This is a genomic window from Kitasatospora sp. NPDC048296 (genome assembly GCF_043201815.1).
In the GTDB taxonomy this organism is placed as follows: domain Bacteria; phylum Actinomycetota; class Actinomycetes; order Streptomycetales; family Streptomycetaceae; genus Kitasatospora.
In genome coordinates this window covers 1-56637 of the sequence record NZ_JBICZB010000031.1, presented here as the reverse complement: position 1 = coordinate 56637, position 56637 = coordinate 1, and the positions used below count along the sequence as shown (strand labels likewise).

The following is a 56637-nucleotide window of genomic DNA, read 5'->3' as shown; positions in this document are numbered from 1 at the left end:
GATCGGCCGCCGCTGCGAGCTGATCGACGAGTCCAAGTGGGCCTTCCTCTGGGTCGTCGACTTCCCGATGTTCGAGCCGATCGAGGACGACAAGGGCGCGTTCCAGGGCTGGCACGCGGTGCACCACCCGTTCACCGCCCCGACCGCGGAGTCGCTGGCCACCTTCGACACCGACCCGGGCGCGGCCCTGTCCAACGCCTACGACCTGGTCCTCAACGGCTCGGAGCTGGGCGGCGGTTCGATCCGTATCCACCAGCGCGAGGTCCAGAAGCGGGCGTTCGACGCGATCGGCCTCTCCGAGGAGGAGGCGGCCTCGCAGTTCGGCTTCCTGCTGGACGCCTTCAACTACGGCCCGCCGCCGCACGGTGGTGTCGCCTTCGGCCTCGACCGGATCGTCACCCTGCTGGGCGGGTACGACACCATCCGCGACGTCATCGCCTTCCCGAAGACGTCCACCGGCGGTGACCCGCTGACCGGCGCCCCGACCCCGATCACCCCGGCGCAGCGCCGCGAGGCCGGCGTCGACGCCCAGCCGAAGGTCCGCGAGGACGCCAAGTCGGAGGCGCAGCCCAAGGGCTGACACGGCGTCATCGGCTAACCTTCAACGGCCCCGGACGGTCCACCCACCGTCCGGGGCCGGTCCACAACGACGTGTGACACAGGGAGGGTTGACTCATGCAGGTCACTCAGGTCACCACGAGGGTCGAAAGCCCGCAGGACGCCCCGGCGACCAGACGGGTCCACATGGCCGCGTTCCCCGGCCCGGACGAGGCGGACCTGGTGGACGCGCTGCGCCGCGATCCGGCCTGGCTGCCCGGCCTGTCGGTGGTCGCCGTGGACGAGGGCGGGCTGGTGATCGGACACGCCCTGCTGACCCGGCTGCGGGTCGGCGACGGCGGTGGCGGCGCCGGCAACGCGCTGGCGCTCGCGCCGGTCGCGGTCGCGCCGGAGTGGCAGCGCAAGGGCGTCGGCGAACTCGTCGTCCGGGCCGCGCTGTCGGCGGCCGAGGAGGCGGGGGAGAAGCTGGTGGTCGTCCTCGGCGATCCGGACTACTACGGCAGGTTCGGCTTCACCCCGGCCGGGCGGCACGAGGTCACCGGCCCGTTCGAGGTGCCGGACGCGTACTTCCAGGTGCTGCCGCTGGCGGCGTACGACGGCGGTCCGCGCGGGCTGTGTCGCTACCCGGAGCCCTTCGTCGGGGTCTGATCGCCCTTTTCGCTCCGCCGACCTGCGAGGCCACCGTTCTGCGCCTACGGTGAAGGGTCATCAGCAGCAGTCGGACGGAGGACCCGAGGGTGACCACCGAGGAGCGGGCCGCGAACCCGGAGCGACTGGCGAGGAGGCCGTACGAGCGGGAGCTGCTGCGGCTGCAGCAGGAGTTGGTGAAGCTCCAGGAGTGGGTGCGGGTCGAGGGGGCCCGCGTGGTGGTGGTCTTCGAGGGGCGGGACGCGGCCGGCAAGGGCGGCGCGATCAAGCGGGTGACGGAGTACCTGAACCCGCGCATCGCCAGGGTCGTGGCGCTTCCCACCCCGACCGAGCGGCAGAAGACCCAGTGGTACTTCCAGCGGTACGTCGACCAGCTGCCGGCGGCCGGGGAGATCGTGCTGTTCGACCGCAGCTGGTACAACCGGGCCGGGGTCGAGCGGGTTATGGGCTTCTGCACCGACGAGGAGTACTGGCAGTTCCTGCACCAGTGCCCGACCTTCGAGCAGATGCTGATCGAGGCGGGCATCCTGCTGCGCAAGTACTGGTTCTCGGTGAGCGACACGGAGCAGGAGCGGCGGTTCCGGGACCGGCTGGAGGACCCGATGAAGCGCTGGAAGCTCTCCCCGATGGACGTCGAGTCCATCGAGCACTGGGAGGACTACTCGCGCGCCAAGGACGAGATGTTCCTGCACACCGACACCCCGGACTCGCCCTGGCACGTGGTGGAGAGCGACGACAAGCGCCGGGCCCGGATCAACATGATCGCCCATCTGCTCTCCACCGTGCCGTACCACGAGATCACCCCGCCCAGGATCGAGCTGCCGCCCCGCCCGGCCCCGCGCGGCTACCAGCGGCCCCCGCGCGATCTGCAGAAGTACGTTCCGGATCACGCTGCCGGACTGGAGTAGACAGGGCGCGCCGGGCGCTGCTGTCGAGGACGGCCCGGCGGGGCGCCCGGGCGGCCGGAGGAGTCCGAGGCCGTGCCGCCGGACCGGCGAGCCCTGCAGGGACAGGGCTGTCGGTCGCCTCAACTAGGCTTCCGGTGTGGACGAACCGGACCTCTTCACCGCCGCCGCCGAGGAACGCCAGAGCAAGGAGCCCGGGCGGGCGCCCCTGGCCGTACGCATGCGCCCGCGCACCCTGGACGAGGTGGCCGGGCAGCGGCAGCTGCTGAAGCCCGGGTCCCCGCTGCGGCGGCTGGTCGCGAACTCGCGCGGGCCGGCGGCCACCAGCTCGGTGATCCTCTGGGGGCCGCCCGGCACCGGCAAGACCACTCTCGCCCATGTGATCAGCCAGGCCGTGGAGGGCCGCTTCGTCGAGCTGTCCGCGATCACCGCCGGGGTCAAGGAGGTCCGGGCGGTGATCGACGGCGCCCGGCGGGCGGTCGGCATGTCCGGCCGGGAGACGGTGCTCTTCCTGGACGAGATCCACCGCTTCTCCAAGGCCCAGCAGGACTCGCTGCTGCCGGCCGTGGAGAACCGCTGGGTCACCCTGATCGCGGCGACCACCGAGAACCCGTACTTCTCGGTGATCTCCCCGCTGCTGTCCCGCTCGCTGCTGCTCACCCTGGAGTCGCTGACCGACGAGGACATCCGGGCGCTGCTGCGCCGCGCGGTGGCCGACGAGCGCGGCCTGGAGGGCGCCCTGGAGCTGACCGCGGAGGCCGAGGACCACCTGGTGCGGCTGGCCGGCGGGGACGCCCGGCGGGCGCTCACCACGCTGGAGGCGGCGGCCGGGGCGGCGCTGGAGAAGGGCGAGGCGAGCATCACGCTGGCCACCACCGAGACCGCCGTCAACCAGGCGGCGGTGCGCTACGACAAGGACGGCGACCAGCACTACGACGTGGCCAGCGCGCTGATCAAGTCGATCCGCGGCAGCGACGTGGACGCCACCCTGCACTACCTGGCCCGGATGATCGAGGCGGGGGAGGACCCGCGGTTCATCGCCCGGCGGCTGATGATCTCGGCCAGCGAGGACGTCGGCCTGGCGGACCCGACGGCGCTGCAGACGGCGGTGGCGGCGGCCCAGGCGGTGGCGCTGATCGGCTTCCCGGAGGCCCGGATCATCCTGTCCCAGGCCGCGATCGCGCTGGCGCTGGCGCCGAAGTCCAACTCGGCCTACCTGGCGATCGACGCGGCGCTGGCGGACGTCCGGCAGGGCCTGGCGGGCGCGGTGCCGCCGCACCTGCGGGACGCCCACTACGGCGGTGCGGGCAAGCTCGGCCACGGCAAGGGCTACCAGTACCCGCACGACCTGCCGGAGGGCATCGCGGCTCAGCAGTACGCGCCGGACGCGGTGCACGGCAGGGAGTACTACCGGCCGAACCGGCGCGGCGGCGAGGTCCGGTACGCGGACACCGTGGAGTGGACGCGCGGGCGGCTGCGGGGGGAACGCAGGGTGGAGCGGAAGGCGGAGAAGGTGGAGCAGGCCGACACGGCCGACAGGACCGAGAAGGAGACCGATCGGCAGCCCGGGGAAAAGGGCGACTGAGCCGGCGGTATACTTCGTCGGAGTGCCATGTCCCGGGACGGCGGCGGGGGAGACCCCACCGACCGGCCGCACCAGCGGGGCACTGGCCGTAGGCCTCCGTCAGGAGGCCCGCACCAGGAGCGTCGCGCACCGTTTTCGGTGTCGCGGACGGCCCGGCTTCCGGGCCCTTCGTGTGACCAGCACTTTCGTGCCCGGCTCCGGAGAGCGGCTGATCCCTTCGCGCATGCGTCGGGGTTTTCTCCGGGTCGCGACATGCGACCTCCGTCAACACCTGGTGAAAGCCGTATTCGTAAGCAAGGAAGGTTTGGTTCATGGCGAACCAGAAGCGTCCCAAGGTCAAGATCGCGCGTGCGCTCGGCGTGCCGCTGACCCCGAAGTCCGTCAAGTACTTCGAGGCCCGCCCGTACCCGCCCGGCCAGCACGGCCGTGGCCGCAAGCAGAACTCGGACTACAAGGTCCGTCTGCTCGAGAAGCAGCGTCTTCGCGCCCAGTACGACCTGAGCGAGAAGCAGCTGTCGCGCGCGTTCGACCGCGCCAAGAAGGCCGAGGGCAAGACCGGTGAGGCGCTCGTCGCCGAGCTGGAGACCCGTCTGGACTCGCTGGTGCTGCGTTCGGGCATCGCCCGCACCATCTACCAGGCCCGCCAGATGGTCGTCCACGGCCACATCGAGGTCAACGGTGGCAAGGTCAACAAGCCGTCGTTCCAGATGAAGCCGGGCTTCGTGGTCACCGTCCGCGAGCGCAGCAAGGAGAAGGTCCCCTTCCAGGTCGCCCGTGAGGGTGGCTACGCGGGTGAGGGCCAGACCCCGAAGTACCTCGAGGTCAACCTGAAGGCCCTGGCCTTCCGCCTGGACCGTGCGCCGCAGCGCAAGGAGGTCCCGGTGATCTGTGACGAGCAGCTGGTCGTCGAGTACTACTCGCGCTGACCCGCGCTCGGTTCCGCAGTTCGCGAAACCACAGCGAGCCCCCGTCGCCTTTCGAGGCGGCGGGGGCTCGCTGCTCGGTGCGGTCAGACGCTCTCGCCGGTCATCGCGGCGGCCAGCCGCAGGTGCGGGCGGGCCTCCTCGGCGCGGCCCTGGCGCTCCAGGGTGCGGCCGAGCAGCAGCCGGGCGTAGTCCTCGGCCGGGTCGAGGTCGAGGATCCGGCGCAGTTCGGCCTCGGCGCGGCCGAGCTGGGCGGAGTGGTAGTAGCTGCGGGCCAGCAGCAGCCGGACGGAGAGGCTGGCCGGCTCCTCGGTCAGCACGCCTTCGAGCATGCGGGCGGCATCGGCGTACGCCTTGGACTCGAAGTAGAAGTTCGCGAGGCGGTACTCGTCGTGGAGGGCCATGGTGCTCCTTCCGGGTAGTTCCTTGCCTCCTCAAGCAATCGGCAAGTTTCAGCTATTCCGCACCGGCGAGGGCGCCGGCGCGGGCGGCGCCGAGCAGGGGCGGGGGCCCGGCTCCGGGCCGTCCGCCGAGCCCCCGCCGCCGAGCGCCCGGGAGACGGCGGCGTCCAGGTCCAGCCGGGTGCCGGCCTGGTAGTACTCCTCGTACTCCTGCTCGGTCAGCCCGGCCCGGGCCCGCTCGGCGCACTCCTGGTGGGTGCCGAAGAAGGAGCGCGAGCCCAGGAAGGGGTTGCCGACAGTCCGCCAGATCCGGTGCGCGGCGCCCTGCAGCACCCGGGCCTCGCACAGGTCGGCGGGCTCGCCCGGGCCGGCCGGCTCGGTCTCCAGCAGCGCCAGCAGGTCGATCCCCAGCACGATGCCGAGCAGGTCGTGGAAGAGGTGGTTCAGCCGCACGCACTCCCGGGCCAGGGCGCGGGCCGACCGGACCGCGCCGTCCAGGTAGTGCGAGTACGCCGACGCGTACAGCACGTAGGCGTACGCCCACTGCTCGCCGTGCTCCTCACACACCTCGCGGGCCTGGCCGAACCAGAGCTCGCCGCTGTCCTGGTCGCCCTGGAACAGGTAGGCGAGGCCCAGCTCGATCATGCCCATCACGACGTTGCTGTTGAGCTCGCCGATGGTCCGGTAGTGCCAGAGCGCCTCCTCGAACAGCTCGGCGGCGCGCTCCGGGTCGTCGCCGATCAGGGCGGCGCAGCCCTGGCGGTGGACGGCGTAGGCGAGGGCCCGGTCGTCGCCGGTGTCCAGGGCCTGGCGGCGGCACTCCTCCAGAGCCGGACGGGCGGCGCCGAGGTCGCCCTGCAGGGTGGCCATGTAACCGGTCACCCAGAGGGCCTTGGCGCGGGCCTCGGTGGGTTCGCGGTCCAGGGTGAGCGCCCGGTCCAGCCAGTGCCGGCCCTCGCCGAGGTGGCCGCAGCCGACCCAGTAGAACCACAGGGTGCCGGCCAGCAGCAGGGCGATCTGCTCCTCACCGGGCTCGGCGAGGCAGAACTCCAGCGCGGCCCGCAGGTTGGTGTGGGCGAGCCCGGTGCGTTCGGCGGTCTCGGCCTGCCGGGGGCCGAACCACTCGACCTCGCCCCAGGTGGCGACGCCCAGGTACCAGTCCCGGTGGCGGCGCAGCAGCCGCGGCTCCTCGCCGGCGGCGCGCAGCCAGTGGCCGCCGTACTCGCGCAGGGTGTCCAGCAGGCGGAAGCGGACGCCGAAGGTGCTGTCCTCGCGCAGGACGACGGACTTGGCGATGAGTTCGTCGAGCAGGTCGAGTACGTCCTCGGGCTCGATGCCGTCGCCGGCGCAGATGTACTCGGCGGCCTCCAGGTCGAAGCTGCCGGCGAAGATCGACAGGCGGGCCCAGAGTAAACGTTCCTGCGCTGTGCAGAGCTCGTGGCTCCAGCCGATCGTGGTGCGCATGGTCTGGTGTCTGGGCAGCGCCGTTCGGCTGCCCCCGGTGAGCAGCCGGAACCGGTCGTTCAACCGGGCGGTGATCTGCTCCACCGACAGCGCCCGCAGCCGCCCGGCCGCCAGCTCCACGGCCAGCGGGATGCCGTCCAGCCGGCGGCAGAGCAGGCCGACCGCCTCCGCGTTGGCCGCGGTCACCTCGAAGGAGGGCAGCACCGCCCGGGCCCGGTCGGCGAACAGCCGCACCGCGTCCGGCAGCGTGCCCGTCGGTCTGTCCGGCAGCGGGTCGACCGGCAGCGGGGCCAGGGTCAGCACGTGCTCGCCCGAGGCCCGCAGAGCGGAGCGGCTGGTGGCCAGCACCCGCAGCCCGGGCAGCGCGCGCAGCAGCGCGTCGGCCAGCTCGGCGCAGGCCTCCACCAGGTGCTCGCAGCCGTCCAGCACCAGCAGCAGGCGGCGCCCGGCCAGCCGCTCGCCCAGCACGTCCAGCGGCGGGCGGGCGGTGCCGTCGGTCAGTCGCAGCGCCTCCAGCACGGCGTGGCCGAGCAGCAGCGGGTCCTGCACCGGGGCCACGTCCACCAGCCAGGTGCCGTCCGGGAAGGCGCCGGCCGCCCGGGCCGCGGCGCGCAGCGCGAGCCGGCTCTTGCCCACCCCACCGGGCCCGGTCACGGTCACCAGTCGGGCGCCGGCGAGCAGGCCCGCCAGCGCGACCAGTTCCCGTTGCCGCCCGACGAAGCCGGTCACCTCGGCCGGCAGCCGGCCGGGCTCCGGCTCGCGCGGCCACGCCGCGGGCTGTGCTCTCCAGTCGCCGGCCAAGCGCTGCTCCCCGTTGTTCCGGGCCCGGACCGTCGAGGTCCGGACGTGCGTCGGGCCGTACGGGCGACGGCCCGCCTGGCAGAACGAGGTGACCGGCCGGTAGGTTACGCGCGCGGTTCGCACACCCGGGCGAGGCCACCGTCGACGGCCCGGTCCGGAAACCGGGTGTGGGCGCGATAGGGTTTGGCTTGGAGAACAGCAAGGCGAGGGAGCGCGCAGAAGTGTCCGTGGGAGAGCTGGCCGGATTGCTCGTCGCCGTGTTCTGGGCGGTCCTGGTCACCCTGCTCGCCGTGGTGCTGGTCCGTCTCTCGCGGGTGCTGAAGGAGGCCACTGTCCTGGTCTCCGCCGTCACCGAACAGGCCGTGCCGCTGCTGACCGAGGCGGGCGCCGCGGTGCGCAGCGCCAACGAGCAGCTGGAGCGGGTGGACGAGATCACCGCCAACGTGCAGGACGCCGCCGCCAACGCCAACGCGCTGTCCTCCACCGTCGCCGCCACGCTGGGTGGACCGCTGGTGAAGGTCGCGGCCTTCAGCTACGGCGTCCGCAAGGCCGTCGCCAAGCAGCAGGGCGGTCTGTCGACCGTGCCGACCCAGGCCGGTGACCGCGAGGAGCTCGCCCGGCTGATCAGGGCCGAGGTGCGCGCCGCGACCGCGCCCAGGAACGGCCTGCTCTCCAGGGTCCGGCGCGTGGTGAGGGGCTGACGACATGGCACGCATCTTCTGGATGGCGGTTGGCGCCGGCGCCACCGTCTGGGCCATGAAGAAGGCCAACGCGGCCGTTCACCGGCTCACCCCCGACAGCCTCTCCGGCACCGCCGCGCGTGGTGCGCTGCACCTGGGCGACCTCGCCAAGCAGTTCGCCCAGGACGTGCGGGCCGGCATGGCCGAGCGCGAGGAGCAGCTGAAGGACGACCTCGGACTGCGCGGCACCGCCGTCGTCGAGCCCCGCAGCACCCGCCGGGTGCTGCGCGGTGAGCCGCAGTACCGAGCTATCTCGGCGGCGCCCGGTCGCCCGGCCGCCGCCCTGCCACCCGCTCGCACCCTGCCCGACGGTAGGGGCCGCACCACCCCACAGACCATTGAAGAGACGCCCCGCCGAGCCCTGCCGCGGGGCGGAACGAACCGGAAGGACCACTAATGGAGTCGGCTGAGATCCGCCGCCGCTGGCTGCGCTTCTTCGAGGAGCGCGGCCACACCGTCGTTCCGTCGGCGTCCCTGGTCGCCGACGACCCCACCCTGCTGCTCGTCAACGCCGGCATGGTGCCGTTCAAGCCCTACTTCCTGGGCGAGGTCAAGCCGCAGTTCTCGCGCGCCACCAGCGTCCAGAAGTGCGTGCGCACCCTGGACATCGAGGAGGTCGGGAAGACCACCCGGCACGGCTCCTTCTTCCAGATGTGCGGCAACTTCTCCTTCGGCGACTACTTCAAGGAAGGGGCCATCAAGTTCGCGTGGGAGCTGCTCACCACTCCCGTCGCGGACGGCGGCTACGGCCTGGAGAAGGAGAAGCTCTGGATCACCGTCTACAAGGACGACGACGAGGCCGAGCAGATCTGGCGTGACGTCATCGGCGTGCCCTCCGAGCGGATCCAGCGCCTCGGCATGAAGGACAACTTCTGGTCGATGGGCGTCCCCGGCCCGTGCGGCCCGTGCTCGGAGATCAACTACGACCGCGGCCCCGCGTACGGCGAGGAGGGCGGCCCGGCCGTCAACGGCGAGCGCTACCTGGAGATCTGGAACCTGGTCTTCATGCAGTACGAGCGCGGCCACGGCGACGGCAAGGACGGGTTCGAGATCCTCGGCGACCTGCCGAGCAAGAACATCGACACCGGTCTCGGCCTGGAGCGCCTCGCCGCCATCCTGCAGGGCGTCGACAACCTCTTCGAGATCGACACCAGCCGGATGATCCTCGACCGCGCCGCCGAGCTGACCGGCCACACCTACGGCGCCGACCACAAGTCGGACGTGTCGCTGCGCGTGGTCACCGACCACATCCGCACCGCGCTGATGCTGGTCGGCGACGGCGTCACCCCCGGCAACGAGGGCCGCGGCTACGTGCTGCGCCGCATCCTGCGCCGCGCCATCCGCAACATGCGCCTGCTGGGCGCCACCGAGCCGGTGGCCAAGGAGCTCATCGACGTCGCGATCAAGGCGATGGCCCCGCAGTACCCCGAGCTGGAGACCGACCGCAAGCGCATCGAGACGGTCGTCATCGGCGAGGAGTCGGCCTTCCTGCAGACCCTGAAGGCGGGCACCAACCTGTTGGACGTCGCAGTCACCGAGACCAAGCAGTCCGGCGGCGTGGTGCTCTCCGGCGAGCAGGCGTTCAAGCTGCACGACACCTACGGCTTCCCGATCGACCTCACCCTGGAGATGGCCGAGGAGCAGGGCCTCCAGGTGGACGAGGCCGGCTTCCGTCGCCTGATGCAGGAGCAGCGGGACCGCGCCAAGGCCGACGCCAAGGCCAAGAAGATGGGCCACGCCGACGTCGCCGCGTACCGCGACGTCGCCGACAAGTCCGGCGCCAGCGTCTTCACCGGCTACACCCTGACCGAGGGCGAGGCCACCGTGGTCGGCCTGCTGGTCGACGGCGTTCCCTCGCCGGCCGCCTCCGAGGGCGACGAGGTCGAGATCATCCTCGACCGCACCCCGTTCTACGCCGAGGGCGGCGGCCAGCTCGCCGACCACGGCCGGATCCGGCTGGAGTCCGGCGCGGTGGTGGAGATCCGCGACGTGCAGCAGCCCGTCCCGGGCGTCGTCGTGCACTCGGGCGGCGTGCTGTTCGGCGAGGTCGTCCTCGGCGCCTCGGCGTACGCCACCATCGACACCGAGCGCCGCCGGGCGATCGCCCGCGCCCACTCGGCCACCCACCTGACCCACCAGGCGCTGCGCGACGCGCTCGGCCCGACGGCCGCCCAGGCCGGCTCCGAGAACGCCCCGGGCCGCTTCCGGTTCGACTTCGGCTCGCCCGCCGCCGTTCCGGGCAGCGTGCTGGTGGACGTCGAGCAGAAGATCAACGACGTGCTGGGCCGTGAGCTCGACGTCACCGCCGAGGTCATGACGATGGACCAGGCCCGCAAGGCCGGCGCCATCGCGATGTTCGGCGAGAAGTACGGCGACGAGGTCCGGGTCGTCACGATCGGCGACTTCTCCAAGGAGCTGTGCGGTGGCACGCACGTCGGCAACACCGCCCAGCTGGGCCTGGTGAAGCTGCTCGGCGAGTCCTCGATCGGCTCCGGCGTGCGCCGCGTGGAGGCGCTGGTCGGCGTCGACGCGTACAGGTTCCTGGCCCGTGAGCACACCGTGGTCTCCCAGCTCACCGAGCTGGTCAAGGGCCGCCCGGAGGAGCTGCCGGAGAAGATCTCGGGCATGCTCGCCAAGCTCAAGGACGCCGAGAAGGAGATCGAGCGCTTCCGCGCCGAGAAGGTGCTGGCCGCCGCGGCCGGCCTGGTCGACTCGGCCGAGGACGTGCACGGCATCGCCGTGGTCGCGGCCCAGGTCGCCGACGGCGTCGGTGCGGACGAGCTGCGCAAGCTGGTCCTGGACGTGCGCGGCCGGCTGGGCTCGCGCCCGGCCGTGGTCGCCGCGTTCACCGTGGCGAACGACCGCCCGCTGACCGTGATCGCCACCAACGAGGACGCCCGCGGCCGCGGCATCAAGGCCGGCGAGCTGGTCCGGACCGCCGCCAAGACCCTCGGCGGCGGCGGTGGCGGCAAGGACGACGTCGCCCAGGGCGGCGGCTCCAACCCGGCCGCGGTCGGCGAGGCCATCGCCGCGGTGCGCGGCCTGGTCGCGGAGCGCGCCTCCTGATGACCGAGCAGGAGCCGAGGCCCTTCCGGCGTGGGCGGCGGATCGCCGTCGACGTCGGCGACGCCCGGATCGGGGTCGCGTCCTGCGACCCCGACGGGGTGCTCGCCACGCCCGTGGAGACCGTCCCGGCCGGGGTGAAGTCGCAGGCCCGGATCGCCGCGATCGTCGAGGAGTACGACGCGATCGAGGTGGTCGTCGGGCTGCCGCGCTCGCTCAGCGGCAAGGAGGGCCCGGCGGCGGAGAAGGTCCGCGCGTACGCCGCCCGGCTGGCCAACCGGCTCTACCCGGTGCCGGTACGGCTGGTGGACGAGCGGATGTCGACCGTCACCGCGACCCACGGGCTGCGTGCTTCGGGGGTCAAGGCGAAGAAGGGCCGCTCGGTGGTCGACCAGGCCGCCGCGGTGGTGATCCTGCAGACCGCCCTTGAGTCCGAACGGGTGAGCGGACGCCCGCCCGGTGAGAGCGTCGAGGCGGTCGGCTGATCGGCCTGCTCTAACGTCCCGTTGAGGGGTCCGTGCGGACGCGTCCGCACGGACCCCTTTTCGTTCGACTCCGTATCCGTTTCGGGTCGGTCCAGATCGATGCAGATCAATGCAGATCGATGTGAGTGACTCGGAGCGGTTCGGACCGTTTCGAAGCGATTCGGGACCGCCGAGGGGGCGCGAGCCATGACCGACCAGGACTTCCACCCGGGGCTCACGCCCGGACACCTGGGTGCTCCGGTACTGGAGCCGGAGGGTCGCCCCCCGGGCGCGCCCCGGCCGCGCTTCGATGCGCCGGATCCGCACCGACGGCGCAACGGACTGGCCTGCGGTCTCACCGCGTTCGCGCTGATCGCGGTGTTCGGCGGGATCGGGCTGACCGGCTACACCTGGCTCCAGGGGCAGCGCAAACCCCTGGCCGCCGCCGACTACGCGGGGCAGGGCACCGGCAGCGTCCAGGTCTCGGTGCCGGAGGGCGCGGGCCTGGCCCAGATCGCCTCCGCGCTGGTCCGCAACGGCGTGGTGGCCAGCTCGCTCGCCTTCACCAGGGCGGCGAAGGGCAGCGCGGCCGCCGCCGGGCGGATCCAGCCCGGGACGTACACCCTGAAGCAGAAGATGTCGGCGGTCGCGGCACTGGCCGTCCTGATCGACCCGGCCAACGCCAACGGCCTCACCATTCCCGAGGGTTGGCGCGGTTACCAGATCTTCGCGGCGATCGACAAGAAGCTGAAGCTGCCCGAGGGCACCAGCCGGAAGACCGCCCAGGAGCAGGCCGCCGAACTGGGCCTGCCGGACTTCGCCAAGGGCAGCCCCGAGGGCTACCTGTTCCCCGCGACGTACAGCGTCACCGACGGGACCACCGCGCTCGACCTGCTGAAGCAGATGGTCGGGCGGGCCGGCAAGGAGTTCAGCCGGGACGACGTCAACGTCGTGGCGCAGACCCTCGGCCAGAGCCTGTACGGGCTGGTCACCGTGGCCAGCATGGTCCAGGGCGAGGCCGACAACACCGAGGACATGGGCAAGGTGGCCCGGGTCATCTACAACCGGCTGGCCAAGGGCATGCCGCTGCAGCTGGACTCCACGATCAACTACGCGCTCGGCCGCTCGACCCTGAACACCACCGTCACCGACACCAAGCTGGACTCCCCGTACAACACCTACCTGCACCCCGGGCTGCCGCCCTCGCCGATCTCCAACCCGGGGCGGCAGGCGATCATGGCGGCCCTGGACCCGACGCCGGGGGACTGGGTGTACTTCGTCACCGTGAAGCCGGGGGACACCCGCTTCACCGACAGCTTCGAGGTGCAGCAGCGCAACGTGGCGGAGTTCAACGCGGCCCGGGCCGCGGCGAAGCCGAGCGCGACACCCTCGGCCACGGCCGCCGCGACGCCCTCCGTTCCGGCCGCCGCCACGCCCTCGGCCACGGGCGCGGCGACACCCTGACGGGCCCGTGTGTCGAGGGTGAGGTCGCTCACTGACGGTACGTCCCGTTCGGGCGGGGGTACGGCTGCGGTACGGTAACGTCTCCTCCCAGGCGCTGCGCTAGCACGCCGGTTCGAGAATCAGCCGGGACGACGTCGTCCCGGACGGCCGGTCCGATCCTCCGGTCGTCACCGTCGGTTAAGGGGATCAATGACCGATCTGGGTCGGGGCTACGGCCCCCAGGGCGAGCCGTGGCACCCCGGTGATCCCGGGTACGGCGGCCAGCAGCCGGTCCCCGGCCAGCAGGACGGCCAGTGGCAGCAGTACCCGCAGCAGGTCCAGCAGCCGTACGGTGACGTGCAGCAGCAGGCGTACCAGCAGCAGATGCAGCAGCAGGCATACCCTCAGGGGTACGAGCAGCAGATGCCGCAGCAGGGCCACCCCCAGCAGATGATGGCGTCGCAGCAGATGATGGCGGCCGAGGGCTACCAGCAGCAGATGCCCCAGCAGGGCTACCCCCAGCAGCAGATGCCGATGCAGCAGCAGGGCATGCCGCAGCAGCAAATGCAGCAAATGCAGCAAATGCAGCAGATGCAGCAGGGCCACCCCCAGCAGATGACGGCCCAGCAGCAGATGCCGATGCAGCAGCAGGGCATGCCGCAGCAGCAGGTCCAGCAGCCGCCCCTCCAGCAGCAGGCCCAGCCGGCCGCGCCCGCCTCCGGCCTCGGTCCGGACGGGATCGACTGGGAGGCCGAGGCCGCCGCGCTGGAGTCCGGTGCCGACCCGGTCGGCGCGGCGCACGAGCCCGAGGTCGAGGAGTGGGACGGCCACGAGGACGGCCACCACGAGGAGGACGGGTACCTCGAGGAGCACGCCGAGGCCGAGGAGGAGGGCTTCCTCGGCGCGCAGGACGACTCGCGCGAGGCGCAGAAGAAGCGCAAGGAGAAGGGCAAGAAGGCGGGCCGCCGCAACGGCGGCGCCTGCCTGCTGGTCGCGCTGGTGCTGCTCGGTGCCATGGGCGGCGCCGGCTGGTGGGGCTACGGCTTCTACCAGGACCACTTCGGCCCGCCGCCGGACTTCACCGGCGAGGGCAGCGGCTCCGTCCAGGTCGAGGTCAAGCAGGGCGCGGTCGGCGGGCAGATCGGTCTCGTGCTCAAGAACGCCGGCGTGGTCAAGAGCGTCGACGCGTTCACCAAGGCCTGCAACGCCGAGCCCAAGTGCGGCACCATCCAGTACGGCTTCTACGGGATGAAGAAGGAGATGTCGGCGGCCGCCGCGCTCAAGGAGCTGCTCGACCAGGCGGGTGGCGCGGCCCTCGTGATCCCGGAGGGCAAGAACTCCACCGAGATCTACGGAATGATCGACGCCAAGCTGAAGCTGCAGAAGGGCACCACGGCGAACGCCGCCAAGACCCAGGTCAACGACCTCGGTCTGCCCGCGTACGCCCAGGGCAACGTCGAGGGCTTCCTCTGGCCGACCCGCTACAACATCGCCGACGGCATGAAGCCCGAGGACCTGCTCAAGCAGATGGTGAAGAACGCCACCGACAAGTACGCGAACCTGGACGGCCAGGCCGCCTCGGTGGGCCTCAAGAACGCCTACGAGGTGATCACCGAGGCGAGCATCCTGCAGCGCGAGGGCAACAACACCGCGGACTTCGCCAAGATGGCCAAGACCATCCAGAACCGCCTGGCCAACGAGCCCGAGACCCACCACCGCCTCGGCATGGACACCACGCTGCAGTACTCGCTGGGCCGCAAGGACCTCAGCAGGAGCGACATGGACAACGCGTCCAACAAGTACAACACCTACCTCAACCCGGGCCTGCCGCCGACGCCGATCTCCAACCCCGGCGACGACGCGATCAACGCGGTGCTGCACCCGGCGGACGGCAAGTGGCTGTACTTCATCGCGATGTCCCCGACCGAGACCCGCTTCGCCGAGACGGCCAAGGAGCACTACGTCAACGTCAAGGAGTACTGCCTGGCGGCCGGCCAGGGCTTCGACGAGGCCCGCGGCCACTGCACCACCAAGTAGTCCGCACCGGTAACCCGCGCACGGAGAAGCAGCGTTGACCAGCAAGCACCGGGCGGCCGTCCTCGGCTCGCCGATCGCCCACTCGCTCTCGCCGGACCTGCACCGGGCCGCCTTCGCGGCGCTCGGGCTGGACGACTGGCGCTACGACCACTTCGAGATCGACGAGGCCGGCCTGCCCGGCTTCGTCGCCGGACTGGACGAGGCCGAGTGGGCCGGGCTGTCGCTGACCATGCCGCTCAAGCGGGCGGTCATCCCGCTGCTGGACGAGGTCAGCGCGACGGCCCGCTCGGTGGACGCGGTCAACACCGTGGTGTTCACCGCCGACGGCCGGCGCACCGGGGACAACACCGACGTGCCCGGGCTGGTCAACGCGCTGCGCGAGCGCGGCATCACCGAGGTGCCCGCCGCCGCCGTGCTGGGCGCCGGGGCCACCGCCTCCTCCGCGCTGGCGGCGCTCGCCCAGATCTGCACCGGCGAGGTGACGGTCTACGTGCGCAGCGCCGAGCGGGCCCGGGAGATGGCCGAGCTGGGTGAGCGGCTCGGCGTCGTCGTCCGGACCGCCGACTGGGAGCGCGGGGCCGAGGCGCTGGAGCGGCCGCTGACCGTCTCCACCACGCCGGTCGGCGCGACGGACGGCTTCGCGGCCGCCCTGCCCGCCGCGCCGGGGGCGCTGTTCGACGTGCTCTACCACCCGTGGCCGACGGCGCTGGCCGCCGCCTGCGCCGAGCGCGGGGCGACCGTCCTGGGCGGGCTGGACCTGCTGGTGCACCAGGCGGTGCTGCAGAGCGAGGCCTTCACCGGGCGCAGGCCCGGGCCGCTGGCGGCGATGCGCGAGGCGGGCGAGAAGGCGTTGGCGGGGCGCTGAGTCGCAGCTTGCGGCCACCCTACGGCCGGATGGTGACCGGTTGCTGTCCGTCACGCGGACTGTGACCCCGGGTGCCGCTGGGGCATGAAAGGATTCAGGCACAAGGCACGCCCGGGGCGGGCCGCGGCGGTGCCGTGGGCCGGTCCGCTGATGAAGGAGCTCCGTTGGGTACGTTGCGCTGGCTGACGGCGGGGGAGTCGCACGGCCCCGCACTCGTCGCGACGCTGGAAGGCCTGCCCGCCGGTGTACCGGTCACCACCGCCATGGTGGCCGACGCGCTGGCGCGCCGCCGGCTCGGTTACGGCCGCGGGGCGCGGATGAAGTTCGAGCAGGACGAGGTGACCTTCCTCGGCGGCGTCCGGCACGGTCTGACCATGGGCAGCCCGGTGGCGATCATGGTCGGCAACACCGAGTGGCCGAAGTGGGAGCAGGTCATGTCGGCCGACCCGGTCGACCCCGAGGTGCTGGCCGGTCTGGCCCGCAACGAGGCGCTGACCCGCCCCCGGCCCGGCCACGCCGACCTGGCCGGCATGCAGAAGTACTCGATCGACGAGGCCCGGCCGATCCTGGAGCGCGCCAGCGCCCGCGAGACGGCCGCCCGGGTCGCGCTGGGCGCGGTCGCCCGCTCGTACCTGAAGGAGACCTGCGGGATCGAGATCGTCAGCCACGTGGTCGAGCTGGCCGCCGCCAAGGCGCCGGCCGGTGTGCTGCCGCTGCCCTCGGACGAGGCCCGGCTGGACACCGACCCGGTGCGCTGCCTGGACGCGGACGCCTCGAAGGCGATGGTCGCCGAGATCGACCAGGCCCACAAGGACGGCGACACCCTCGGCGGCGTGGTCGAGGTGCTCGCGTACGGCGTGCCGGTGGGCCTCGGCTCGCACGTGCACTGGGACCGCCGCCTGGACGCGCGGTTGGCCGCCGCGCTGATGGGCATCCAGGCGATCAAGGGCGTCGAGGTCGGCGACGGCTTCGAGCTGGCCCGGGTGCCGGGTTCGAAGGCGCACGACGAGATCGTCCCGACCCCCGAGGGCGTCAAGCGCACCTCCGGCCGCTCCGGCGGCACCGAGGGCGGTCTGTCCACCGGCGAGGTGCTGCGGGTGCGCGCCGCGATGAAGCCGATCGCCACCGTGCCGCGGGCGCTGCAGACCCTGGACGTGCGCACCGGCGAGCCGGCCAAGGCGCACCACCAGCGCTCGGACGTCTGCGCGGTGCCGGCGGCCGGGATCGTCGCCGAGGCGATGGTCGCGCTGGTGCTGGCCGACGCGGTGAACGAGAAGTTCGGCGGTGACAACGTGTCGGAGACCCGCCGCAACGTGGAGAACTACCTCGACCACCTGATCATCCGATGACCAACCCCGTCGTGGTGCTGGTCGGCCCGCCCGGAAGTGGCAAGTCCACCGTCGGGCGGGCCCTGGCCGAGCGCCTGGGCGTCGGCTTCCGGGACACCGACGCCGACATCGAGGCGCTGGCCGGCAAGCCGATCCCGGAGATCTTCATCGACGAGGGCGAGCCGCACTTCCGCGAGCTGGAGGCGGCCGCCGTGCGGGCCGCCGCCACCGAGTACGACGGGGTGCTGGCGCTCGGCGGCGGCGCGGTGATGGCCGAGGCCACCCGTGAGCTGCTGCGCGAGCTGCCGGTGGTCTTCCTGGAGGTCCCGCTGGGCGACGCGGTCAAGCGGGTCGGCCTGGACGCCCCGCGCCCGCTGCTGGCCGTCAACCCGCGGGCCCGCTGGCGCGAGCTGATGGAGGCCCGCCGCCCCCTCTACCTGGAGGTGGCCACCGCCGTGGTCGACACCGCCGGCCGAACCCCCGCGCAGGTCGCGGACGCCGTACTGGAAGCACTGGAGCTGAAGACCCCCCATGACTGACAACATCGTCAGGATCCACGTCGGCGGCAGCGCCGGCCACGACCCGTACGACGTGCTGATCGGGCACCAGCTGCTCGGTGAGCTGGCGCCGCTCATCGGCGGCCGTGCCAAGCGGGTCGCGATCATCCACCCGGAGGCGCTGGCCGCCACCGCCGACGCCGTCCGGGACGACCTGGTCGGCGAGGGGTACGAGGCGATCGCGCTCCAGGTGCCCAACGCCGAGGACGCGAAGAGCGCCGAGGTCGCCGCGTACTGCTGGTCGGTGCTCGGGCAGACCGGGTTCACCCGCAGTGACGTCATCGTCGGCCTCGGCGGCGGCGCCACCACCGACCTGGCCGGCTTCGTCGCCGCGACCTGGCTGCGCGGGGTGCGCTGGATCTCCATGCCCACCACGCTGCTCGGCATGGTCGACGCGGCCGTCGGCGGCAAGACCGGCATCAACATCGCCGAGGGCAAGAACATGGTCGGCGCCTTCCACCCGCCGGTGGGCGTGCTGGCCGACCTCGGCACCCTGGAGACCGTGCCCAAGCACGACTACGTCTCCGGCCTCGCCGAGGTCATCAAGTGCGGCTTCATCGCCGACCCGGCCATCCTCGACCTGATCGAGGCCGACCCGGAGGGAGCGAAGACCCCGGCCGGCCCGCACACCGTCGAGCTCATTCGCCGCGCCATCCAGGTCAAGGCCGACGTGGTCTCCGGGGACCTCAAGGAGTCCGGCCGGCGGGAGATCCTCAACTACGGCCACACCCTGGGCCACGCCATCGAGCGCAACGAGCGCTACAAGTGGCGGCACGGCGCGGCGATCTCCATCGGCATGGTCTTCGCCGCCGAACTCGGCCGGCTGGCCGGGCGGTTGGACGACGAGACGGCCGACCGGCACCGCACCGTGCTGGCCTCGGTCGGCCTGCCGCTGAGCTACCGGGCGGACGCCTGGCCGAAGCTGCTGGACGCGATGAAGATCGACAAGAAGTCGCGCGGCGACCTGATCCGCTTCATCGTCCTGGACGGCCTCGGCAAGACCTCCGTGCTGGAGGGCCCGGACCCGTCCCTGCTGGTCGCCGCGTACGCGGAGGTCTCGGCGTGACCCGGGTGATGGTGCTCAACGGCCCCAACCTCGGTCGGCTGGGCAGCCGCGAGCCGGACGTCTACGGCGCCACCTCGTACGCCGGACTGGTCGAGCGCTGCACCGCGCTGGGCAAGGAGTTCGGCTTCGAGGTCGAGGTGCACGAGACCAACTCCGAGCAGCGGATGGTGGAGTGGCTGCACGAGGCGGCCGACGGGAAGGTGCCCGTGGTGATCAACCCGGGCGCGTTCACCCACTACTCGTACGCGATGCGGGACGCGGCCGCGCAGCGGACCGCGCCGCTGATCGAGGTGCACATCTCCAACCCGTACGCCCGGGAGACCTTCCGGCACAACTCGGTGATCGCGGCGGTGGCCTCCGGGACCATCGCGGGCTTCGGGATCGGGTCGTACGAGCTGGCGCTGCGGGCGCTGGCCGAGCAGCTCACCTCGCGCTGACTGCTGGTCAGTGGCCCGGCGGCGGACTGTGCCCGCCGCCGGGCCGCCGTGTAGTGTCCCCGGTGAGAGGTGTGGTCGGGAGGTGTCGTGACGCAGTACGCCGCAGGTGGGCAGGTCCCGCCGCGTCCCGCCGCTCCGCCGGCGCCGCCGGGGGGCGGTACGGGGGTGACTTCGTCGGGGGCGCCGGTTCCGCCGCCTTCTCCGCCGCCTTCTCTGCCGCCGCCGACGGTCCGGCCCGCGGCTGCTCCTGCCGCCGCTCCGGGGCCGGTGCCCGCCGCGGCACCGCCACCCGCGCAGGCACCCGCGCCCGCTGCGCCGCCCGCACCTGCTCCCGCACCCGCTCCGGCTGCTGTGCCCGCGCCCGCTCCGGCCGCGGCGCCCGCGCCCGCTGCGCCGCCCGCACCTGCTCCCGCACCCGCTCCGGCTGCTGTGCCCGCGCCCGCTCCGGCCGCGGCGCCCGCGCCCGCGCCTAGCGCGCCCGTTCCGGCCGGGGGCACCGGGCACTTCGTGCTGCCCGCCGGCACGCCCGTCCAGCTCCCCGCCCACCCGCCGCAGCGGCACGCGCCCGCCGGGCCGATCGCCGTGCTGCTGATCGGCCCCGCCGGGGCGGGCAAGACCACCGTCGCCCGGTACTGGGCCGAGCGCCGGGCTACCCCGACCGCGCACATCAGCCTGGACGACGTCCGCGAGTGGGTGCAGTCCGGCTTCGCCAACCCGCAGTCCGGCTGGAACAACGCCTCCGAGGCCCAGTACCGGCTGGCCCGCCGCACCTGCGGCTTCGCTTGCCGCAACTACCTGGCCAACGGCATCTCCTGCATCATCGACGACGCCGTCTTCCCGGACCGCCCGGCCATCGGCCTCGGCGGCTGGAAGCGGCACATCGGCCCGGGCATGATCCCGGTCGTCCTGCTGCCCAGCCTGGACTCGGTGCTGCGCCGCAACGCCCGTCGCAGCGGCACCCGGCGGCTCGGCGACGAAGAGGTGGCGCGGATCCACGGGCGGATGGCCGGCTGGTACAACTCCGGGCTGCCGATCATCGACAACTCCTACCTGGACGTCGCCGGTACGGCCGCCGAGCTGGACCGGGTCATCCTGGCCCGGCTGATGGGCATGCCGGTCCGCTGACCTGCGCGGTCGTGGAGCTGTCGGTGGCGGCTGCGATGATGGACCGTGTCCTGCCGTACCACTTCTGGAGGAGCTGACGCCCGTGCCGGAAGGCCACATCATCCACCGCCTCGCCGCCGAGAACCGCAAGGCCTTCGGTGACCGCCCGGTCGCGGTCTCCAGCCCGCAGGGCCGGTTCGCCGACGAGGCCAAGGTGATCGACGGGCAGCTGCTCACGGGCGCGGAGGCCACCGGCAAGCACCTCTTCCTCGGCTTCGAGGAAGGCGCCTGGGTGCACATCCACCTCGGCCTCTACGGCGGTCTCACCTTCGGCACCGGTCCCGCGCCCGACCCGGTCGGGTTGGTCCGGCTGCGGCTGGCCAACGACGACGGCTACGCCGACCTGCGCGGCCCCAACACCTGCAAGCTGATCACCGATGCCGAGAAGGCCGCCGTCGCCGCCCGGCTCGGCCCGGACCCGCTGCGCGCCGACGCCGACCCGGAGGCCGCCTGGCGCCGGATATCGGGCAGCCGTACGACTGTCGCCGCGCTGTTGATGGACCAGAAGGTGCTGGCCGGGGTGGGCAACGTCTACCGCGCCGAGGTGCTGTTCCGGCACCACATCAACCCGCACCGGGCCGGCCGCGACCTCACCCGCGGCGAGTGGGACGCGATCTGGGCCGACCTGGTCGTCCTGATGCGCGAGGGCGTCGCCGCCGGCCGGATCGACACCGTCCGCCCCGAGCACACCCCGGAGGCCATGGGCCGTCCGCCCCGGGTGGACGACCACGGCGGCGAGGTGTACGTCTACCGCCGCGCCGCGATGCCCTGCCTGGTCTGCGGTACGGACGTCCGGACCGAGGAGCACGCCGCCCGCAACCTGTTCTGGTGCCCGACCTGCCAGGCGGCCTGAACGGCTGATCCGCCCACCGGCCGCAGGCCCGGCCCGTAGGCTGGGCCCAGACCGGCCGGAGGGAGCACGTGGATGGATCGGCGCGAGGTGACGAACACCGTGTCAGGCGCCACGGTGGGCGGCCACGTGGTGCAGGCCGACAGCATCGGGTCGGTGCACTTCCACCAGCCGGATCCGGTGCCGAGGCCACGTCAGGTCCGGTCGCCGCACGGCCCCTTCGTCAACCGCGAGCCGGAACTCGCCGCGCTGACCGGGGCGCTCGATCGGCTCGACGAGGGTGAGCCGGCCATCGTCGTGATCACCGGACTCGGCGGGGTCGGGAAGACCGAGTTGATCGCCAGGTTCACCAAGGAGCACCGGTCGCACTTCCCGGACGGCGACCTCTACGCCGATCTCCAGGCCTACCGGCACCAGGGCGGGGTGGACCTCGCCGAACTCCTGGCCGGATTCCTGCGTGCCCTCGGCGCGGAGCCCCCGGCGGTGGAGGCGGAGCGGTTCACCGAGTTCCGTACCGTCACCGCCGAGCGCCGCTGCCTGTTCTTCCTGGACAACGTCGAACACGCAGCCGAGGTCCGGGCGTTGCTCCCGTCCAGCGGGCTGGTGGTGGTGGCGAGTCGGCGGCGGCTGCCCGCGCTGCGGACGGACGGCGCCGAGGTGCGGCAGCTCGGGCCGTTGAGCGCGGCGGCCGGCGCCGATCTGGTGCGGGCTTGGCTGGGTGCAGAGCGGGGTACCGACCAGGAGTTGGCGGAGTTGGTCGAGCTGTGCGGCGGGCTACCGCTCGCGCTGAATGCGGTCGGGAGCCAGCTGTTGGACCGCGATCGGCTGGCAGTTGGCCGGGTGGTGGCCGAACTGCACGACCGGGAGGGCCGGTTGGTCATGCTGAACGATGAAGAGGGAAACCTTCGCCCGACCTACGACCTGGTCTACGAGCGACTCTCGTCGGAGGGCCGGGCTCTCTACCACCTGATCGGTGTGCACCCGGGACCTTTCGTCTCGGTCGAACTGGCCTGCGCGGTGGGAGTCGAGCAGGCACGGGAAGCGCTGAACGAGCTCCGCGCCGTGCACCTGCTCGATGAGGTGGTGGACGACGACGAAGAGGAACGCTTCCGGGCTCATGACGTGGTGCGGCTGCACGCCTACGACCGGACCCGTGAGCTCCCGAACCGGACCGAGATCCTGGCTCGCGTGGTGGCGTACTTCCGGGGGCGCGCGTCGCTGGCGGACCGTGCGATGGGGGCGCGGTTGCGGCTGCAGGACCCGGGCGGCGAGGGTCTGCCGGGCTTCGGCTCCTATGCGGAGGCACTGGAATGGATGCAGGCGGAGCGTGCCAATCTGCGCGCGGTGGTGGAGACGGCCGCCGAGCAGCGATGGCACGGCGAAGTGTGGCGGATCTGCGAGTCGCTCTGGCCGCTCTACCACAACCGCAAGCACTACCAGGACCTGATCGCCACCCACCGGCTCGGTGTTGAGTCGGCTCAGTGGGACAACCAGCCCAACGCTGTGGTCCGACTCCGCAACCAGCTTGCCCGCGCTCACTACGAGCGTAAGGAGTACCTGCTCGCCGCCGAGCAGTTGGCGCGCGCCACCGAGTTGGTTCCGTTGGTGACCGACCGCCTCGTCGTGGGTGTTCTCTACGAGATGGACGGCCTGCTGTGCCTCGCTGACGGACGGCCGGGGCGGGCAGTGGAGCGGTTCACACTGGCACTGGAGGAGAACCGGGGCGACGATCACGGCGAGATCGTGCAGCGGTACCACCTCGCGCAGGCGCTGATCGCCGACGGTCGCCCCGAGCAGGCGCTGACCGTCCTTGCCGAGGCCGCCACGCGGGCGGAGGGCACCGAGGACCTCGACATGCTGATGAAGCTGCCGCTGGTTCGAGCGCGGGCACACCACGCTCTCGGACAGCTCGACGTCGCCGTGACCCAGGCCGAGGCCTGTGTTCGGAAGGCCAGGGAGTTGAGCCAGTACCCCAAGGAGGCCCAGGCCCACACCCTGCTGGTCGCCCTGGCCGAGGAGCTGGACGACCCGGAGCTGGCGGAGCGCAGCCGCGCCCGGCTGCGGGAGCTGCGGCCCTAAGGGCCGGTCCGGAAGGACACCTGGGTGCGGTGCTCGCCGGTGCGGACGGTGAGGCCGTGTTCGGGCAGGCCGGCCGGGTCGCCGCCGTCGGCGAGCCAGGAGGCCACGGCGGAGCCGAGCAGCAGCGGGTCGAGAACGGGCTCGGCACGGCCGAAGTCCCGTTCGGCGAGGGCCTCCAGCAGCCGGCCGGTGTGCAGTCTGAGCAGGTGGCGGGCCGGGCCGAGGGCGGCCACCGCGACGGCGAGGCCGGGGAGTTCGGCGGCGGTGTCGGCGAGCCAGTGGGTGGCGGGGTGTTCGGCGTGCGGCTCGGTGCGGGCGAGGACCTCGGCGGTGTAGCGCAGGGCGTCGCCCGGGTGGTCGTCGGTGAGTGCGTGGAAGCCGCGCGGGGTGGGGTCGTTCGGGTCGAAGGGGTAGCGCCGCAGGCTGACCTCCGTCCCCTCGCTCTTGCCCTCGACGTCGTACGCGGTGGGCCGGTCGGTGCCGCCGGGGCGCGGGACGGGCTTGGGGTAGGGCGGCAGGACGGGTTCGCCCTCGGGTTCGTCCAGGCGCTCCAGGAAGGAGTAGAGCAGCGGGCGCAGCAGCCGGGCGGATTCGCCGCGGTGGGCGAGCGAGCGGTCGGTGATGTCAGTGAGGTCGGCCGGGTCCCGGGCCAGGGCCTGTTCGAGCTGGGCGGCGAGGTCGCCGTCCGGGTCGAGGACGGGCGCGGCCTGGCCGAAGGCGTAGCTGGGGGAGTGCGGGTCGAGTTCGGCGGCGCCGGTGGCGACCAGCAGGGTGCGGCGGCCCAGGGCGGCGCCGTAGACGGAGACCGAGCCGTGGTCGCCGATCAGGCAGTCGGCGGCGACCAGCGCGGCCTGCCAGCCCTGGTGCGGCGGGATCAGCCGCAGGCCCATCCGGCGGGCGTCGTCGAGCAGCGTCTCGGGGTCGTGCCGGCTCCAGATGTTGGGGTGCAGCACGACGGCCACCGTGTACTCGTCGGCGGGCAGCCGGCGGACCAGGCGGCGGGGCAGGTCGGGGCGGCGGCCGAGTAACGAGTGCCCGCTCCAGGTGGAGTTGACGACGACGAGCCGGCGGCCGTCGACGGCTCCGAGTGCGGCGCGGTAGGCGTCCCGGGAGCGTTCGCTGCCGAGGATCCGGTCGAAGCACGGGTCGCCGACCACCCGGGCGACGTCCAGGGCCTCGGGGCAGGAGACCCGCAGCCGGTCCAGCTGCTCGGGGTGGGAGAGGCCGAGGACGTCCACGAACACCCGCCCCCGGTGGGTGAGTTCGTTGCGGGACAGGCCCGCGGCGCTGACCGTGTCGCCGGTGGACTCGGTCACCAGACGGTTGTAGCCGGCGCCGTGCGGGAGGACGACCAGGTGGGCGTCCAGCCGGTGCATGGAGGCGTGGACGGCGCAGGCGACGGCCAGGTCGAAGCGGCGGCGGACGGCGTCCTCCCACTCCAGCACGGTGTAGCCGGGCAGGCCGCGCAGGTAGTCGGTGAGGCCGCGGTCGGCGAAGGCGGAGCCGGGGTTGACGGTGAAGTACCGCTCGATGCCGTCCTGGTTCAGCAGGGTGAGGACGTCCAGGACCCGGGTCGCCGAGGTGAGGGTGCGGGCGACCGCCAGCACGCGGGCCTTGACCGGGCGGGTGTTCCAGCGGTCGGCGGGCCAGACGTGGGGGTGGGACGGCACCTCATGATCGTACTCATCCGGGCCGCTCCCGGGGTGCCCCTTGCGAGAGACGGTCGGGCCCGAGTGTCGGTCAGCCCGCCGCTGCGGTGGGTTCGTGGTGTTCTCCGGCGGCGCACTCGTCGAGGAGGGGGCGCATGCTGTCGTCCACGAGCCGGTAGCGCACCACGCGTCCGTCCTTGTCCCCGGTGACCGCGCCCGCGGTGCGGAGCAGTCGCAGGGCCTGGGAGACGGCGGGGTCGCGCATGCCGGTGGCGACCGCGAGGTCGCTGACGGCGAGCGGCCCGGCCCGGTGCAGGGCGAGCAGCAGGGCGAGCCGTCCGGGGTCGGCGAGCAGGGAGAACCGCTCGGCCCAGGTCCGGACGTGGGCGGTGTCCCCGATGGCGGCGATGGCCTCGCAGACCCGGTGTCCGTCGATGGTGCGGTGGCCCGCGCGGTCGGCCGGTACGAGATGCATGCGGACATTCTGGCAGCTCACGACCTGTGATCCTGGACACCTGCACAGGTGCGCAACCTTGCGAGGGTGGTGGACTGCCCCTACGGTGTTCCCCGCCGTGGTGCTCGGGAAGACCGGTGACGGACCCTCAGGGGTCCCAGTCCGGAGCGGCCCTCGCCACTGTGATCGGGGGAGAGTTGTCCGAACCCACATGCCACTGGGCGCCTCGTGCGCCTGGGAAGGCGGGTCCGGAAGCCCCGTAAGCCAGGAGACCGGCCACGGCATCTCACGAAGTCTTTCCACGAGGTGCTGGAGCGTGATCCGAAGATGACCCTGCCCGAAACCGCCACTCCCACGGAGGCGGCCCCCTCCGTCCTGCCCACCTTCAGATGGAAGCGCGAGGACACCATCCGCACGGCCGGGTTGATGGGGGTGATCCTGGCCATGCACGTGGTGGCCTTCGGGACGCTCGTCTTCCTGGTCGCGCCGCACAACTACGCCGTCGGGACCCAGGTCTTCGGGGTGGGCCTGGGTATCACCGCCTACACCCTCGGCATGCGGCACGCCTTCGACGCCGACCACATCGCGGTGATCGACAACACCACCCGCAAGCTGATGGCGGACGGCAAGCGGCCGGTCTCGGTCGGGTTCTGGTTCGCCCTCGGGCACTCCTCGATGGTGGTCCTCATGGCCGCCCTGGTGGCGGGCGGCGCCCAGCTGGCGAACACGCTGATGGACGACGACTCGGCCACCCACAAGTGGCTCGGGCTGGTCGGCACCACGGCCTCCGGCGCCTTCCTCTACCTGATCGGCGCGCTCAACCTGGCGGCGCTGGTCGGCATCCTCAAGGTGTTCCGCTCGATGCGGGCCGGGAAGTACGACGAGGCGCAGCTGGAGGAGCACCTCAACTCGCGCGGCTTCATGGCCCGGGTGCTGAACCGGGCGACCCGCTCGATCACCCGGCCCGGGCAGATGTTCCCGGTGGGCATGGTGCTGGGCCTGGGCTTCGACACCGCGACCGAGGTCACCCTGATGGTGATGGCCGGCTCGGGTGCGGCGGCAGGGCTGCCCTGGTACGCGATCGTCTGCCTTCCGCTGCTGTTCGCGGCGGGGATGAGCCTGTTCGACACCCTGGACGGGACCTTCATGAACTTCGCGTACCAGTGGGCGTTCTCCAACCCGGTGCGCAAGGTGTACTACAACCTGACCATCACCGGGCTGTCGATCGCGGTGGCCTTCATCATCGGCACCATCGAGCTGGTCGGGGTGCTGCACGAGAAGCTCGACCTGACCGACCCGGTCACCGGGTTCATCGCGGACATCTCGCTGGACAACGTCGGATACGCGATCGCCGGGCTGTTCGTGGTGGTGTGGGCGATCGCGATCGCCTACTGGAAGCTGGCCGGGGTCGAGAAGCGCTGGACGCCCGCGGAGTAGCCCGTCGGTCCCGCCGCCGCGCTGAGGTCCTTTCCGAACGCCGAAACGGCGCCTCCCCCGGGCGGGGAGGCGCCGTTTCGCTCGTGGTCAGTGCCGGTCGCCGTACCGGCGGCGGAACTGCTCGACCCGGCCGGCGGTGTCGAGCACCCGGGACTGGCCGGTGTAGAAGGGGTGGCTCGCGGAGGAGATCTCGACGTCGATCACCGGATAGGTGTTGCCGTCCTCCCACTCGACGGTGCGGTCGCTGGTGACCGTCGAGCGGGTCAGGAAGGCGAGGCCGCCGACCTTGTCGCGGAAGACGACCGGGCGGTAGCGGGGATGGATTCCGGACTTCATGGCTGGGCTCCTCCGGGGTGGTTGCGGGGTGTTCGTTCAGCGCTCTTCGCGGAAGTCGACGTGCCGGCCCATGACCGGGTCGTACTTGCGCAGGACCATCCGGTCCGGGTCGTTCCGGCGGTTCTTGCGGGTCACGTACGTGTAGCCGGTGCCGGCGGTGGAGCGGAGCTTGATCACGGGGCGTAGTTCGCTGCGGGCCATGGGGTGTCCTCCTGGGCCTCGGGTGCCGGGTTCGAGGGGCTGGGTCGAAACCGTACACCGAAATGGAAGTCGTTTTCATCTGACCTCAACATGAACTCCGTCCCGCCCATTCCCGGAGGCGCGCGAGGGAAGGTCCGATGGCCGAGAACGGGCAGTGGCGTGCGACCGTCGCCCTCCCCTGGGGGTGCTCGGCGGGCGGTTCGGGCCGGGGGTTCGTAGGCTCGACGCATGGCCGATGCGTACACGGGGCGGCGGGAGCGGGTGCGGGAGCACTGCAGTGTGGCCGGGGCCGATGCGGCGCTGGTCACCCGGGCGGCGAACGTGCGGTACCTGACGGGCTGCGCGCCGTGCGGGGCGACCTTGCTGCTGACCAGGGAGCGGGCGTTGCTGGCGGTGCCGGACGACCTGCCGCCGGACGACTCGGGGGAGCACCTGATCACCGCCGACGTCACCCAGATGCCGGTACCGGCCGGGGCGGACACCGCGCTGGCCGCCACGGCCGCGGCCGCGCGGCTGGGGGTGCGGGACCTGGCGGTGGAGGAGCACGACCTGACCGTCACCCGCCACCGGGCGGTGGGGAACCTGGCGGAGGGCGCCCGGCTGGCGGACCTCGGCCAGGTGGTGGAGCGGCTGCGGGTGGTGAAGGACGAGCGCGAGATCGCCGACCTGCGGATCGCCGCCGAGATCGCCGACCAGGCGCTCGGCGAGCTGCTGGAGTCGATCCTGGTCGGCCGCACCGAACGGCACCTGGCGATGGAGCTGGAGCGCCGGATGATCGACCACGGCGCCGACCGGGCCGCCTTCCCGGTCTCGGTCGGCACCGGCAGCCACTCCGGCCAGCCCGCCCACCAGCCGACCGACCGCCGGGTGGAGGAGGGCGACTTCCTGACCGTGGTGATGGGCGCCCAGTACCGTGGCTACCGCGTCTCGACCGCCCGGACCTTCGTGATCGGCGCCGCCCCCGCGCCCTGGCAGGTCGAGCTGCACCGGCTGGTCTTCCGTGCCCAGCGGGCCGGCCGGGAGGCGCTCGGACCGGGCGTGGAGCAGTGCGTACCCGACCGGGCCGCGCGGCAGGTCCTGGAGGCGGCGGGCCACAGCGAGGCCTCGCCGCACCCGGTGGGCCACGGCATCGGGCTGGAGATCCGGGAGGCGCCGCGCCTCGGTCCGTCGGACATGGGTAAACTGGACAGCCGCGTACCGGTCACCGTCGGCCCAGGGGTTCACCTCCCGGGCAAGGGCGGGGTCCGGATCGAGGACACGCTCGTCGTGCGCCCCCTCGAAGAGGGCGGGCCCGAGCTGCTCACCATCACCACCAAGGAGCTCCTCGCCCTGTGACGGCGGCCCCCGAGGCCGTCCGCGGCAGGACGCGAACCCTTGGTTCCTTGACAGCTATATCCAGGAGTAAGTGCGCCCGTGGCTTCCACGAACGATCTCAAGAACGGCATGGTCCTCAAGCTGGAGGGCGGCAAGCTCTGGTCCGTCGTCGAGTTCCAGCACGTCAAGCCCGGCAAGGGCCCGGCCTTCGTTCGGACCAAGCTCAAGGAGGTCCTGACGGGCAAGGTCGTCGACAAGACCTTCAACGCCGGCACCAAGGTCGAGACCGCCAACGTCGACAAGCGCGGCATGCAGTTCTCGTACAAGGACGGCGAGAACTTCGTGTTCATGGACATGGACACCTACGACCAGATCGCGATCGAGCCGGCCGTCGTCGGCGACGCCGCCAACTACCTGCTGGAGGGCTTCGAGGCCCTGGTCGCCACCAACGAGGGCGCGGTGCTGTACATCGAGCTCCCGACCTCCGTCGAGCTGGTCATCGCCCAGACCGAGCCGGGCGTCCAGGGCGACCGCTCCACCGGTGGCACCAAGCCGGCCACCCTGGAGACCGGTGCCGAGATCCAGGTCCCGCTCTTCATCACCACCGGTGAGAAGGTCAAGGTCGACACCCGCGACGGCAGCTACCTCGGCCGGGTGAAGTAAGTCCGTGTCGGCCGCACGTAGCAAGGCCCGTACCCGGGCCTTCCAGATCCTCTTCGAGGCCGACCACCGCGGGGTCGACCCGCAGCAGGTCCTCGCCGACTGGGTGGCCCGCGCCCGCGACCCGAAGCCCGACGAGGGCACCCCGCAGGTCGGTGAATACACCATGGAGCTGATCGAGGGGTACGTCCAGCACGCCCGTCGCATCGACGACCTGATCGAGCAGTACGCGGTGGGCTGGACCCTCGACCGGATGCCGATCGTGGACCGCAACGTCCTGCGGCTCGGCGCGTACGAGCTGATCTGGGAGGACGGCGTCCCGGACGCGGTCGTCCTGGACGAGGCGGTCGAGATCGCCAAGGAGTTCTCCACGGACGACTCCCCGGCCTTCGTGAACGGCATGCTCGCCCGCTTCCTGGAGCTGAAGCCGAGCATCCGCCGGTAACGGTCATGCCCTGCGAACGGCCGTCGGATCCGCGAACCCGGATCCGACGGCCGTTCCGTGTTTCACCCGGCAGGCGTAATGTGGAGCCCTACTCGCCAGTAACTTGAAGGGCAGGCCACCCCCCATGACCACTGCGACCCGCAGCGAGTTCGACCAGGGCATCGCCCTGACCAGACACCCCGACGAGGCCGGCCGTTACGACGCCGAGCTCGGTGCCGGCTGGCAGATCGGCGGTGGGGTCAACGGGGGGCTGCTGCTCGCCGTGGCCGGACACGCGCTGTCGCTGGAGCACGGCGAGCACCCCGACCCGGTGTCGATCAGCGGTTACTACCTGTCCGCCTCCACCCCCGGCCCGGCCACCGTCCGCACCGAGGTGCTGCGCACCGGTCGCGGCCTGTCCACCGGCACCGCCTCGCTCAGTCAGGACGGCGTCGAGCGGCTGCGGGTGGTGGCCAGTCACGGCGACCTCGCCGCCGCCGACGGTGAGGTGCGCACCAGCGCCGTCCCGCCGCAGCTGCCGCCGCCGGACCAGTGCATCGGCGTCGAGCACGCGCCGCCTCAGCTGATCGAGCAGGCCGCCCTGCTGGAGCGCTTCGACCTGCGGCTCGACCCGGCCACCGTCGGCTGGGCGCTCGGGCAGCCCTCCGGCAACGGGCGGATCCAGGGCTGGTTCCGGCTCCGCGACGGCCGCGAGCCCGACCCGCTGCTGCTCCTGCTGGTCGCCGACGCGCTGCCGCCGGTCACCTTCGACCTCGGCCTGCCCGGCTGGGCCCCGACCGTCGAACTGACCGTCCACCTGCGGGCCAAGCCGGCCCCGGGCTGGCTGCGGGTCACCCACGCCACCCGCAACCTGGCCGGCGGCTACTTCGAGGAGGACGCCGAGATCTGGGACGAGGCCGGCCGCCTGGTCGCCCAGTCCCGACAGCTGGCCCGGGTGCCGCGTTCGGCGTGAGGTGACGCGGAGACGGCGACCGGTATTACCGGTGGTTACATTCCTGTGACACGCCGTACGTGTGTGGCGCGCGGAACTGGGGAGTAACACGGTCAGCGGCGAGCCCCCGCCGCTGACCGTCGCACCGCCGACGGTCGCCCGCCGACGCCAGGAGCCTCGATGACCAGCCGCAAGGGCCGTGCCCGCCGTAACTCCGACTGCACCGCCGGCGGCCTGCGGCCCGCGCTGCGGGCACCGCACCGGCCGCGGCCGGCCGAGGGGGCCGAGCAGGCGTTCGTCATCGGGGTGCTCACCAACGCCGCGGACTTCCAGCGGGCCCGTGCCTGGGGCGTGTGCGACGCCCCCGACTTCGAGCGCTACCTGGCCGACACCGCCGAGCTGCTGGCCGACGCGCTGGAGCGGTTCGAGACCGTCCGGGCCCGGATGTTCCACCCGCAGGACTTCGAGGAGTTCTGCCTGCTGCACCGGCTGGACCCGGCCGAGCCCGCCGCGCGCGACCGCTACCTCGTCAACCCGCCGCTGCAGACCCAGCTGCTGGCCTACCGGGGCGAGGAGCTGGCCGGGGACTTCGTGTCGCGCCTGGTCCGGGCCCGGGAGAACGGGCTGACGCTCTGCCACGTCGACCTGCTGCTCGACGGCGGCCTGTACGGGGGCGCGGGCGAGGCCGACGAGGAGCAAGCCCGCTGGGTGCGGGCCGCCTACCAGCGCGGGGGCGAGGTGTTCCGCCGGATGCTGGTCGGCGCGGGTGCCGGGGTGTACGAGCTGCGCCTGCGGGTGGACGCGCCGGACGGCAAGCTCACCGCCGCGGCCCGGGTGCTGCAGTGGGAGGACGGCGTGGTGCGGATCAACGACGAGGACCTGGAGCTGGTCTGCGCGGTGCTCTGCGCCGGGCTGGCGCTGGAGCTGCCGGCCGTCGCGGTGCTGCACGGCTCGCAGGGCTCGGCCGCCTCCTGCGGCGAGTACCTTCCCGCGGCCTGGGCCTGGTCCAGCGGCGGGCCGGACTGGGCGCCGGCCGCCCGGCCGGTGCGGCTGGACGGCGTCGCGGCGCAGCCGGGCTACAGCCTGGGCACGGTCTGCTGACCGGACGTCGCCGGGAGACACCGCGGCGCGGCCCCCGAACCCCGGGACCGCGCCGTGACGTTTCTGCTTGGTACTACTTGGTGTTGCTCACCGATGGGAGCCGGTGCGGCGAGCGTCAGCTCGCGTCCTCCTCGCGCACCGCGCGGCGCGCGTCGGGGTTGAGCACGCCCCAGGAGATCAGCTGCTCGGTGAGGATCGACGGCGACTGGTCGTAGATCACGGCCAGCGTGCGCAGATCGTCCTGGCGGATCGAGAGGACCTTGCCGTTGTAGTCGCCGCGCTGGCTCTGGATGGTCGCCGCGTAGCGCTGCAGCGGGCCGGCCTTCTCGGACGGGACCTGGGTCAGTCTCTCCAGGTCGAGGACCAGGCGCGGCGGCGGCTCGGCCGCGCCGCCCGGCGTGCCGCCGGGCAGGAGCTCCTGCACCGGAACGCCGTAGAACTCGGCGAGCTCGGCCAGCCGCTGCACGGTGACCGCACGGTCGCCGCGCTCGTACGAGCCGACGACGACTGCCTTCCAGCGCCCCTGGGACTTCTCCTCGACACCGTGCAGGGAGAGACCCTGCTGAGTGCGGATCGCTCGGAGCTTGCCTCCGAGCTGCTTCGCGTAGTCGCTGGACATTGATCTCCCCGGACGAGATTGCTTCGCGTTCAGTGGTGGGTCACGGGCGATTGCCGACGTCGTTACCGGTGGGTTCGACGCGCGTCTCGTAACTCACTGTGAGGTTACGTAGAGTAAGGTGTTGCGTCAAGCCGAATGGGGCAGTCGTGCGAATGGCCCGCATCGTCGGCGCATCCGGGGCGTTAATTCGATGAAGCGGAATGATGGACGTCCACTTGCCTCCGGGGGCGCTGATAGGATGACCCGAAGCCCGCGCCCGGTTCGGCGAGGGCAATTCCCAGACATCCTTTAAGACCCGTCCCGTGAGGCGGGGAAGGAGGTCCGCTTCGGCATGACCACACACCGAGAACCGACGCCGCGGCCGCCGCACCAGGTGCTGGACGGCACGGACATCGCCCGGGTCGTCACCCGGATAGCGCACGAGATCGTCGAGCGCGCCAAGGGCGCGGAGGACGTCGTGCTGCTCGGCATCCACACCAGGGGCGTCCACCTCGCCCGCCGCCTGCACGGCCGGCTGGCCCAGATCACCGGGAGCGAGATCCCGCTGGGCACCCTGGACATCACCATGTACCGGGACGACCTGCGGCTGAAGCCCGCCCGCGCCCTGGAGCACACCGAGATCCCGCCCGGCGGCATCGACGGCAAGCTGGTGATCCTGGTCGACGACGTGCTCTTCTCCGGCCGCACCATCCGCGCCGCGCTCGACGCGCTGAGCGACATCGGCCGCCCGCGCGCCGTCCAGCTCGCCGTCCTGGTCGACCGCGGCCACCGCGAGCTGCCGATCCGGGCCGACTACGTGGGCAAGAACCTCCCCACCTCGCTGCGCGAGGCCGTACAGGTGCGCCTGTCCGACACCGACGGCGTGGACGCCGTCCTGGTCGGCGACCGCGACTACACCGCCCGCAGCTCGCAGGCCCTGGCCTCCCAGCCCACCGAACCGCACCTCCCGGAGTAACCCGCGTGAAGCGCCACCTCGTCTCCGCCGCCGATCTCAGCCGCGACGACGCGCTGCTGATCCTGGACACCGCCGAGGAGCTGGCCCAGCTCTCCGGCCGGGCCGTCAAGAAGCTCCCCACGCTGCGCGGCCGCACCGTCGTCAACCTCTTCTTCGAGGACTCCACCCGTACCAAGACCTCCTTCGAGGTCGCCGAGAAGCGGCTCTCCGCCGACGTCATCAACTTCTCCGCCAAGGGCTCCTCGGTCTCCAAGGGCGAGAGCCTCAAGGACACCGCGCTGACCCTGCAGGCGATGGGCGCCGACGCGGTCGTCATCCGGCACCACGCCTCGGGCGCGCCGGCCCGGCTGGCCCGGTCCGACTGGCTGCACGGCAGCGTGATCAACGCCGGTGACGGCACCCACGAGCACCCCACCCAGGCGCTGCTCGACGCCTTCACCATGCGCCGCCACCTCAACGCCGGGCTGGGCAAGGACCTCGCCGGGCGCCGGGTGACCATCGTCGGCGACGTCCTGCACAGCCGGGTCGCCCGCTCCAACGTGCACCTGCTGACCACCCTCGGTGCCCAGGTCACCTTCGTCGCCCCGCCGACCCTGCTGCCGATCGGCATCCAGAACTGGCCCTGCGAGATCAGCTACGACCTCGACAGCGTGCTGCCCAAGACCGACGCGCTGATGATGCTGCGGGTGCAGCGCGAGCGGATGAACGCCGCGTTCTTCCCGACCGAGCGCGAGTACAGCCGCCGCTACGGCATGAACGGCATCCGGATGGCCCAGCTGCCCGAGCACGCCATCGTGATGCACCCCGGCCCGATGGTCCGCGGCATGGAGATCACCGCCGAGGTCGCCGACTCGCCGCGCTGCACCGTGGTCGAGCAGGTCGCCAACGGCGTCTCCGTCCGGATGGCCGTCCTCTACCTGCTGCTCGGTGGCGTCACCCTCGCCGACGCCGCCGCTGCCCCCCGCACCGACTCCGTGGAGACCGCCCAGTGAACGAGCGCAGCGAGCGAACCGACAACATGGTCAGCTACCTGATCCGCAACGCCAAGATCCTGGGCGGCGCCCCGCAGGACCTCCACCTCGCCGACGGTGTCATCAAGGCGATCGGCACCGGCCTGGCGGTCGAGGCGGACATCGAGATCGACGCCACCGGCATGATCGCCCTGCCCGGCCTGGTCGACCTGCACACCCACCTGCGCGAGCCCGGCCGCGAGGACGCCGAGACCGTGCTCACCGGCACCCAGGCCGCCGCGATGGGCGGCTTCACCGCCGTGCACGCGATGGCCAACACCACCCCGGTGGCCGACAGCGCCGGCGTGGTCGAGCAGGTCTGGCGGCTCGGCCAGGAGGCCGGCTACTGCGACGTCCAGCCGGTCGGTGCCGTCACCGTCGGCCTGGAGGGCAAGAAGCTCGCCGAGCTCGGCGCGATGCACGAGTCCGCCGCCTCCGTCCGGGTCTTCTCGGACGACGGCAAGTGCGTGGACGACGCGGTGCTGATGCGCCGCGCCCTGGAGTACGTCAAGGCCTTCGACGGCGTCGTCGCCCAGCACGCCCAGGAGCCGCGGCTGACCGAGGGCGCCCAGATGAACGAGGGCCAGGTCTCCGGCGAGCTCGGGCTCGGCGGCTGGCCGGCCGTCGCCGAGGAGTCGATCATCGCCCGCGACGTGCTGCTCGCCGCGCACGTCGGCTCCCGGCTGCACGTCTGCCACCTCTCCACGGCCGGCTCGGTCGAGATCGTCCGCTGGGCCAAGGCCAAGGGCTGGGACGTCACCGCCGAGGTCACCCCGCACCACCTGCTGCTCACCGACGAGCTGGTCCGCTCCTACGACCCGGTGTACAAGGTGAACCCGCCGCTGCGCACCGCCGAGGACGTCCAGGCGCTGCGCAAGGCGCTCGCCGACGGCACCATCGACGCCGTCGCCACCGACCACGCGCCGCACCCGGCCGAGGACAAGGACTGCGAGTGGGCCGTGGCCGCGATGGGCATGGTCGGCCTGGAGACCGCGCTGTCGGTCGTCCAGCAGACCATGGTCGACACCGGCCTGCTGAACTGGGAGGGCGTCGCGGACCGGATGTCGCACCGCCCGGCCCGGATCGGCCGTCTCACCGGGCACGGCCGGCCGATCTCGGCTGGTGAGCCCGCCAACCTGGTGCTGTTCGATCCCGCGTACCGTGGTGCCGTGAACCCGGACAGCTTCGCCACCCGCAGCCGCAACACCCCCTACAAGGGCATGGACCTGCCCGGACGGGTGCACGCCACCTTCCTGCGCGGTCGCGCCACCGTGCTGGCCGGTGAGCTGGCCGAGCAGGGCGGCGCGGCGTGACCGGCGCGACGATCCTGCTCGCCAAGGAGCAGGCGAAGGTCACCAACTGGCCCGGGTACATCGGCTGGACCATCGGCCTGCTGATCATCATCGGCCTGGTCTACTGGCTGATGCGCCAGGGCTGGAACTGGCGGCGCACCCTGCAGTCCGGCATCCCGCCGCTGCCCGCCGTGCCGGCCCGCGCCGGCCGGACCATCCTGGAGACCAGCGGCCGGTACCACGGCACCACCACCGCCGGGAACTGGCTCGACCGGGTCGTCGCGCACGGCCTGGGCACCCGCAGCCGTGCCGACCTCACCCTCGGCGAGGACGGCCTGCTGGTGCAGCGCCCCGGCGACGTGGACTTCTGGATCCCGGCCGAGCTCCTGTCGGCTGCCCGGACGGACTCCGCGATCGCCGGCAAGGTCGTCCCCTCCGGGCTGCTCGTCGTCACCTGGACGCACGAGGGCACCGAGCTGGACTCCGGCTTCCGGGCCGACCACCCCGATGAGCACACCGCCTGGGTCGAGGCGATCACCCAGCTCGCAACACGTACGAAGACGAAGAAGACGGAAGAGGCCGCGCAATGACCGCACCTGCCCCCACCACGCAGCGCCAACGGCGGGAGCGCATCCCCGCCGTGCTCGTCCTGGAGGACGGCCGGACCTTCCGCGGCCAGGCCTACGGCGCCGTCGGCGAGACCTTCGGCGAGGCGGTCTTCAACACCGGCATGTCCGGCTACCAGGAGACCCTGACCGACCCGTCGTACCACCGCCAGGTGGTCGCGATGACCGCCCCGCAGATCGGCAACACCGGCTGGAACGACGAGGACGACGAGTCCCAGCAGATCTGGGTCGCCGGCTACATCGTGCGCGACCCCGCCCGGGTGGCGTCCAACTGGCGCTCCCGCCGCTCGCTGGACGACGAGCTGGTCCGCCAGGGCATCGTCGGCATCAGCGGCATCGACACCCGCGCGCTGACCCGCCACCTGCGCGAGCGCGGCGCGATGCGCTGCGGCATCTTCTCCGGCGAGGCGGTGGCCGACCAGGCCGCCCTGCTCGCCCGGGTGCAGCAGTCGCCCGAGATGAAGGGCGCCGACCTGTGCGCCGAGGTGGCCACCACCGAGCCGTACGTCGTGCCCGCGATCGGTGAGAAGCGGTTCACCGTCGCCGCGCTGGACCTCGGCATCAAGGCGATGACCCCGCAGCGGATGGCCGAGCGCGGCATCGAGGTGCACGTGCTGCCGGCCAACTCCACCCTGGAGGACGTCTACGCCGTCAACCCGGACGGCGTCTTCTTCTCCAACGGCCCGGGCGACCCGGCCACCGCCGACCACCAGGTCGCCGTGGCGCAGGGCGTGCTGGAGCGCAAGATCCCGTTCTTCGGGATCTGCTTCGGCAACCAGATCCTCGGCCGCGCCCTGGGCTTCGGCACCTACAAGCTCAAGTACGGCCACCGCGGCATCAACCAGCCGGTGCAGGACCGCACCACCGGCAAGGTCGAGGTGACCGCCCACAACCACGGCTTCGCCGTGAACGCGCCGCTGGACAAGGTGAGCGACACCCCCTACGGGCGGGTCGAGGTCTCCCACGTCTGCCTCAACGACGACGTGGTCGAGGGCCTGCAGGCGCTCGACGTGCCCGCCTTCAGCGTGCAGTACCACCCCGAAGCGGCCGCCGGCCCGCACGACGCCGCCTACCTGTTCGACCGCTTCGTGAAGCTCATGGAGGGCCAGCGTGCCTAAGCGCACTGACATCAAGTCCGTCCTGGTGATCGGCTCCGGCCCGATCGTCATCGGCCAGGCCGCCGAGTTCGACTACTCGGGCACGCAGGCCTGCCGCGTTCTCAAGGCCGAGGGCCTGCGGGTCGTGCTGGTCAACTCCAACCCGGCCACGATCATGACCGACCCGGAGATCGCCGACGCCACCTACGTCGAGCCGATCACCCCGGAGTTCGTCGAGAAGATCATCGCCAAGGAGCGCCCCGACGCGCTGCTGCCGACCCTGGGCGGCCAGACCGCGCTGAACACCGCGATCTCGCTGCACAAGGCGGGCACGCTGGAGAAGTACGGCGTCGAGCTGATCGGCGCCGACGTCGAGGCGATCAACAAGGGCGAGGACCGCGACCTGTTCAAGGGCGTCGTCGAGGCCGTCAACGCCAAGATCGGCCACGGCGAGTCCGCCCGCTCGGTCATCTGCCACACCATGGACGAGGTGCTGGCCGGCGTCGACACGCTCGGCGGCTACCCGGTCGTGGTGCGCCCCTCCTTCACCATGGGCGGCGCCGGCTCCGGCTTCGCCCACAACGAGGAGGACCTGCGCCGCATCGCCGGCCAGGGCCTGGCCCTCTCGCCGACCACCGAGGTGCTCCTGGAGGAGTCCATCCTCGGCTGGAAGGAGTACGAGCTGGAGCTGATGCGCGACCGGAACGACAACGTCGTGGTCGTCTGCTCCATCGAGAACTTCGACCCGATGGGCGTGCACACCGGTGACTCGATCACCGTCGCCCCGGCGATGACCCTCACCGACCGCGAGTACCAGATCCTGCGCGACGTCGGCATCGCCGTCATCCGCGAGGTCGGCGTCGACACCGGCGGCTGCAACATCCAGTTCGCCGTCAACCCCGTCGACGGCCGGGTCATCGTCATCGAGATGAACCCGCGCGTCTCCCGCTCCTCGGCGCTCGCCTCCAAGGCCACCGGCTTCCCGATCGCCAAGATCGCCGCCAAGCTGGCCGTCGGTTACACCCTGGACGAGATCCCCAACGACATCACCGAGGAGACCCCGGCCTCCTTCGAGCCGACCCTCGACTACGTCGTGGTCAAGGTGCCGCGGTTCGCGTTCGAGAAGTTCCCGAGCGCCGACGCGACGCTGACCACCACCATGAAGTCCGTCGGCGAGGGCATGGCCCTCGGCCGCAACTTCCCCGAGGCGCTGCAGAAGGCGCTGCGCTCGCTGGAGAAGAAGGGCTCCCAGTTCAGCTGGATCACCCCGGTCGGCGACAAGGCGGAGCTGCTGGTCAAGGCCGCCGTGCCGACCGACGGCCGGATCAACACCGTGATGGACGCCATCCGGGCCGGCGCCACCCCGGAGGAGGTGTTCGAGTCCACCAAGATCGACCCGTGGTTCGTCGACCAGCTCTTCCTGCTCGACGAGATCGCCGGCGAGCTGGCCGGGGCCGCCGAGCTCACCCCCGAGCTGCTGCGCCACGCCAAGCGGCACGGCTTCTCCGACCAGCAGATCGGCGAGATCCGCGGCCTGCGCTCCGACGTGGTCCGCGAGGTGCGCCACGCGCTCGGCATCCGCCCGGTGTTCAAGACCGTCGACACCTGCGCCGCCGAGTTCGCCGCCAAGACCCCGTACTTCTACTCGTCCTACGACGAGGAGAACGAGGTCGCCCCGCGCACCAAGCCGGCCGTGATCATCCTCGGCTCCGGCCCGAACCGCATCGGCCAGGGCATCGAGTTCGACTACTCCTGCGTCCACGCCTCCTTCGCGCTGGCCGACGCCGGGTACGAGACCGTGATGGTCAACTGCAACCCGGAGACCGTCTCCACCGACTACGACACCTCCGACCGGCTCTACTTCGAGCCGCTCACCCTGGAGGACGTGCTGGAGATCGTCCACGCCGAGCAGCAGGCCGGCCCGCTGGCCGGTGTGATCGTCCAGCTCGGCGGCCAGACCCCGCTCGGCCTGGCCCAGGCGCTCAAGGACAACGGCGTGCCGATCGTCGGCACCCAGCCCGAGGCGATCGACCTCGCCGAGGAGCGCGGCGCCTTCGGCCGCGTGCTGCGCGACGCCGGGCTGCCCGCCCCCAAGCACGGCACCGCCTTCTCCTTCGCGGAGGCCAAGGCGATCGCGGACGAGATCGGCTACCCCGTCCTGGCCCGCCCGTCCTACGTGCTCGGCGGCCGCGGCATGGAGATCGTCTACGACGAGGCCTCGCTCGCCTCCTACCTGGAGCGGCACGCCGGTCTGATCTCCGAGCACCCGGTGCTGATCGACCGCTTCCTGGACGACGCGGTGGAGATCGACGTCGACGCGCTCTACGACGGCACCGAGCTCTACCTCGGCGGCGTCATGGAGCACATCGAGGAGGCCGGCATCCACTCCGGCGACTCCGCCTGCGCGCTGCCCCCGATCACCCTCGGCGGCTACGACATCAAGCGCCTGCGCACCTCCACCGAGGCCATCGCGCGCGGTGTCGGCGTCCGCGGCCTGATCAACATCCAGTTCGCGCTGGCCGGGGACATCCTCTACGTGCTGGAGGCCAACCCGCGCGCCTCCCGCACCGTCCCGTTCACCTCCAAGGCGACCGCGGTGCCGCTGGCCAAGGCCGCCGCCCGGATCTCGCTCGGCGCCACCATCGCCGAGCTGCGCGCCGAGGGCCTGCTCCCGGCCGAGGGCGACGGCGGCACGCTGCCCGCCGACTGCCCGATCTCGGTCAAGGAGGCCGTGATGCCGTGGAGCCGCTTCCGCGACATCCACGGCCGCGGGGTGGACACCGTGCTCGGCCCGGAGATGCGCTCGACTGGTGAGGTCATGGGCATCGACAAGGTCTTCGGCACCGCCTACGCCAAGGCCCAGTCCGGCGCGTACGGCGCGCTGCCGACCAAGGGCAAGGTCTTCGTCTCGGTCGCCAACCGCGACAAGCGCAACCTGGTCTTCCCGGCCCGGGCGCTGGTCGGCCTCGGCTTCGAGGTGCTCGCCACCGCCGGCACCGCCGAGGTGCTCCAGCGCGGCGGCATCCCGTCCACGCTGGTGCGCAAGCACAGCGAGGGCGAGGGCCCGAACGGCGAGAAGACCATCGTCCAGCTGATCCACGACGGTGAGGTCGACCTCATCATCAACACGCCGTACGGCACCGGCGGTCGCCTCGACGGCTACGAGATCCGCACCGCGGCCGTCTCGCGCGGGGTCCCGTGCCTGACCACCGTCCAGGCGATGGGCGCGGCCGTCCAGGGCATGGACGCGCAGCTGCGCGACGAGGTCGGGGTGATGTCGCTCCAGGAGCACGCCGAGCTGATCAACGCCGGCCGCAGCAAGTAGCACCACCGCAGTGGGGGGCACCGGAGCCAGTTTGGTGCCCCCCACTTCCATGCCCGTCGCCCGCCACCACCCGGCCTGCGACGGGCTGCGCCCGCGCCCTGAATTCCGCTACCTGCCCTCGGAGTTGAACCATCTTGTACAAGCTCCTGTTCGACCTCGTCTTCAAGAAGATGGACCCCGAGAAGGCGCACCATCTCGCCTTCTTCTGGATCCGGCTCTCCTCCTCGGTGCCCGGGCTGCGCACCCTGGTGCGGCTGGTCCTCGCCCCGCGTGACCGGGCGCTGCACACCAGGGCCCTCGGCCTCGACCTGCCCGGCCCGTTCGGGCTCGCGGCCGGCTTCGACAAGGACGGCGTCGGCATCGACGGTCTGGCGATGCTCGGCTTCGACTACGTCGAGATCGGCACCATCACCGGCGAGCCCCAGCTCGGCAACCCGACGCCCCGGCTGTTCCGCCTGGTCGAGGACCGCGCGCTGATCAACCGGATGGGCTTCAACAACCAGGGTTCGGCCCGGGTCGCCGCCCGGCTGGCCGCCCGCCCGCACACCAGCTCCACCCCGGTGATCGGCGTCAACATCGGCAAGACCAAGGTGGTCGAGGAGGCCGACGCCGTCGCCGACTACGTCAAGTCCACCGAGCGGCTGGCCAAGTACGCCGACTACCTGGTGGTCAACGTCAGCTCGCCGAACACCCCCGGGCTGCGCAACCTGCAGGCCGTCGACCACCTGCGCCCGCTGCTGGCCGCCGTCCGCGAGGCCGCCGACCGCACCACCGCGCACCACGTGCCGCTGCTGGTCAAGATCGCCCCCGACCTGGCCGACGAGGACATCGACGAGGTCGCCGACCTCGCCCTGGAACTGGGCCTGGACGGCATCATCGCCACCAACACCACGATCGGCCGCGAGGGCCTGCGGGCCGACGCCCAGCGGGTCGCGGAGATCGGCATGGGCGGCCTGTCCGGCGCCCCGCTCAAGGCCCGCGCCCTGGAGGTGCTGCAGCGGCTGCGCGCCCGCACCGGGGGCCGGCTGACGCTGGTCTCGGTGGGCGGCGTGGAGACCGCCGAGGACGCCTGGCAGCGGATCATCCACGGCGCCGACCTGGTCCAGGGCTACAGCGCCTTCATCTACGAGGGCCCGTTCTGGTGCCGCAGGATCCACAAGGGCCTCTCCGCCCGGGTCCGCGCGGCCGGCTTCCGGGACCTCGCGGCGGCCGTCGGCAGCGCCGTCCGCAGCTCGTGACCCCCTTCACCGGTTCCGGCCCGATCGGTTCCGGAAAGTCTGGAAAGGACGACATGACCCTCGCCCCGTTCGGCGCCCGGCTGCGCCAGGCCCTCGACACCCGTGGCCAGCTCTGCGTCGGCATCGACCCGCACGCCTCCCTGCTCGCCGCCTGGGGGCTCGGCGACGACCTCGCCGGGCTGGAGACCTTCAGCCGCACCGTGGTCGAGGCGCTGGCCGACCGGGTGGCCGTGCTCAAGCCGCAGGCCGCCTTCTTCGAGCGCTTCGGCAGCAAGGGCGTCGCGGTGCTGGAGAAGAGCGTGGAGGAGGCCCGGGCGGCCGGTGCGCTGGTCCTGATGGACGCCAAGCGAGGCGACATCGGCTCCACCATGGCCGCCTACGCGGAGGCCTTCCTGTCGCCCGCCGGCCCGCTGTTCTCGGACGCCGTGACGGTCAGCCCGTACCTGGGCTTCGGCTCGCTGCGCCCGGCCCTGGACCTGGCCCGGGAGCAGGGCTGTGGCGTGTTCGCGCTGGCGCTCACCTCCAACCCGGAGGGCGCCGAGGTGCAGCGCGCGGTCGGTGCGGACGGCGAGCCGGTCGCGGCGGCGGTGCTGCGGCAGTTGGCGGCCGAGAACGCGGGCGCCGAGCCGCTGGGCTCCTTCGGCGCGGTGGTCGGCGCGACGCTGGCCGACGCGGGCGTGGAGCTGGCCATCAACGGCCCGCTGCTGGCCCCCGGGATCGGCGCCCAGGGCGCGACCATGGCGGACCTGCCGCGGGTGTTCGGCGCCTCGGTGATCAACGTGGTGCCGAGCGTCAGCCGGGACGTGCTCAAGCACGGTCCCTCGGTGGCCGCGCTGCGGGACGCGGCGGACCGCTTCGTGGGCGAGTTCGCGGACGCCGTCAAGTAGCGGACGGTGGCCGGTGCGTGACGGGAGCCGTTCGCCGGGTAGCCGGACGGTGACCGTCCGCAGTGTCCGCAGGACGGCGGGGCGGCACCGGAGTTGACGTGAGCGCCGTCACATCGACCCTGTCAAAGTTTCGCAATCGCGGTCATTTTGCCCCGGAAAGTCCTGGTCGGCCTTGGCTGACCAGGACTTTTCGTGTTCTTTTCCTGACGTGGCGCCGCAATGCGGGTAGTGTCCGGCGATAGGTCATCGGCGAGTTGCGAAACCTGTAGCTCCCGCAGGTCAGGGCCCTGTGGTTCCCCATTGGGCTCCCATTGCGGACGGTGTCCTCGGTACCGAACCAGTCATAGCTCTATCCCTTCCTTCCACACCCTGAGGTGAACGGCGTGGCTCTTCCGCCCCTTACCCCTGAACAGCGCACCGCCGCGCTCGCCAAGGCCGCCGAGGCTCGCCGGGAGCGCGCCGAGGTCAAGAACCGGCTCAAGCACTCCGGCGCCTCCCTGCACGAGGTGATCAAGGCCGGCAAGAACGACAACGACGTCATCGGCAAGATGAAGGTGTCGGCCCTGCTCGAGTCCCTTCCGGGCGTCGGCAAGGTCCGTGCCAAGCAGATCATGGAGCGCCTCGGCATCAGCGAGAGCCGGCGGGTCCGCGGCCTCGGCACGAACCAGATCGCCTCCCTGGAGCGGGAGTTCGGCGGTGGCGCCGCCTGACCGTGCCCCCGTGGTCCCGGGATCGTCCGCGATCCGGGATAATCGGTGCATGAGTGAGCGTCCGCGGCTGACCGTGCTCTCCGGCCCTTCGGGGGTCGGCAAGAGCACGGTCGTCGCTCATATGAGGAAGATGTACCCCGAGGTCTGGCTCTCGGTGTCGGCGACGACCCGCCATCCGAGGCCTGGCGAGAAGAACGGGGTCCAGTACCACTTCGTCGACAACGACGAGTTCGACAAGCTGATCGCCAACGGTGAGCTGCTGGAGTGGGCCGAGTTCGCCGGGAACCGCTACGGCACCCCGCGCGCGGCGGTGCTGGAGAAGCTGGAGCGCGGCGAGCCCGTCCTGCTGGAGATCGATCTGCAGGGTGCCCGTCAGGTGCGCGAGTCGATGCCGGAGGCCCAGCTGGTCTTCCTGGCCCCGCCGAGCTGGGACGAGCTGGTCCGCCGGCTGACCGGCCGGGGCACCGAGCCGCAGGACGTGATCGAGAAGCGGCTGGAGGCGGCCAAGGTCGAGCTCGCGGCCGAGCCCGAGTTCGACACGACGCTTGTCAACACCTCCGTCGAGCAGGTAGCGGCCGAACTGCTAGCCTTGCTCGGTGTAGCCTGACCTGTCTGTCTTTTCCACCCTTTCGGAAGGTTTTAGCGTGTCCTCTTCCATGACCGCGCCCGAGGGCATCATCAACCCGCCGATCGACGAGCTGCTTGAGGCCACCGACTCGAAGTACAGCCTCGTGATCTACGCCGCCAAGCGCGCGCGCCAGATCAACGCGTACTACTCCCAGCTCGGCGAGGGCCTGCTGGAGTACGTCGGCCCGCTGGTCGACACCCACGTGCACGAGAAGCCGCTGTCGATCGCGCTGCGCGAGATCAACGCGGGCATGCTGACCGCCGAGGCGATCGAGGCTGCCTGAGGCAGTCCTGTCCCTTTCCCGGAGGGCCCGGCGGAACCGTTTCCGCCGGGCCCTCCGGCGTCTTTGCCGGGGGCCCGGCGCTGCGGGTGGGGCACCGTGCGGGTGGCAGCTGAGGGGTCGTAGGGTGGGCGGGTCCCAGATCCTGAGAAAGGTCGTCGGAACATGAGCGCGAACGCGGACGCGGACGCTCCTCGCGTCGTCCTCGGCGTCAGCGGCGGGATCGCCGCCTACAAGGCCTGCGAGCTGCTGCGCCGGTTCGCCGAGTCCGGCCACCGGGTCACCGTGGTGCCGACCGCCGCGGCGCTGCACTTCGTCGGCGAGGCCACCTGGGCCGCACTGTCCGGCCGCCCGGCCGCCACCGAGACCTGGGAGCGGGTGCACGAGGTGCCGCACGTGCGGATCGGGCAGCAGGCCGACCTGGTGGTGGTCGCCCCCGCCACCGCCGACCTGATCGCCAAGGCCGCCCACGGGCTCGCCGACGACCTGCTGACCAACACCCTGCTCACCGCCCGCTGCCCGGTCGTGCTGGCGCCCGCCATGCACACCGAGATGTGGGAGCACCCCGCCACCCGGGACAACGTCACCACCCTGCGCCGCCGGGGCGTGATCGTGCTGGAGCCGGCCGTCGGGCGGCTGACCGGCAAGGACACCGGCAAGGGCCGGCTGCCCGAGCCGTCCGCGATCTTCGACGCCTGCCGGGCCGTGCTGCGCCGCGGCGGGGCGGTGCCGACCGACCTGGCCGGTCGGCACGTGGTGGTCTCGGCCGGCGGCACCCGGGAGCCGCTGGACCCGGTGCGCTACCTGGGCAACCGCTCCTCCGGCAAGCAGGGCTACGCGCTCGCCGTCACCGCCGCGGCGCGCGGCGCCCGGGTGACTCTGGTCTCGGCCAACGCCGAGCTGCCCGACCCCGCCGGGGTGGACGTGGTGCACGTCGGGACGGCCCTGGAGCTGCGCGAGGCGACGCTGAAGGCGGCCGAGGACGCGGACGCCGTGGTGATGGCCGCGGCCGTGGCGGACTTCCGGCCCGCCGAGTACGCCACCGGCAAGATCAAGAAGGTCGAGGGGGTCGAACCGGCGCCGGTCGCCCTCGTCCGCAACCCGGACGTCCTGGCCGAGCTGTCGGCCCACCGCCCCCGTTCGGGCCAACTGGTCGTGGGTTTCGCGGCGGAGACCGACGACGTGCTCGCCAACGGCCGCGCCAAGCTCGCCCGCAAGGGCTGTGACCTGCTGGTCGTCAACGAGGTGGGCAACGGAAAGGCTTTCGGGACGGACGTCAACGAGGCCGTCGTCCTGGGCTCGGACGGCAGTGAGACGCCCATCCCGGTGGGCCCGAAGGAGGCCTTGGCGGACGTGGTCTGGGACCTGGTCGCGGAGCGTCTCGGATCGATCGGCGTCTGATCGAGCAGCGCTCCGATGTGGTCTTGATTTTTGGAACTGGGTCACGTTCGACGGAACCAGACCGTTACACTCCAGGAATCAAGTCTTTCCGGATGTCCCCGGTTCGCCGGGGGCCTTCAGTCAGCAGCCGCTGCAACCCCAGGGAGCGCTGTGTCTCGCCGCCTGTTCACCTCGGAATCCGTGACCGAGGGACACCCCGACAAGATCGCTGACCAGATCAGCGACACGATCCTTGACGCTCTCCTCCGGGAGGACCCGACGTCCCGGGTCGCCGTGGAGACGCTCATCACCACCGGCCAGGTGCACGTGGCCGGCGAGGTGACGACCAAGGCGTACGCGCCGATCGCCCAGCTCGTCCGGGACAAGATCCTGGAGATCGGCTACGACAGCTCCAAGAAGGGCTTCGACGGCGCCTCCTGCGGCGTCTCGGTGTCCATCGGCGCCCAGTCGCCCGACATCGCGCAGGGCGTCGACACCGCGTACGAGGCCCGGGTCGAGGGCGACGAGGACGACCTGGACAAGCAGGGTGCCGGCGACCAGGGCCTGATGTTCGGCTACGCGTCCGACGAGACGCCCGAGCTGATGCCGCTGCCGATCACCCTGGCGCACCGGCTCTCCCGCCGTCTGACCGAGGTCCGCAAGAACGGGACCATCCCGTACCTGCGCCCCGACGGCAAGACCCAGGTCACCATCGAGTACGACGGCGACAAGGCCGTCCGCCTCGACACCGTGGTCGTCTCGACCCAGCACGCCAGTGACATCGACCTGGAGTCGCTGCTCACCCCGGACATCCGCGAGTTCGTCGTGGAGCCGGAGCTGAAGGCGCTGGCCGACCAGGGCATCAAGCTGGTCACCGACGGTTACCGCCTGCTGGTCAACCCGACCGGCCGCTTCGAGATCGGCGGCCCGATGGGCGACGCCGGCCTGACCGGCCGCAAGATCATCATCGACACCTACGGCGGCATGGCCCGCCACGGCGGCGGCGCCTTCTCCGGCAAGGACCCGTCCAAGGTGGACCGCTCGGCCGCCTACGCGATGCGCTGGGTCGCCAAGAACATCGTCGCCGCGGGCCTGGCCCGCCGCGCCGAGGTGCAGGTCGCGTACGCGATCGGCAAGGCCGAGCCGGTCGGCCTGTTCGTCGAGACCTTCGGCACCGAGACCGTGCCGGTGCTGGACATCCAGAAGGCCGTCTCCGAGGTCTTCGACCTGCGCCCGGCCGCGATCATCCGCGACCTGGACCTGCTGCGGCCCATCTACGCCCAGACCGCCGCCTACGGCCACTTCGGCCGCGAGCTGCCGGACTTCACCTGGGAGCGCACCGACCGGGTGGACGCCCTGAAGGCTGCCGTCCAGGCCTGACCCGTCGCCCGAAGCGGCGCCCACCCCGCACCGGGGTGGGCGCCGCTTTGTGCGTCCTGTCGGTGCGACCTGGTAGTACTTGGGAGCGATGAGCAGCACAGGGGAGAACGGGGCCGCCGAGCCGGAGCAGCTGGCGTTCATCCGGGAGACGGTCAAGCGGGCCAAACCCCGGACGTGGAAGGGCGCCAAGCGGGCCGAGCACCTGCCGGTGGCCCGGGTCGTGGTGGACAAGGGCGTGCTCACCATCGACAAGCTCTTCGACTACGAGGTCCCGGCCGCCATGGCCGAGGAGGCCCAGCCGGGTGTCCGGGTGCGGGTGCGCTTCGGGGCCCGGGTGGTCAAGGGCCAGCGCGAGGGCGGGGAGCTGCACGACGGGTTCATCGTCGCCCGGCTGGAGAAGAGCGACTTCGCCGGTCCGCTGGCGCCGCTCGCCCAGGTGCTCTCGCCCGAGCCGGTGCTCTCCCCGCAGCTGCTGCGGCTGTGCCGCACCGTCGCCGACCGCTACGCCGGGACGCTGGCCGACGTGCTGCAACTGGCCGTGCCGCCCCGGCACGCCAAGGCCGAGGCCGAGCCCTCGCCGCCGCCGCTGGCGCGCCCCCAGCCCCCGGCGCCGGGCGGCTGGCAGCGCTACCCGGCCGGCCCCGACTTCCTGTCCTCGCTGGCCGGCGGCGGTTCGCCGCGCGCGGTGTGGGCGGCGCTGCCGGGGCCCGGCTGGCCGTACGAGATCGCCCGGGCGGTGGCGGCGACCTTGGCGGGCGGGCGCGGCGCGCTGGTGGTGCTGCCGGACCGGCGGTCGGTGGCCCGGGTGGACCAGGCGCTCACCGAGCTGCTCGGGCCCGGGATGCACATGGCGCTGGAGGCCGAGCTCGGCCCGCGCGAGCGCTACCGGCGCTGGCTCGCGGTCAGCCGCGGCTCGGTGCACGCCGCGATCGGCACCCGGGCCACGATGTTCGCGCCGGTGCGCGACCTCGGGCTGGTGGTGGTCTGGTCCGACGGCGACGGCAGCCACAGCGACCCGCGCGCCCCGCATCCGCACGTCCGCGAGGTCGCGCTGCTGCGCGCGGCCGAGGAGGGCGCGGCGGTGCTGCTCGGCGGGCACGCGGTGACCGTGGAGGGCGCGCAGCTGGTCAGCACCGGCTGGGCGCGGCCGCTGGTCGCGGACCGGGAGACGGTGCGGCAGGTCGCGCCGAGGGCGCGCACCGTCACCGACCAGGACCAGCACCGGGATGCCGCCGCGCAGGCCGCCCGGCTGCCCTCGGTGGCCTGGGAGGCCGCCCGGGAGTCGCTGGCGGCCGGGCATCCGGTGCTCATCCAGGTGCCCCGGCGCGGCTACGTGCCCCGGCTGGCCTGCGGACGCTGCCGCACCCCCGCCCGCTGTCGGCGCTGCGAGGGGCCGCTGGAGGCGCCCTCGGCGGACGCCTCCCTGCAGTGCGGTTGGTGCGGGGAGGCGGAGGGCGACTGGCACTGCCCGGAGTGCGGCTCCTTCCGGCTGCGGGCGCAGGTGGTCGGCGCCCGCCGTACGGCGGAGGAGCTGGGCAAGGCGTTCCCGCGGATCCCGGTGCGGACCTCGGGGCGGGAGGCGGTGCTGGCCACCGTGCCGGACGAGCCCTCGCTGGTGATCTCCACGCCGGGCGCCGAGCCGGTGGTCGAGGGCGGCTCCGGGTACGGGGCCGTGCTGCTGCTGGACGGCTGGGCGCTGCTGAGCCGACCGGACCTGCGGGCCGGGGAGGAGACGCTGCGGCTCTGGCTGGCGGCGGCCGCGCTGGCCCGGCCCGCGACGGAGGGCGGGACGGTGGTGGTGGTCGCCGAGCCGTCGGCCCGTCCGGTGCAGGCGCTGGTGCGCTGGGACCCGCTGGGGCACGCCGGGCTGGAGCGGGACGAGCGGGCGCAGCTGCACTTCCCGCCGGTGTCGCGGATGGCCTCGGTGAGCGGCAGCCCGGCGGCGGTCGCCGACCTGCTGAACCTGATCCGGCTGCCGGAGGGGGCGGACGTGCTCGGTCCGGTGCCGGTGCCCGCCCTGCGGGGGGAGGAGCAGGAGCGCGCGCTGCTGCGGGTGGCGCCCGGCCAGGGGTCCGCGCTGGCGGCGGCGCTCAAGGCGGCGCAGATCGCCCGGATCGCGCTGCGGACGGCGGAGCCGGTGCGGGTGCGGGTGGACCCGACGGACATCGGGTAAGGCCTGTCCTCGAACTCGCGTCGCCCGCCCCGCGGGCGGGAGTTCGACGACAGGCCCTGCGCCGGGTGGGGCGGGGTGAGTGGGCCACCCCGCCCCCGGTGGCCCGGTGGTGCGGGGTCGGTCAGCCGCGCAGGGGGATGCCGGTGCGGTCGGCCTGCGGGCGGTCGATGCTGCTGCCGCGGTCGACGGGGGTGCGGTCGACGGGGGTGCGGTCGATGGGCGTGCGGTCCACGGGGGTGCGCTCGATCGGGGCGCGGTCCAGGGCGGTGCGGTCCAGGCCGCCCTGGCGGGCGGCGGGGACGGTGGTGGCCAGGCCGCCGCGTTCGGCGGGGGCGGGCAGGTCCTCGGAGCGGTCCGGGCGGCTCGGGCCCGGGACGGCGCCGCCGGCGGCGAGGAGTTCGCTGGTCGGGCGGCGCATGCCGTAGCGGCGGTGCACGGCCTGCTTGGTGACCCCGAGGGCGGAGCCCACCGAGTCCCAGGAGAAGCCCAGCGCCCGGTCGAACTCGACCGCTGCCGCGACCAGGGTCTCCACGCTCTCCCGCAGCTCCTGGGCCAGGCGCACGGTCGGCGCGGGCGCGCGTCCGTACACCACGAAGCCGGCCGAGGTGCTCGGGCGGCGCGGTCGGTAGACGTTGCCCAGTTGGGCGGTGAGCGTCCGCAGCGCGTCGACCTGGCGCCTCACCCGCTCGATGTCCCGCACCAGCAGGTGCAGGCTCGCCCGCGCCCGGGCGTCGTGGTTGATCTGCTCGGCCATGGCTTACGTGCCACCTTCCGTACGGTTCAGCTCGGCCGGGGCGCGGTGTCCCGTGCGCCCGGCCCCGGTCAATCTCTCTTGACCAACGCCGAAGCGGGGGCCGGGGTAACGCGGCTCGGCGGACTCGGGATATGTCAGATACCGGTGCGGCTGTCCCAGGACGGCCCGACGGGTCCCCCGGGAGGGTTGCATAGACTTGCGGTGAACCAGTCGTTGCCCGTAGCCCGTGCCCTTACGGACAGGAGCCCGCACCCCGTGGCGATCCAGCCGATCCGTCTCTTCGGAGACCCTGTCCTGCGGGCCACCGCCCAGCCGGTGACCACGTTCGACAAGGAACTGCGCAACCTGGTCCGCGATCTCACCGACACCATGCTGGAGGCCCCCGGCGCCGGCCTGGCCGCGCCCCAACTCGGCGTCTCGCTGCGGGTGTTCACGTACCACGTGGACGGCGTCACCGGGCACCTGATCAACCCGGACCTGTCGCTGAGCGAGGAGGAGCAGGACGGCCCCGAGGGCTGCCTCTCGCTGCCCGGGCTGCGCTACGACACCAAGCGGGCGTACGGCGTGGTGGCCAAGGGCTTCAACATGTACGGCGACCCGGTCACGCTGGAGGGCACCCAGCTGCTCGCCCGGTGCATCCAGCACGAGACCGACCACCTGGACGGCATCGTCTTCATCGACCGGCTCGACCGGGAGCAGCGCAAGGCCGCGCTGAAGGCGATCCGGGAGACGGACTGGGGCGGCGGGCCGGCGCCGGTCGTCAAGGTCTCGCCGCACAGCACCTTCGGTGCTGCCCGCTGATCTCGTTGGTTTCCTGAACTTCCTTTGACGAAAGGCACTTGATGCGACTCGTGTTCGCCGGCACCCCCGAGGTCGCCGTCCCCGCCCTGGAGGCGCTGCTCGCCTCCGACCGGCACGAGGTCGTCGCGGTGGTCACCCGCCCCGACGCCCCGGCCGGGCGCGGCCGCAAGCTGGTCGCCAGCCCCGTCGCCCAGCGTGCCGAGGAGGCCGGGATCGAGGTCCTCAAGCCGGCGAAGCCCAGCGACCCGGAGTTCGTCGCCCGGCTCACCGAACTCGCCCCCGACTGCTGCCCGGTGGTCGCCTACGGCGCGCTGCTGCGGCCCGGCGCCCTGGAGATCCCCAAGCACGGCTGGGTCAACCTGCACTTCTCGCTGCTGCCCGCCTGGCGCGGCGCGGCCCCGGTGCAGCACTCGGTGCTGGCCGGCGACGAGGTCACCGGCGCCTCCACCTTCCTGATCGAGCAGGGCCTCGACTCCGGCCCGGTCTACGGCGTGATCACCGAGGAGATCCGCCCGAGCGACACCAGCGGTGAACTGCTCACCCGGCTGTCCGTCTCCGGCGCGCGACTGCTCGCGGCCACCATGGACGGCATCGAGGACGGCTCGCTGCACGCCGTGCCGCAGCCGGCCGAGGGCGTCACGCTCGCACCGAAGATCACCGTCGAGGACGCGCGGATCGACTGGAACCACCCCGCGCTGCGGATCGACCGGGTGGTGCGCGGCTGCGCACCCGCGCCGGGGGCGTGGACGGAGTTCCGGGGGGAGCGGCTGAAGGTCACCGGGCCGGTCAAGCTGCTGCCGGAGTCGGCCGAACTGGCGCCGGGCGAGCTCGCGATGGTCGGCAAGAACAGCGTGCGGGTCGGCACCGGGAGCCACGACCTGGAGCTCGGGGAGGTGCGTCCGCAGGGGAAGAAGGAGATGCGGGCGGCCGACTGGGCGCGCGGGGCGCGGCTGGAGGCGGGGGAGCGGCTCGGCGTCCCGGCCGGCGGCTCCGAGGGCTGACCGTGGGCTGACCGCCGGGTTTGGCGTTACTGTTCGTCTGAGATCTTCTGATAACCACCGCAGCACCTTGAGGCACCTGTGACCACCCCCAGCGCCAAGCGCGCCCCCCGCCCGCACCGCCGACCGAAGAAGGACCCGGCCCGGATCGTCGCGTTCCGCGCGCTGCGCGCCGTCGACGAGCGCGACGCGTACGCCAACCTGATCCTGCCCTCCCTGCTCCGCGAGGCCGAGCAGAAGGGCATGGACCGGCGCGACGCCGCCCTCGCCACCGAGCTCGTCTACGGCACCCTGCGCCTGCAGGGCACCTACGACGCGGTCATCGCGGCCTGCATCGACCGGCCGCTGAGCAAGGTCGACCCGCCGGTGCTGGACGTGCTCTCGCTCGGCGCCCACCAGCTGCTCACCACCCGCATCCCCACCCACGCGGCGGTCTCGGCGACCGTCGAACTGGCCCGGGTGGTGCTCGGCGACGGCAAGGCCAAGTTCGTCAACGCCGTGCTGCGCCGGATCAGCGCCCACGACCTGAACACCTGGATCGAGCAGGTCGCCCCGCCGTACGACCAGGACGCCGAGGACCACCTCGCCGTCGTGCACTCGCACCCGCGCTGGGTCGTCTCCGCGCTCTGGGACTCGCTCGGCCGCTGGCAGCCGGACGCCTCCGGGCGCGCCGCCGTGGAGGAGCTGCTGCGGGCCGACAACGAGCGGCCCGAGGTCACCCTGGTCGCCCGCCCCGGCCGGGCCACCGTCGGCGAGCTGGCCGACGCGCTGCCCGAGGCCGAGCCGGGCCGCTGGTCCCCGTTCGCGCTGCGGCTCGCCGAGGGCGGCGACCCGGGCGCGCTGACCGCCGTCCGGGAGAACCGGGCCGGCGTGCAGGACGAGGGCAGCCAGCTGGTGGCGCTGGCGCTGGCCTCGGCACCGGTGGAGGGCCCGGACCGGCTCTGGCTGGACGGCTGCGCCGGACCGGGCGGCAAGGCCGCGCTGCTCGGCGCACTGGCAGCCGAGCGGGGCGCGGCCCTGGTCGCGAGCGAGAAGCAGCCGCACCGGGCCCGGCTGGTGGCACGGGCCCTGGAGGGCAACCCCGGCCCGTACACGGTGATCGCGGCGGACGGGACGCGCCCGGCCTGGCGCTCCGGCGGCTTCGACCGGGTGCTGGTGGACGTGCCGTGCTCCGGCCTGGGCGCGCTGCGCCGCCGTCCCGAGGCGCGCTGGCGGCGCCGGCCGGCCGACGTCGCGGCCTTCGGGCCGCTGCAGCGGGACCTGCTGCGCTCCGCGATCGAGGCCACCCGGATCGGCGGGGTGGTCGGCTACGCGACCTGCTCGCCGCACCTGGCGGAGACCCGCGCGGTGGTCGACGACGTGCTGCGCGGCGAGGGCGGCCGGGTCGAGTGGATCGACGCGCGACCGCTGCTGCCCGGCGTCCCGGCGCTCGGGGACGGGCCGGATGTCCAGCTGTGGCCGCACCTGCACGGGACGGACGCGATGTACCTGGCGCTGCTGCGGCGGACGGCCTGAGTTCGCAGCTTCGGCTTGCATCTCCCGTAGCGGGAGGCGCCAGGGTGGTGGCCAGGAACGGCGACGCGCTCCCCGCGCTCCTCACGATCGGCCCGCTTCTCACGATAGGCGAGCCGGCCCGGCGGACCGGGCTGACGGTGAAGACCGTCCGCTTCTACGCGGACCAGGGGATCGTGTCGCCGGCCGCCCGCAACCCGGCCGGCCACCGGCGGTACGACGCGGACGCCGTCGCCCGCCCGGTTCTGGTGCGGGCCCTGCGCTCGTAGCGGGCCGGGCCCTACGGCTGGAGCGGGCCCGGGCAGTTGGTGAGGAAGGCGTGGGCCTGGGCGCGGAGGTGGTCGATCGGCGGATCCTCGCAGACCACCTCCAGTCCGAGTCCGGTGGCCTGGCCCCGGTGGTAGTAGGACTGGTAGGCGAGGTACGGGCGGTGGCCGTCGGTCGGGTCGAGGCCGACGGCGAAGGTCGCGAAGTGGATCCGCTCCTTGTCGGTGCGCTCGAACTCCGTTCGGGAGAGCTGCCATTCGAACTCGTAGGGTTCGGGCTCGGCGGGCAGGTCGAGGAGGGCCTGGGCGAGTCGGCGGACGTCGTCCGGATCGGCGAAGGGGAGCGACTCGGACCAGAGCGGTGCGGCGGCGTACAACTCCCAGCTGTTGCCGTTGTGGCTGACGGTCAGTGCCCACTCGCCGTCCCGGTCGTGCCAGCGGCAGCTGAGGATCGGATCCATGGTGGTCAACCTCCCTGTGTCGCGCGGCCGTTGTACCCCCGCCCTCTCATCGTGGCACATCCGGCGGGTTGTCGGACCGGGGCGCCAGCGGTCCTCGGGCGGCTCGGGCTGGGGCCGTTCGGGGCGGAGGTCGCGGGCATGGGGGCAGTGTTCACCCCGGGGCGGGGTGGGCGCGCGGGGATTTCCGGGTCAGTCCGTGGTGGGGTGCCAGGGGCGGTCGGGGCGGGTCGGGACCGGGGAGGAGGTGAGGCGCAGCGCGTACACCTCGCGGTCGTCGGCCGGGTACGGGACCGGGCCGAGGTACGCGTGGCCGGTCAGGTGGCACCAGGCGGGCAGGTCCAGCGGGGCGGCGGGGTCGGTGGTGTGGATGTGGACCACCGCGCCGGCCGGGAGGTGGGCGATCCGGGCGCGCAGCCGGAGCAGGAGCTGGACGCAGAGCAGTCCGGTGCCGTCGACGGTGAGGTCGGGGGTGGTGTCCGGGGCGGTCCGGTCGGGGGCGGTCATCGCGGGGTCTCCTGGGTGATGCGCCAGAGGCGGCGGGGCAGTTCGCCCTCCTCGAAGGGATGGACGTCGGCGAGGTGCCAGCCCTCGGCGAGCCGGTCCACCAGCTCACGGGGGAAGAAGTGGACGGCGAAGCCGCCGTGTTCCCAGATGTCGTCCCCCTGGCCGGTGCCGGCGCCGTAGTGGGCGTCGCCGGTGTGGCGGACGGTGTAGACGAAGGTGCCGCCCGGGCGCAGCACCCGGCGGACCTCGGCGACCAGCGCCGCGATCTCCTCGGTGGAGAGCGCCATGCAGAGCAGCATGTGGGCGAAGACCGCGTCGACGGAGCCGTCGGGCAGGGGCAGCGGTTCGCGGACGTCGTGGACGGCGGTGCCAACCCGGTCGGACAGGTCCTGCTCGGCGGCGGCGGCGCGCAGCTGCGCCAGGCCGGTCGGGCTGAAGTCGGTGGCCAGCACGGTGAAGCCGGCGCGGGCGAAGTGCAGCGCGTCACGGCCGTGGCCGGCGCCCAGTTCGAGTACCTCGCGGGCGCCGGCGGCGGCGAAGGCCTCGGCCGCGTACCGCGCGGGGGCGGAGGGCTGCTCGCCGTACATCCCGGGGTGGGCGCGGTACGTCCGCTGCCAGTGCTCGCGTTGGGCGTCGGCGAGCGCGGGCTCCCGGCGGGGCGCCGTGCCGGGGGTGTGGGTCATGGTGCTGCCTCAGCGGGGGTGTGTGGTGGTGCCGGTGGTGCGTGCCGTACGGGTTCAGCTTAGGGGTGGGGCGGTGTGGCGGGGCGGGCGGTGTCGGGGGCGCTGCCGCCGAGGCGGGTGAGCAGGCCGGAGAGGAGGGTGAGGTCCTCGGCGGGCCACTGGGCGAAGGCGTCGGCGGCGACCTGGCGGGCGGTGTACAGCATCTCGGTGAGGCGTTCGCGGCCGGTCGGGGTGAGGGCGGCGTAGGTGACCCGGGCATCGCGGGCGGCGGCCTCGCGGCTGACCAGGCCGATGCGCTCCAGCGGGGCGAGGCCGCGGGTGACGCCGGAGGCGGTGAGGCCGAGCGCCTCGGCGAGGTCGACCCGGCGCATCCGGCCGCCGGGGGCCTGGGCGAGGTGCAGCAGCAGGGTGAAGTCGGACAGGCTGACGCCGTGCAGGCCGCTGAGGCCGGCGTCGAAGCGTTTGACGACGGCCGTCTGGGCGCGGACCAGGCGCAGGGCGGTGTGCAGGGGATCGGGTGTCGTGAGCTCTGTCATTGCCACCTCCTTGACTGCTCAAGTATACGCCTGCGCGGAGCCGTCAAGGAGGTGGCGGAGGGGGAGGGGGGTCGGGTCAGCCGGTGGCGTTGGCGGCGCGGCGCCGGCGCTTGCCGAGCGGCGCCTGGGAGAGGTCCTCGGCCTGGGAGCGGAGGTTCCTGAAGCCGTAGCCGCGGCCCGTCAGCCAGGACTGCGCGGCCTGCTCGGCCCGTTCGGTGGCCTCCAGGATGTCCTCCTCGGCCTCGCCCCCGTCGAGGAAGCGGAAGGTGAAGGCGGTTCGCGCGGAGAGGTCGTAGCTGAGGTGGCCCTCGCGGGTGAAGGAGGCGTGCAGCACGTCGTGCTCGGGCGCGGCGGCCAGGAGTTCGGCGCGCTGCTCGTCGGTGAGGCCGTCGAAGACGCCGCGCACCATGATGCGGAAGGTTCGGGTAGTCATGCCCCGACGATAGGCAGCAGGGGCGGTGGGCCGCCAATGCGATTTCCGCCGGGTCCCGTCGCCCGGCCCGGCGGCGGGACCCGCGGGTGCTAGGAGCGTGGGTCAGTAAGCGGCAACCCGCGTGTGGCTTGTGATCATTCGTACGAGATGATCCTGGTATGCGTGATCAGGAGGGGTTGTTCG

55 protein-coding genes, 1 pseudogene and 1 riboswitch (1 of these 57 only partly in view) are annotated in these 56637 nt (G+C 72.5%); of the genes and pseudogenes, 43 read left to right on the top strand and 13 right to left on the bottom strand.

Going from position 1 to position 56637, the window contains the following annotated elements; genetic code table 11:
• The 5 genes from aspS to rpsD form a co-directional block, all read left to right on the top strand.
• Positions 1-580, top strand: the 3' portion of a protein-coding gene (gene aspS / locus ACGF12_RS20000; RefSeq protein ID WP_393031460.1) for an aspartate--tRNA ligase. It extends 1211 nt beyond the left edge of the window; only the last 580 of its 1791 coding nucleotides appear in the window; its start codon lies off the left edge, out of view; it ends in the stop codon at positions 578-580.
• A 95-nt stretch (positions 581-675) separates the two neighbouring features.
• The gene (locus tag ACGF12_RS19995) at positions 676-1206 is read left to right on the top strand and encodes a GNAT family N-acetyltransferase (RefSeq protein WP_393031457.1); all 531 of its coding nucleotides are present in this window, start codon (positions 676-678) and stop codon (positions 1204-1206) included.
• An 89-nt stretch (positions 1207-1295) separates the two neighbouring features.
• Entirely contained in the window at positions 1296-2114 is an 819-nt protein-coding gene (ppk2, locus tag ACGF12_RS19990; protein WP_393031454.1) for a polyphosphate kinase 2, read from the top strand.
• Positions 2115-2250: 136 nt separating this feature from the next.
• The gene (locus tag ACGF12_RS19985) at positions 2251-3696 is read left to right on the top strand and encodes a replication-associated recombination protein A (protein ID WP_393031451.1); all 1446 of its coding nucleotides are present in this window, start codon (positions 2251-2253) and stop codon (positions 3694-3696) included.
• Between the two features lie 311 nt (positions 3697-4007).
• On the top strand, positions 4008-4622 hold the full coding sequence (gene rpsD, locus ACGF12_RS19980) for a 30S ribosomal protein S4 (protein ID WP_196952100.1): 615 nt from the start codon (positions 4008-4010) through the stop codon (positions 4620-4622).
• An 83-nt stretch (positions 4623-4705) separates the two neighbouring features.
• Here the strand turns inward: rpsD and ACGF12_RS19975 are convergent, their stop codons facing one another.
• The gene (locus tag ACGF12_RS19975; RefSeq protein ID WP_393031447.1) at positions 4706-5023 is read right to left on the bottom strand and encodes a tetratricopeptide repeat protein; all 318 of its coding nucleotides are present in this window, start codon (positions 5021-5023) and stop codon (positions 4706-4708) included.
• 48 nt (positions 5024-5071) lie between these two features.
• On the bottom strand, positions 5072-7285 hold the full coding sequence (locus tag ACGF12_RS19970) for an ATP-binding protein (RefSeq protein WP_393031444.1): 2214 nt from the start codon (positions 7283-7285) through the stop codon (positions 5072-5074).
• A gap of 221 nt (positions 7286-7506) precedes the next feature.
• Here ACGF12_RS19970 and ACGF12_RS19965 point away from each other — a divergent pair, with 221 nt between their 5' ends.
• The 14 genes from ACGF12_RS19965 to ACGF12_RS19900 all read left to right on the top strand — a co-directional run bounded on the left by ACGF12_RS19965 (position 7507) and on the right by ACGF12_RS19900 (position 23378).
• The gene (locus ACGF12_RS19965; RefSeq protein ID WP_393031441.1) at positions 7507-7986 is read left to right on the top strand and encodes a DUF948 domain-containing protein; all 480 of its coding nucleotides are present in this window, start codon (positions 7507-7509) and stop codon (positions 7984-7986) included.
• Between the two features lie 4 nt (positions 7987-7990).
• On the top strand, positions 7991-8422 hold the full coding sequence (locus tag ACGF12_RS19960) for a DUF6167 family protein (RefSeq protein ID WP_393031438.1): 432 nt from the start codon (positions 7991-7993) through the stop codon (positions 8420-8422).
• A complete protein-coding gene (alaS, locus tag ACGF12_RS19955; protein WP_393031435.1) occupies positions 8422-11091 on the top strand; it encodes an alanine--tRNA ligase in 2670 nt (889 codons plus the stop codon). The genes ACGF12_RS19960 and alaS overlap by 1 nt, the downstream gene beginning before the upstream one ends.
• Entirely contained in the window at positions 11091-11573 is a 483-nt protein-coding gene (ruvX, locus tag ACGF12_RS19950) for a Holliday junction resolvase RuvX (RefSeq protein ID WP_380614083.1), read from the top strand. Before alaS ends, ruvX begins: the two co-directional genes overlap by 1 nt.
• 186 nt (positions 11574-11759) lie before the next feature.
• On the top strand, positions 11760-13016 hold the full coding sequence (gene mltG, locus ACGF12_RS19945; protein ID WP_393031431.1) for an endolytic transglycosylase MltG: 1257 nt from the start codon (positions 11760-11762) through the stop codon (positions 13014-13016).
• A gap of 189 nt (positions 13017-13205) precedes the next feature.
• Positions 13206-15032: an endolytic transglycosylase MltG gene (gene mltG, locus ACGF12_RS19940; RefSeq protein WP_393031428.1), complete on the top strand. Its 1827-nt coding sequence runs from the start codon at positions 13206-13208 to the stop codon at positions 15030-15032.
• Between the two features lie 34 nt (positions 15033-15066).
• Positions 15067-15897 (top strand): shikimate dehydrogenase, encoded by an 831-nt coding sequence (locus ACGF12_RS19935; RefSeq protein WP_393031425.1) that lies wholly within the window; start codon positions 15067-15069, stop codon positions 15895-15897.
• Positions 15898-16061: 164 nt separating this feature from the next.
• Complete coding sequence (gene aroC / locus ACGF12_RS19930; protein WP_393031422.1) at positions 16062-17246, top strand: chorismate synthase; 1185 nt, start codon at positions 16062-16064, stop codon at positions 17244-17246.
• Entirely contained in the window at positions 17243-17764 is a 522-nt protein-coding gene (locus tag ACGF12_RS19925; protein WP_393031420.1) for a shikimate kinase, read from the top strand. Before aroC ends, ACGF12_RS19925 begins: the two co-directional genes overlap by 4 nt.
• A complete protein-coding gene (aroB, locus tag ACGF12_RS19920; RefSeq protein ID WP_393031417.1) occupies positions 17757-18848 on the top strand; it encodes a 3-dehydroquinate synthase in 1092 nt (363 codons plus the stop codon). The genes ACGF12_RS19925 and aroB overlap by 8 nt, the downstream gene beginning before the upstream one ends.
• An 8-nt stretch (positions 18849-18856) precedes the next feature.
• Positions 18857-19285, top strand: a complete 429-nt coding sequence (gene aroQ, locus ACGF12_RS19915; RefSeq protein WP_393031526.1) for a type II 3-dehydroquinate dehydratase — start codon at positions 18857-18859, stop codon at positions 19283-19285.
• Positions 19286-19498: 213 nt separating this feature from the next.
• A complete protein-coding gene (locus ACGF12_RS19910) occupies positions 19499-20410 on the top strand; it encodes an AAA family ATPase (protein ID WP_393031523.1) in 912 nt (303 codons plus the stop codon).
• Between the two features lie 82 nt (positions 20411-20492).
• On the top strand, positions 20493-21302 hold the full coding sequence (locus ACGF12_RS19905) for an Fpg/Nei family DNA glycosylase (RefSeq protein ID WP_393031414.1): 810 nt from the start codon (positions 20493-20495) through the stop codon (positions 21300-21302).
• Positions 21303-21389: 87 nt separating this feature from the next.
• Positions 21390-23378, top strand: a complete 1989-nt coding sequence (locus tag ACGF12_RS19900) for an AAA family ATPase (protein WP_393031411.1) — start codon at positions 21390-21392, stop codon at positions 23376-23378.
• Here ACGF12_RS19900 and ACGF12_RS19895 read toward each other — a convergent pair.
• The gene (locus ACGF12_RS19895) at positions 23375-25048 is read right to left on the bottom strand and encodes a hypothetical protein (protein ID WP_393031408.1); all 1674 of its coding nucleotides are present in this window, start codon (positions 25046-25048) and stop codon (positions 23375-23377) included. The genes ACGF12_RS19900 and ACGF12_RS19895 overlap by 4 nt on opposite strands.
• A gap of 70 nt (positions 25049-25118) precedes the next feature.
• Positions 25119-25502, bottom strand: coding sequence for an ArsR/SmtB family transcription factor (locus tag ACGF12_RS19890; RefSeq protein ID WP_393031405.1), 384 nt, complete (start codon positions 25500-25502; stop codon positions 25119-25121).
• Positions 25503-25583: 81 nt separating this feature from the next.
• A riboswitch (cobalamin riboswitch) is annotated at positions 25584-25777 on the top strand.
• A 31-nt stretch (positions 25778-25808) separates the two neighbouring features.
• Between ACGF12_RS19890 and ACGF12_RS19885 the strand changes: the two genes are divergently transcribed.
• The gene (locus ACGF12_RS19885) at positions 25809-26918 is read left to right on the top strand and encodes a HoxN/HupN/NixA family nickel/cobalt transporter (RefSeq protein WP_393031402.1); all 1110 of its coding nucleotides are present in this window, start codon (positions 25809-25811) and stop codon (positions 26916-26918) included.
• Positions 26919-27005: 87 nt separating this feature from the next.
• Here the strand turns inward: ACGF12_RS19885 and ACGF12_RS19880 are convergent, their stop codons facing one another.
• Entirely contained in the window at positions 27006-27254 is a 249-nt protein-coding gene (locus ACGF12_RS19880; protein ID WP_393031399.1) for a type B 50S ribosomal protein L31, read from the bottom strand.
• Positions 27255-27290: 36 nt separating this feature from the next.
• Positions 27291-27455, bottom strand: coding sequence for a 50S ribosomal protein L33 (gene rpmG / locus ACGF12_RS19875; RefSeq protein ID WP_393031396.1), 165 nt, complete (start codon positions 27453-27455; stop codon positions 27291-27293).
• A 228-nt stretch (positions 27456-27683) separates the two neighbouring features.
• On the opposite strand from rpmG, the gene ACGF12_RS19870 reads away from it, so the two are divergent.
• The 5 genes from ACGF12_RS19870 (at position 27684) to ACGF12_RS19850 (ending at position 31906) form a co-directional block, all read left to right on the top strand.
• Positions 27684-28790 carry an aminopeptidase P family protein gene (locus tag ACGF12_RS19870; protein ID WP_393031393.1) on the top strand — a complete coding sequence of 369 codons (1107 nt, stop codon included), beginning with the start codon at positions 27684-27686 and terminating at the stop codon, positions 28788-28790.
• 78 nt (positions 28791-28868) lie between these two features.
• Entirely contained in the window at positions 28869-29432 is a 564-nt protein-coding gene (gene efp, locus ACGF12_RS19865; protein ID WP_393031390.1) for an elongation factor P, read from the top strand.
• Positions 29433-29436: 4 nt separating this feature from the next.
• Entirely contained in the window at positions 29437-29874 is a 438-nt protein-coding gene (nusB, locus tag ACGF12_RS19860) for a transcription antitermination factor NusB (protein ID WP_393031387.1), read from the top strand.
• Positions 29875-29998: 124 nt separating this feature from the next.
• Complete coding sequence (locus ACGF12_RS19855; protein WP_387625754.1) at positions 29999-30826, top strand: thioesterase family protein; 828 nt, start codon at positions 29999-30001, stop codon at positions 30824-30826.
• Between the two features lie 159 nt (positions 30827-30985).
• Positions 30986-31906 (top strand): hypothetical protein, encoded by a 921-nt coding sequence (locus tag ACGF12_RS19850; RefSeq protein WP_393031384.1) that lies wholly within the window; start codon positions 30986-30988, stop codon positions 31904-31906.
• A gap of 115 nt (positions 31907-32021) precedes the next feature.
• Here ACGF12_RS19850 and ACGF12_RS19845 read toward each other — a convergent pair whose 3' ends face one another.
• Positions 32022-32525, bottom strand: coding sequence for a transcriptional regulator (locus ACGF12_RS19845; protein WP_030056198.1), 504 nt, complete (start codon positions 32523-32525; stop codon positions 32022-32024).
• A 331-nt stretch (positions 32526-32856) separates the two neighbouring features.
• On the opposite strand from ACGF12_RS19845, the gene pyrR reads away from it, so the two are divergent.
• The 14 genes from pyrR (at position 32857) to ACGF12_RS19775 (ending at position 49506) form a co-directional block, all read left to right on the top strand.
• The gene (gene pyrR / locus ACGF12_RS19840; protein ID WP_387625750.1) at positions 32857-33480 is read left to right on the top strand and encodes a bifunctional pyr operon transcriptional regulator/uracil phosphoribosyltransferase PyrR; all 624 of its coding nucleotides are present in this window, start codon (positions 32857-32859) and stop codon (positions 33478-33480) included.
• Between the two features lie 5 nt (positions 33481-33485).
• Complete coding sequence (locus ACGF12_RS19835; RefSeq protein WP_393031381.1) at positions 33486-34472, top strand: aspartate carbamoyltransferase catalytic subunit; 987 nt, start codon at positions 33486-33488, stop codon at positions 34470-34472.
• Between the two features lie 26 nt (positions 34473-34498).
• Positions 34499-35803 carry a dihydroorotase gene (locus tag ACGF12_RS19830; protein ID WP_393031520.1) on the top strand — a complete coding sequence of 435 codons (1305 nt, stop codon included), beginning with the start codon at positions 34499-34501 and terminating at the stop codon, positions 35801-35803.
• The gene (locus ACGF12_RS19825; protein WP_393031378.1) at positions 35800-36372 is read left to right on the top strand and encodes a hypothetical protein; all 573 of its coding nucleotides are present in this window, start codon (positions 35800-35802) and stop codon (positions 36370-36372) included. The genes ACGF12_RS19830 and ACGF12_RS19825 overlap by 4 nt, the downstream gene beginning before the upstream one ends.
• Positions 36369-37526, top strand: a complete 1158-nt coding sequence (gene carA / locus ACGF12_RS19820) for a glutamine-hydrolyzing carbamoyl-phosphate synthase small subunit (protein ID WP_393031375.1) — start codon at positions 36369-36371, stop codon at positions 37524-37526. The genes ACGF12_RS19825 and carA overlap by 4 nt, the downstream gene beginning before the upstream one ends.
• Positions 37519-40830 (top strand): carbamoyl-phosphate synthase large subunit, encoded by a 3312-nt coding sequence (gene carB, locus ACGF12_RS19815; protein ID WP_393031372.1) that lies wholly within the window; start codon positions 37519-37521, stop codon positions 40828-40830. The genes carA and carB overlap by 8 nt, the downstream gene beginning before the upstream one ends.
• A 134-nt stretch (positions 40831-40964) precedes the next feature.
• A complete protein-coding gene (locus ACGF12_RS19810) occupies positions 40965-42068 on the top strand; it encodes a quinone-dependent dihydroorotate dehydrogenase (protein ID WP_393031369.1) in 1104 nt (367 codons plus the stop codon).
• Between the two features lie 53 nt (positions 42069-42121).
• Positions 42122-42955 (top strand): orotidine-5'-phosphate decarboxylase, encoded by an 834-nt coding sequence (gene pyrF / locus ACGF12_RS19805; RefSeq protein ID WP_393031366.1) that lies wholly within the window; start codon positions 42122-42124, stop codon positions 42953-42955.
• A gap of 383 nt (positions 42956-43338) precedes the next feature.
• A complete protein-coding gene (gene mihF, locus ACGF12_RS19800) occupies positions 43339-43665 on the top strand; it encodes an integration host factor, actinobacterial type (RefSeq protein WP_030290269.1) in 327 nt (108 codons plus the stop codon).
• A gap of 49 nt (positions 43666-43714) precedes the next feature.
• On the top strand, positions 43715-44272 hold the full coding sequence (gene gmk, locus ACGF12_RS19795) for a guanylate kinase (protein WP_387625733.1): 558 nt from the start codon (positions 43715-43717) through the stop codon (positions 44270-44272).
• A 37-nt stretch (positions 44273-44309) separates the two neighbouring features.
• Positions 44310-44576 (top strand): DNA-directed RNA polymerase subunit omega, encoded by a 267-nt coding sequence (rpoZ, locus tag ACGF12_RS19790; RefSeq protein WP_030240625.1) that lies wholly within the window; start codon positions 44310-44312, stop codon positions 44574-44576.
• A gap of 162 nt (positions 44577-44738) precedes the next feature.
• Positions 44739-45974, top strand: coding sequence for a bifunctional phosphopantothenoylcysteine decarboxylase/phosphopantothenate--cysteine ligase CoaBC (gene coaBC / locus ACGF12_RS19785; RefSeq protein ID WP_393031363.1), 1236 nt, complete (start codon positions 44739-44741; stop codon positions 45972-45974).
• A 150-nt stretch (positions 45975-46124) separates the two neighbouring features.
• Entirely contained in the window at positions 46125-47333 is a 1209-nt protein-coding gene (gene metK, locus ACGF12_RS19780; protein WP_387625729.1) for a methionine adenosyltransferase, read from the top strand.
• An 88-nt stretch (positions 47334-47421) separates the two neighbouring features.
• Positions 47422-49506, top strand: coding sequence for a primosomal protein N' (locus ACGF12_RS19775; RefSeq protein WP_393031359.1), 2085 nt, complete (start codon positions 47422-47424; stop codon positions 49504-49506).
• 121 nt (positions 49507-49627) lie between these two features.
• Here ACGF12_RS19775 and ACGF12_RS19770 read toward each other — a convergent pair whose 3' ends face one another.
• Entirely contained in the window at positions 49628-50260 is a 633-nt protein-coding gene (locus ACGF12_RS19770; protein ID WP_393031356.1) for a hypothetical protein, read from the bottom strand.
• Between the two features lie 255 nt (positions 50261-50515).
• Between ACGF12_RS19770 and def the strand changes: the two genes are divergently transcribed.
• From def to ACGF12_RS19750, 4 genes and pseudogenes are all read left to right on the top strand, one after another.
• Positions 50516-51061, top strand: a complete 546-nt coding sequence (def, locus tag ACGF12_RS19765; protein WP_393031353.1) for a peptide deformylase — start codon at positions 50516-50518, stop codon at positions 51059-51061.
• Between the two features lie 41 nt (positions 51062-51102).
• Positions 51103-52062, top strand: a complete 960-nt coding sequence (gene fmt / locus ACGF12_RS19760) for a methionyl-tRNA formyltransferase (protein WP_393031350.1) — start codon at positions 51103-51105, stop codon at positions 52060-52062.
• Between the two features lie 78 nt (positions 52063-52140).
• Positions 52141-53574: an RsmB/NOP family class I SAM-dependent RNA methyltransferase gene (locus ACGF12_RS19755; RefSeq protein ID WP_393031347.1), complete on the top strand. Its 1434-nt coding sequence runs from the start codon at positions 52141-52143 to the stop codon at positions 53572-53574.
• 86 nt (positions 53575-53660) lie between these two features.
• A pseudogene (locus ACGF12_RS19750) lies at positions 53661-53834 on the top strand (MerR family transcriptional regulator); the annotation flags it as partial.
• A gap of 17 nt (positions 53835-53851) precedes the next feature.
• On the opposite strand, the gene ACGF12_RS19745 reads toward ACGF12_RS19750, so the two are convergent.
• From ACGF12_RS19745 to ACGF12_RS19725, 5 genes are all read right to left on the bottom strand, one after another.
• Positions 53852-54298: a hypothetical protein gene (locus ACGF12_RS19745; RefSeq protein ID WP_393031344.1), complete on the bottom strand. Its 447-nt coding sequence runs from the start codon at positions 54296-54298 to the stop codon at positions 53852-53854.
• A 189-nt stretch (positions 54299-54487) separates the two neighbouring features.
• Positions 54488-54802: a sulfurtransferase TusA family protein gene (locus ACGF12_RS19740; RefSeq protein ID WP_393031341.1), complete on the bottom strand. Its 315-nt coding sequence runs from the start codon at positions 54800-54802 to the stop codon at positions 54488-54490.
• Positions 54799-55485: a class I SAM-dependent methyltransferase gene (locus tag ACGF12_RS19735; RefSeq protein ID WP_393031338.1), complete on the bottom strand. Its 687-nt coding sequence runs from the start codon at positions 55483-55485 to the stop codon at positions 54799-54801. The genes ACGF12_RS19740 and ACGF12_RS19735 overlap by 4 nt, the downstream gene beginning before the upstream one ends.
• A 59-nt stretch (positions 55486-55544) precedes the next feature.
• A complete protein-coding gene (locus ACGF12_RS19730; protein ID WP_393031335.1) occupies positions 55545-56021 on the bottom strand; it encodes a MarR family winged helix-turn-helix transcriptional regulator in 477 nt (158 codons plus the stop codon).
• A gap of 76 nt (positions 56022-56097) precedes the next feature.
• The gene (locus ACGF12_RS19725; RefSeq protein ID WP_393031331.1) at positions 56098-56454 is read right to left on the bottom strand and encodes a DUF6204 family protein; all 357 of its coding nucleotides are present in this window, start codon (positions 56452-56454) and stop codon (positions 56098-56100) included.
• Positions 56455-56637: the final 183 nt, after the last annotated feature.

Coding starts and splice junctions, on each gene's coding strand:
- gmk (WP_387625733.1), top strand. CDS start 43,715: ATGAGTGAGCGTCCGCGGCTGACCGTGCTCTCCGGCCCTTCGGGGGTC.
- rpsD (WP_196952100.1), top strand. CDS start 4,008: ATGGCGAACCAGAAGCGTCCCAAGGTCAAGATCGCGCGTGCGCTCGGC.
- pyrR (WP_387625750.1), top strand. CDS start 32,857: ATGACCACACACCGAGAACCGACGCCGCGGCCGCCGCACCAGGTGCTG.
- ACGF12_RS19995 (WP_393031457.1), top strand. CDS start 676: ATGCAGGTCACTCAGGTCACCACGAGGGTCGAAAGCCCGCAGGACGCC.
- ACGF12_RS19740 (WP_393031341.1), bottom strand. CDS start 54,802: ATGACCGCCCCCGACCGGACCGCCCCGGACACCACCCCCGACCTCACC.
- mltG (WP_393031428.1), top strand. CDS start 13,206: ATGACCGATCTGGGTCGGGGCTACGGCCCCCAGGGCGAGCCGTGGCAC.
- aroB (WP_393031417.1), top strand. CDS start 17,757: ATGACTGACAACATCGTCAGGATCCACGTCGGCGGCAGCGCCGGCCAC.
- aroQ (WP_393031526.1), top strand. CDS start 18,857: ATGGTGCTCAACGGCCCCAACCTCGGTCGGCTGGGCAGCCGCGAGCCG.
- ACGF12_RS19975 (WP_393031447.1), bottom strand. CDS start 5,023: ATGGCCCTCCACGACGAGTACCGCCTCGCGAACTTCTACTTCGAGTCC.
- ACGF12_RS19770 (WP_393031356.1), bottom strand. CDS start 50,260: ATGGCCGAGCAGATCAACCACGACGCCCGGGCGCGGGCGAGCCTGCAC.
- ruvX (WP_380614083.1), top strand. CDS start 11,091: ATGACCGAGCAGGAGCCGAGGCCCTTCCGGCGTGGGCGGCGGATCGCC.
- ACGF12_RS19745 (WP_393031344.1), bottom strand. CDS start 54,298: ATGGATCCGATCCTCAGCTGCCGCTGGCACGACCGGGACGGCGAGTGG.
- ACGF12_RS19845 (WP_030056198.1), bottom strand. CDS start 32,525: ATGTCCAGCGACTACGCGAAGCAGCTCGGAGGCAAGCTCCGAGCGATC.
- ACGF12_RS19890 (WP_393031405.1), bottom strand. CDS start 25,502: ATGCATCTCGTACCGGCCGACCGCGCGGGCCACCGCACCATCGACGGA.
- ACGF12_RS19885 (WP_393031402.1), top strand. CDS start 25,809: ATGACCCTGCCCGAAACCGCCACTCCCACGGAGGCGGCCCCCTCCGTC.
- rpmG (WP_393031396.1), bottom strand. CDS start 27,455: ATGGCCCGCAGCGAACTACGCCCCGTGATCAAGCTCCGCTCCACCGCC.
- ACGF12_RS19880 (WP_393031399.1), bottom strand. CDS start 27,254: ATGAAGTCCGGAATCCATCCCCGCTACCGCCCGGTCGTCTTCCGCGAC.
- alaS (WP_393031435.1), top strand. CDS start 8,422: ATGGAGTCGGCTGAGATCCGCCGCCGCTGGCTGCGCTTCTTCGAGGAG.
- ACGF12_RS19850 (WP_393031384.1), top strand. CDS start 30,986: ATGACCAGCCGCAAGGGCCGTGCCCGCCGTAACTCCGACTGCACCGCC.
- ACGF12_RS19925 (WP_393031420.1), top strand. CDS start 17,243: ATGACCAACCCCGTCGTGGTGCTGGTCGGCCCGCCCGGAAGTGGCAAG.
- carA (WP_393031375.1), top strand. CDS start 36,369: ATGACCGCACCTGCCCCCACCACGCAGCGCCAACGGCGGGAGCGCATC.
- pyrF (WP_393031366.1), top strand. CDS start 42,122: ATGACCCTCGCCCCGTTCGGCGCCCGGCTGCGCCAGGCCCTCGACACC.
- ACGF12_RS19730 (WP_393031335.1), bottom strand. CDS start 56,021: ATGACAGAGCTCACGACACCCGATCCCCTGCACACCGCCCTGCGCCTG.
- ACGF12_RS19870 (WP_393031393.1), top strand. CDS start 27,684: ATGGCCGATGCGTACACGGGGCGGCGGGAGCGGGTGCGGGAGCACTGC.
- ACGF12_RS19960 (WP_393031438.1), top strand. CDS start 7,991: ATGGCACGCATCTTCTGGATGGCGGTTGGCGCCGGCGCCACCGTCTGG.
- ACGF12_RS19830 (WP_393031520.1), top strand. CDS start 34,499: ATGGTCAGCTACCTGATCCGCAACGCCAAGATCCTGGGCGGCGCCCCG.
- fmt (WP_393031350.1), top strand. CDS start 51,103: ATGCGACTCGTGTTCGCCGGCACCCCCGAGGTCGCCGTCCCCGCCCTG.
- coaBC (WP_393031363.1), top strand. CDS start 44,739: ATGAGCGCGAACGCGGACGCGGACGCTCCTCGCGTCGTCCTCGGCGTC.
- ACGF12_RS19775 (WP_393031359.1), top strand. CDS start 47,422: ATGAGCAGCACAGGGGAGAACGGGGCCGCCGAGCCGGAGCAGCTGGCG.
- mltG (WP_393031431.1), top strand. CDS start 11,760: ATGACCGACCAGGACTTCCACCCGGGGCTCACGCCCGGACACCTGGGT.
- ACGF12_RS19725 (WP_393031331.1), bottom strand. CDS start 56,454: ATGACTACCCGAACCTTCCGCATCATGGTGCGCGGCGTCTTCGACGGC.
- ACGF12_RS19855 (WP_387625754.1), top strand. CDS start 29,999: ATGACCACTGCGACCCGCAGCGAGTTCGACCAGGGCATCGCCCTGACC.
- ACGF12_RS19735 (WP_393031338.1), bottom strand. CDS start 55,485: ATGACCCACACCCCCGGCACGGCGCCCCGCCGGGAGCCCGCGCTCGCC.